We start from the raw sequence: 56,198 nt of genomic DNA on the forward strand, positions 1-56,198 counted from the left end.
GCTGACCGTGCCGGAGTGCTATTGCGCATGGCCGACCGCATGGAACAGAATCTGGGCCTCCTGGCCGCAGCGGAAACCATCGACAATGGCAAGCCCATCCGTGAAACCCTGAACGCCGATATCCCCCTGGCCATCGACCACCTGCGCTATTTTGCCGGCTGCATCCGTGCCCAGGAAGGCGGGATCTCCGAGATCGACAAGAACACGGTGGCCTATCACTTCCATGAGCCCATGGGCGTAGTGGGACAGATCATCCCCTGGAACTTCCCACTGCTGATGGCCGCCTGGAAACTTGGGCCCGCCCTGGCTGCCGGCAACTGCGTGGTGCTCAAGCCAGCCGAGCAAACCCCGGCATCGATCCTGGTATTGATGGAGCTGGTGGGCGATCTGCTGCCCCCGGGCGTACTCAATATCGTCAACGGCTTTGGCAAGGAAGCCGGGCAGGCGCTGGCAACCAGCAAACGCATCAACAAAATTGCCTTTACAGGCTCTACCCCCACGGGCCAACACATCCTGCACGCAGCGGCCGACAACCTGATCCCCAGCACAGTAGAGTTGGGTGGCAAGAGCCCTAACATTTTCTTTGCCAGCGTCATGGATCAGGACGACGCATTTTTTGACAAGACACTGGAAGGTTTCAGTATGTTTGCCCTGAACCAGGGCGAGATCTGCACCTGCCCCTCACGCATTCTGGTGCAGGAATCCATTTACGAACGCTTTATCGAACGGGCAGTCAAGCGAGTGGAAGCCATGAAGACCGGTCACCCGCTGGAAGCATCCACCATGCTGGGCGCCCAGGTGTCTCAGGCACAAATGAACAAGATCCTGGGCTATATCGATATCGGACGCGATGAAGGCGCGCAATGCCTGACAGGCGGCAGCCGCAACGTACCAGGTGCCGGTCTCGACGAGGGCTTTTACGTCAAGCCCACCCTGCTCTTTGGCAACAACAGCATGCGGATCTTTCAAGAGGAGATCTTTGGCCCCGTCGCGTCGGTGACAACCTTCAAGGAAGAGGACGAAGCCATCGCGATCGCCAATGATACTTACTACGGCCTGGGGGCGGGTGTCTGGTCGCGCGATGGCTCGCAGGCCTATCGGGTAGGCCGTGAAGTACAGGCCGGACGTGTCTGGACGAACTGCTACAACCTCTACCCCGCCCACGCGGCCTTCGGGGGCTACAAGCAATCCGGCATTGGGCGCGAAACCCACAAAATGGCGCTGGGCGCCTACCAGCAAACCAAATGCCTGCTGGTAAGTTACAACCCAAATGCACTGGGCTTCTTCTGACACCAACGCAGCATCGGGCCAGCTCAGGATCGGGCCCTGACACGCAAGAAGAACAAGGGCTTACAGAAAAAACCTGCAAGCCCTTGTTGCCGCGGGCGGGTGCAGCATCACGCAAACTCACCACCCAAAGCCCCTTTGGCAGCGATCAAGGCGGTAATAAAAGCAGCAGCAGCTGGCGACGGCGCCTTTCTTTTGGCGGTAATCAAACCCAGCTGACGATTGAGATGGGTGCTGGCCACGGGCCGATGTTCAAGGTCGGCACAGGGCGCTGCCGACACTGTGGAGACCGGCAAGATCGCCACTCCCAGGCCTGCCCGAACCATCCCGATAGCGGTTGAAAGATACGCCACTTCACAGACAACCTCGACATCCAAACCGGCGACTTCCAATGCGCGATGCAGCACTTCGCGAACACTGGTGCCTTGACCGGTAAGCACATGAGGATAACCAGCAAGTTTTCCCAGCGTTGGTCGCCGGCTGGCTTCCAGAGGATGTCCAGCCGGAAAAAACACATGCATCTGATCTTCAAGCAAAGCCTGAAACTGCAAGGCACGGTCGCGACTCACCCATGGGCCCAGGCCCAGATCGGCTTCTTCGTCCCGCACTAAAGCCTGAAGCCGGGTGGCAGGGACATCGGCAATACGAATTTCGATACCGGGATGCTGTGCATGAAACGTTCGGATCAAACCCGGCAACCAAGCCGCCGCAATTGAGGGCAATGCGGCAATCGTCAGCCGGCCGCGCTGCAGCCCGGCCAGATCGTGTGCCTGCTCGACCGCGCCCTGGAACTCATCCAGAATTCTTTGCAAAGGCGCAATCATATTGCGACCGGCCGGAGTCAAGGTAACGCGACGGCGGTCCCGGTCGAAGAGCCTGACACCCAGCTCTTCTTCGAGCTGCCGGATCTGCACAGTGAGCGCCGGCTGCGACACATGCAGCACGGTTGCCGCCTGCGTGAAGCTGCCCGACTGTGCCGCCTGCAAAAACGCACGAATGTGCCGGAATCCTTGTTTCATTTGATTTTCAAATCACTGAGATACAGAAATTTCAATTCTATTATTAAACAACCCGACCTAAGATGAATCTTCATGCCGCCAAGAATCTATAACAGGCATTGCAGGAGACAACCTTGTATCTGATCGGAAGTGGCGCTGGTTTTTCCGGCGATCGAACCGATGCCGCCCAGGCTGTGGTGGCATCCATCATTGCGTCAGGTCATCCGGGCGCCGTGATCTTTGAAACGCTCGGCGAGCGCACGCTGGCACTGGGGCAAGTGGCCAAGCGCAGCAATAAAGACAAAGGCTACGAGCCTTTACTGGCAGACATCGTCACGCCCATTTTGGCAGATTGCTTGCGTGCGGGCATAGCCATCATCGGCAACTTTGGCGCGGCCAACCCGCAGGCGGCGGCGCGCCTGATCCAGCAGATCGCTCGGGCTCAAGGATTCACGGACACCAAGATCGCCGTGATCACGGGCGACGACCTCCTCGACGGGCTCGATCTCACAGGCCTGGAAATCTGGGAGGGCGACACTGCGCTGCGCAGTGACACCGGGCAGATCGTCTCTGCCAATGTTTACATTGGCGCCCGCTCGATTGCCGATGCCCTGCGCGCCGGCGCCCAGATTGTGGTGGCCGGGCGGGTCGCCGATCCAGCCCTGGTGGTGGGCCCGGCCATGGCTCACTACGGGTGGGCTTGGGATGATTGGGATCGCCTGGCCCAGGCCACGCTGGCCGGCCACCTGCTGGAATGCGGGGCACAAGTAACCGGCGGCTACTTTGCAGACCCCGGTTACAAGGATGTACCCTCCCCGGCCACCATTGGCTACCCCATTGCGGAAATCCAGGCCGATGCCTCGTTTGTCATCACGAAGGCGGGAAATACCGGCGGGCTGGTCGACCTGCGCACCGTCAAAGAACAGATTCTCTACGAGATCCACGATCCTGCCGCCTACCTGACTCCTGATGTTGTACTGGACATCACAGACGTCACCCTCCAGCCAACCAGCCCCAACAGGGTGGCCGTTCGCGGTGCACACGGCCGGCCTCGTCCGGACACCCTGAAAATGACTGTCGGCTTCACAGGCGACTGGCTGGGCGAAGGAGAAATCTCATATGCGGGCCCCAACGCGATGGCCCGGGCCCGGCTTGCCGCCGAGATCCTTGAAGCACGCCTGCACAACAAGGGCCTGGATGTGCGCCGGCGTTTTGACCTGATTGGTGCGGTCAGCGTGTTTGACAGCGAAAACGGGGCCCTCAGGCAGCAGGCATGTCCGCCGTTTTCAGAAGACATCCGAATGCGGCTTGCGGTCAGTGCGGATACAAAGCACGCGGTTGAGCAGGCACTGCAAGAGGTATCAGCCCTCTATTGCACCGGCCCGGCAGGCGGCGGCGGCATCCGCACACGAACCCAGAACCGGATCCGCACGGTGTCCTACCTGGTACCGCGCACCAAAGTACACACCAGCCATTATTTTTTGGCGGAGGCCTGAGAGATGCCTAAAACCTTGACGCCATTACACCAGCTTGCCCATGCCCGCGCGGGTGACAAAGGCAATCGTCTGAACATCAGCCTGATTGCCTACAGCCCCGAGATCTGGCCAACGCTGGTAGAGGAAGTCACAGACACTTGCGTGGCCCAGCTGTTTGCAACACGTGGCGTCACGCGCGTGCAACGCTTTCTGCTGCCAAACCTGCACGCCATGAACTTCGTGCTGGACGATGTCCTGGAGGGTGGCGTCAATGGCAGCCTCAACCTCGACACCCATGGCAAGACGCTTTCATTCTGTTTGCTAAGCCACCAGATCTTTGTGCCTGAACACATTCGGGGGGTGCCAGAACCCCGCTGAACCCGCATTGTTCTGGCTGTTGGATCCGCCATTCTTCACTGCCATTGTGGCTACATAATCACAGGAGACACGTCATGAAAGAAACCCACTCTACCCGCCGCCGCACCCTATTAAAAACTGGTGCCGCAGCTGTTTCACTGGGTATGTTCCCTCTGGTCGCAAGTGCCCAGAAAAAGCGGCTGCTGATCGGCACCACTTCATCGTCATCCAGCCAATACGGCTACTTCGTCGCAGTTTCACAGCTGCTCAACCAGAAAGTCCCCACCCTCGATACTTCGGTAACCGAAACCGGTGCCACGATGGACAACCTGCGCCGCATGGCACGCAATCAGGTGGATTTCGGTCTGGTAACCACCAACGTCATGTATAACGCCAACGCAGGTACCGGTGCCTTCGAGGGCAAGCCCCAAGCCGCACGCCTGCTCTGGATCTACTCGATTGCACCGCAAAACGTGGTGGTGCGTAAAGATGCCGGCGTCGAAAACCTCCAGGGCCTGAACGGAAAAAAATTCAATACAGGCTTGAAGGGTTCGGCAACAGAAAAAACAGCAGATTCCGTACTGGCTTTGCTGGATGTCAAACCGGAGGTAGTGCGCGGATCCACCGGCGAGATCGTGGATGCGGTCAAGGACAATCGCGTCATCGGCTACGTGAAATCGGGCGCCGGCCTGAAGCTGGATGCCTCTTCACAAGAAATCGCTGCCTTCACACCCATCAATGTGCTTAGCCTGTCTTCGGCCGAACGCGACAAAATCGCCCAGGCGATGCCCGAGCTGTCTTTGGTTGACGTACCCGCCGACGAAGCATCGGGTGTGGGTGCCTACACCACCTGGGGCTTTGGCCTGGGTGTTGCGGCAGCTGCCAGCATGAACGAAGAGACGGCCTACAAGATTGTCAAGGCAATCTGCGAGGATAAAACCAAGCAGGCCGCCGCCCTGGCCGACGTGGCAGGCGCAGACATCGCAGCAATGACGCTTAAATATGCATCTTCGCCCCTGCACCCGGGTGCGGTTCGTTACTTCAAAGAACTCGGGCTCGACGTGCCCGCCAAACTGATCGGTTAATCGGGCGTTTCATCCGCCAGGAGAGCAAGCCAATGGATACTCTGCGCACCCGAAGTGCCTCGCTGCTAACGTTAGCACTCAGCCTTTTTGTCTTGTGGACAGCAGCATTCGGAGCGCAGAGCTCTCTGGTACAACGCTCGCTTTTTTTGGCGCTTGTCATCCTGGTCGCCCTGCTGAAATTTCCCTTGTTCAAGGATTCCCGGTTGCGCCCGCTAGGTATGCTGATTGATACCGTGCTGGGCATTGCAGCCGCCGGCAGCTGCCTGTGGGTGACGGTCAATGCAGACCGCATCATGAACAGCCTGCCAACCGCAGGCCCGCTCGAAATTGCGCTAACCGCTGTGCTTGTCATCACAGTGCTGGATCTCTCCCGCCGGGCCATCGGCCTGATCTTCCCGACAATCGTACTGATTGGCCTGGCGTACGCCGCCTTCGGGCAATATATTCCGGGATCTCTGGGCCACCGGGGGTTTGATATCTACTTCATGACAGAAGTCCTGCTCCTGGGCGATATCGGTATCTGGGGAACCCTCCTGGGAGTCGCATCCACCATCATCGCCGTGTTTGTGCTGTTTGGCGCATTTCTGTTGCACTCCGGGGGCGGCGCCGCCTTTATGGATATGGCAGTGCGTGTCAGCGGCCGCTCGGTGGGCGGCGCCGCCAAAATTGCCACGGTGGCTTCGGGCCTCTTTGGTATGGTCAGTGGCAGTGCTGTGGGTAACGTAGCCACCACGGGCGCCTTCACAATCCCATTGATGAAACGCCTGGGCTACCCGGCAGCATTGGCAGGTGCCGTCGAGGCCGTCGCCTCAACCGGCGGGCAACTGGCACCGCCGATCATGGGCGCGGCCGCCTTCATCATGGCCGAAATCATCGGCAGCAACTACCTCACCATCGCAGCAGCAGCCGTACTGCCTGCTTTCCTTTTTTACTTTGGTGTTTTTGCCACCGTCCACATCACGGCACAACAAGAACACTTGGGCCACGTGCCCGAAGACCAGATCCCGCGATGGTCAGCCATCCTCACCATCGACCGCCTGGCCCCCATCGTGCTCTCGCTGGGTGGGCTCACCCTAGGCATTTTGCGCGGAAATTCCCTGCCAACCGCAGCGTTTTACGGCATTATCGGGGCGATTGTCGGGATGCTGGTGTCCGGGCTCGCCGTGCAGATACGCGGCGGTAAAAAAGCCAGTCGCGATACGCCTGCAGCTTCGCCCCTGGCCAAAGCCATGATCACACAAATCCGCGCAGCCCTGGATGAAGGTGCCACCGGCCTGATTATCGTGGGGATCTTGCTGGCGGGCGCACAAATTCTGGTCGCCATGATCAATATGACCGGCGTGGGGGTCACTCTCTCGTCCATGATCGTGGGCGATGGCAGCGCATCCCTGCTTTGGATCAGCCTGATTGTGGCCATTGTGTGCATGATCCTGGGGATGGGAATCCCCACGACTGCCGCCTACGTGCTGGTGGCGGCCACACTGGCGCCCGCCCTGATGGAGGCGGGTGTCTCCGCGATCACCGCACACATGTTTGTCTTTTACTACGCCACCTTGTCGGTGATCACGCCACCCGTGTGCGTAGGGGTATTTGTGGCAGCAGGCCTGGCCGGCGAAAAATGGGGTCTGGTTGCAAAACGTGCCGTCATGCTGGGCGCCGTCACCTATGTCATTCCGTTTCTGTTTTTGCTGTACCCCAGCATGCTGACTCCAGGCCTTGAAACCGGCTATTTCGAAGCAGCACTGAGCGGTATGGTGTTTGTGGCAGCCTTTGCCTACCTGTTCGGAGGCGCCCGCGTAACCCCGTGGCGTGCAGTGGATACCCTGTGCTGGCTAAGCGTTGCCATCCTGGCCACCATACCCACCTGGGTAGGGCTGGTGGCAGCCACGGCCGGCCTAGCCATCCTGATTCGCTTGCGGCGAGCGCCACCTCAAGCAATGGTGACGGCCGAGGCTACGTAAGTTGGCACTAACGGGTGGCGCAGGTCAGGCCGCCATCCACCACCATCTGTGTGCCGGTGATGTAGCGGCTTTGATCAGAAGCCAGAAACAGCACTGCCCAGGCCACATCCCAGGCATCACCCATGCGCCCCATGGGTACCTGCTGCTCGCGGGTTTTGATAAAGCCCTCGTAGTCTCCGCCAGCGTATTTATCCGCCAGACGGGAGACCAGGGGCGTATGCATCAGGCCAGGTACAACACAATTGACACGCACGTTTTCGCGGGCATGAATGACGGCCGTGGTAGCACTCATTTGCATCAGTGCGGCCTTGGCAGCCGCATAGCCCACCTGAGGCTTGCCAATGTAGCGCAACCCGGCCACCGAAGACACATTTACAATCGATCCCCCACCTTGCGCCGCCATCAGGGGGATCACTTTTTTCATGCTGAGAAACGCAGCATTCAGATTAACCTGCAGCTGCCCGGCCCAGACCTCCTCGGACAGCGTCACGGGATCACCGGGTTCAGAGCGCCCGACATTATTGATCAGCACATCGATACGCCCCCAGCGAGTCAGGCATGCCTGCACCATGGCGTCCACGTCCTCGGACGAGGTAGCATCCCGACATTCAACATAGGCAACGCCACCCCGCGATTCAATTTCACGCTGAGTCTCGCGCGCCGCCTCCAGATGGAGGTCGACACCAAACACCTTGGCACCACGCTGTGCACAAAGCACAGCTGTGGCTTTGCCATTACCCCACCCATCGCCGATAGAGCCACAGCCTGTCAAGAGCACCACCTTGCCCACCAGGCTAAAGGGATTTTGTTCGAGGGAAATATCGTTCATGATGATCCATATAAATGAGTCAGCGCAGCTGCGTGTCACAGCCTATTGTAGGCATTGCCGACCAGGTTTGCGGCCACAGGTATTCACCTGCAGTCCTCGCTTTCACTTTTAAGTTTCAGTTAAACAAGCTTTGCATGACAGGCCTAATCATCAACAAACAGTTGATTAGAATGGTACGCAGCAGGCTGCTGAAACGGTGGCAGCCATGCATATAAAATCGGCCGAAACATCCGGCTCCTCCGGAACCTTTCGGTCCATACGAGGAGACATACAGATGAAGAAACCCATCCGTACCTTTGCCGGTCTCACCCTGGCCCTGGCGGCTGTCGGATTCTCCGCCCCCAGTCAGGCCGAATTTCCTGACAAACCCCTAACCTATATCATGGCCTTCAACCCGGGTGGCGAGTCCGACATCACCGCCCGTATCCAAGAGCAACCCCTAGAGAAAGTACTCGGCCAAGACGTCAACATTGTCTACAAAATTGGGGGCGGCGGCTCGGTGGGCTGGTCCGAGCTTATCCACTCAAAACCCGACGGCTACACCTTTGCCGGGCATAATCTGCCCCATATCGTGCTGCAACCCCTGGAGCGCGGCGATGCCGGCTTCAAGACGCTTGATCTAAAAAGCATCTACTTCTTTGAAAGCACCCCCGACCTTCTGGTGGTGCGCCAGGACAGCCCCTTTAAAACCCTGCAGGACCTTATCGATTACGCCAAGAAAAACCCACCCGGCGTAGTGACTGTGGGGGGCAGCGGTTCATCCAGCGCTAACGACCTAGGCACCGCCATGCTGAACAAGGCGGCCGGCATCAAACTCACCTACATTCCCTTCAGTGGCAGCGGCGCCGCCGTCCCGGCCCTGCTGGGCGGTCACGTCACAGCCCTGATGACATACTCCACCATGGGCGTGCAGTACAAGGACAAGTTCCGTCCGCTGGCGATTGCCTCCGAAGAGCGCATGGAGGTTCTGGGTGATGTCCCCACGTTCAAAGAGCTGGGCTTCGATGTGGTTGAGGGCGCCTATCGCGGTGTTGCCGCGCCTCCGGGCACCCCGGACGACCGCGTCAAAGTGCTGGCCGATGCTTTCGAAAAGGTTATGAAAGACCCTGAAGTCAAACAAAAGATGGATGAAAACGGCTTCAAGATCGAGTACATGGGCCCCGAGGCATCACTCGAACTCGTGAAGAAAAAAATGGTTGAGTACAAGGCACTGATGAAGGAGCTCGGCCGTCTCAAGTAGGCTTGGCAATCAACAAAACATCCATATTCCCGCCACTTTCACGCACAGGTGATCCATGACTGAAGCCATCTGGCTAGGCCTCATCCATCTTTTAACCTTCGACAACCTGGCGCTGATTGTGGCGGGTACCGTGGCCGGTATGGTCATCGGCGCCCTGCCTGGTCTCACTGCCACCATGGCCGTGGCCTTGCTGGTGCCCTTTACCTTCAACATGGATCCCATCGGGGGCCTGGTTTTATTGGGCTCCATCTACATGGGAGCTATTTATGGCGGCTGTTTCAGCGCTATCCTGATCAACACCCCGGGCACGCCCAGCTCGATCGGCACCACATTTGATGGCTACCCCATGGCCCGGCAGGGCCGCGGCGAAGAAGCCGTGATCGGCGCCACCGTGGGCTCGGCCATTGGTGGTGTATTTGGGGTTATCTGCCTGATTTTTTTGAGCCCGTTGTTGGCAGATATTGCCCTGCGCTTTGGCCCGGCAGAGTATTTCTGGGTAGGGGTGTTTGGCATCACCATCATTTCAAGCCTGTCCTCAGGTGCGTTTTTAAAAGGCATGACAGGTGCCGCATTTGGTGTTCTGATCTCCACCATCGGCATCGCGCCAGTGGGTGGCGATGTACGCTTTACGTTTGGTTCGCCCGCCATGCAGGCAGGGGTGGATCTGATCGTGATTCTGATCGGGCTGTTTTGTATCCCCGAGCTCCTCAATCTGGTTTTTCATTCTTCGAGTGGTAAAAACAGTATCGATTATCGGCGTGCCAAAGGGGTACTGGGCACAACTGTCCGGCGTGTTTTTGGCATGCCAGGCAATTTGCTGCGGTCTTCCATCATCGGCACGGTCGTAGGCATTTTGCCGGGTGCGGGTGGCAGTATCGCCAATCTGGTGTCCTACAACGAAGCCAAGCGGGCTTCCAAAACACCCGAAGAATTTGGTACCGGCAAGCTTGAGGGGGTGGTGGCCACCGAAACCGCCAACAACGCCGTGGTGGGCGGCGGCCTAATCCCCCTGCTGACGCTCGGTATCCCGGGAGCCCCGCCAGACGCCATTATTTATGGCGCCCTGATGATGCAGGGCCTACGCCCGGGGCCGCAGCTTTTCTCAGAGCACGCAGACATCACCTACACGTTTATGCTGGGTGTGGGGCTGTCGGCATTGGTGATGGTGCCCGTGGGCCTGTACGGCGGCAGGTTGCTGGCTCGGTTTGTATCGCGCCTGCCGGTGCGTTATCTGGTGCCTGGCATCGCTATCCTGACCATCGTGGGTTCTTATGCGATCCGCAATAATTTTCTGGATGTCATCCTGATGCTGGGCTTCGGTGTTGCGGGGTACGTCCTGCGCTACTTTGGTTTCAATGCGGCACCCATCGTGCTGGGGCTGATTCTGGGCCCGATTATGGAAACCGGGTTGGTTCAGGCCAATCTGATGGGTGCCAGCTACGAACACTCCTGGTATGCACTCTTTGTGAATCCGCTGTCCTGGATCCTCATCGCTCTGTCAGTGTTTTCCTTCTTGTGGCCGTATTTTGGCCCCCTGTGGACACGGCTGCGCCGGCCCAACACCCGACCTTCTCTCTAAAGAGGCATAACCATGAGCCCACTGCTTCGCGACCGCCTGGGGTCACTGCTGATGCTTGCCTTTGTGGCAACGCTATGGGTGCAGCGTGACTACACCAGCCCCTTTGGCGGCATGTTTCCTGACACCATGATGGCCTTCATGGTCTTCTTCATTGTGCTTACCTTGATCCTGTCGTTTACACCCTGGTCGGCCATGCCCAAAGACCAAACCGAAGCCTCCGAAGACGATGCCCCCACGTCATCAGGCCTGCAACAGGTATTGGTAGTGATTGTCCTGCTTGCACTCTGGACAAGCTTGTACCGTTCTGTGGGCTTTGCGCTTACTGGCACCCTGGGCTTTGGCGCCATCGCCTGGTACCTGGGCGATCGCCACGCGGGTGCACGGGGTATCGTAAGGGCTTTGGGTCTGGGGGCTGTGGTCAGTTTCGTCGTATATATGGTGTTCGACTACTTTCTGCTGGTGCCCCTGCCACCTGGGTTCTTGTTCGGATAATTCCACTGGATCCCTGATCTGATGGCCCTCCGCACCACCGATGTTCGGGAGCATCGCAGCCGGCCTGAGGCTGGGCAGCCTCACTGGCACTGCTGGGCTAAACTGCATTGCATTTCATGGAGACACGAATGAAACCCTTACGTATCGCCGTCATCCCAGGCGACGGCATCGGCCGCGAAGTGATGCCCGAGGCACTGCGCGCGCTCGAAGCACTTTCAAGCAAACATGGTCTGAACCTGCAATTTCAGCACTTCGACTGGGCATGCGCACAATACTGGCAGGCTCACGGCACCATGATGCCCGAAGACTGGTTTGAACAAACCCGCCACTTTGACGCCATTCTTTTTGGCGCTGTGGGCTGGCCGGACACCGTACCGGATCACGTGTCGCTGTGGGGCTCACTGCTCAAGTTCCGCCGGGGTTTCGATCAATACATCAATTTGCGTCCCGTGCGCTTGATGCCCGGCGTACCCTCTCCTCTGGCCGGCCGCGCACCTGGCGACATCGACTTCATGGTGGTGCGTGAAAACACCGAGGGCGAGTACACCAATCTTGGCGGCCGGATCTACCAGGGCACAGAGCGCGAAATCGTCATTCAAGAATCCGTGTTTTCACGCCACGGAATCGACCGCGTACTTCAGTTTGCCTTCGAACTCGCAAAAAGGCGCCCACGCCATCACGTCAGCTCGGCCACCAAATCCAATGGCATCGCCATCAGCATGCCTTACTGGGATGAGCGCCTGGCCGCCATGGGGGCCAAGTATCCGGACATCACCTGGGATAAACACCACATCGACATTTTGTGCGCCCGGTTTGTATTGCAGCCCGATCGCTTTGACGTGGTGGTGGCTTCCAATCTGTTTGGCGACATTTTGTCTGATCTCGGGCCCGCCTGCACTGGCACGATTGGCATTGCCCCGTCGGCAAACCTTAATCCAGAGCGTACCTACCCCTCGCTGTTCGAACCCGTCCATGGCTCTGCGCCGGACATCTACGGAAAAAATATTGCCAACCCGGTGGGCATGATCTGGTCGGCGGCGATGATGCTGGAGTTTTTTGGCGAACAGACGCCCGCGTGTCTGGAGGCTGCGCACTCACTGATGACAGCCATCGAGCATGTCCTGGAAAGCGGCCCACGCACGCCCGATCTGGGCGGATCTGCCAGCACCACACAGGTTGGCCAGGCAATTGCAGCGCACATCAGCTCTGCCAAGCCCTGACACATCTCTGCAGATAGATCAGGATACGCGCACCCCGTGCACCTTGCTTAACGCAGCCGCCAGATAATCCACAAAGACACGCACCCGCGTGGAAAACTGGTGGCGCTGCGCATAAACAGCGTAGATATCTGCGTCGGGTGTGGCGTAATCCGGCAGCACCACACGCAAGCGCCCATCTTGCAGATACTCCCGGATGTCCCATTCTGCCCGCATCAGAATCCCGTGATGATCCAGCGCCCACTTGACGGCAATCTCCCCGTCATTGGTCGCCAGGGATCCATGGATACGAATCGTCTCGGCCTTGCCGGCCACGGCACGCCGGTTGCTTAACCGCCAGACACCATAAGCCTCATCCCCCTGCCGGATACCAATACAACAATGTCTGGCGAGGTCGCGGGGTGTCTCCGGCACACCATGACGGGCCAGATAGGCCGGTGTGGCGCACAGCAGCCGACGATTGGGTGCCAGCCATTTGGCCACCACCCGGCCATCAGGGGGTTCACCAAACCGGACGCAAACATCGTAAGCATCCTCGGTTAAGAGCGGCGGAGACACTGATAGCTGCAGCTGGACAGATACCTCAGGATAGGCGGTGATAAAGGACGAGATCACTGGCGCCACGTGGCTACGCCCAAAACCAAGCGTTGCATTGACCCGCAACAGACCAGTGGGCCGTTGCTGGGCACCACCCAGCAAGTTGCTTAATGCGTCCACCTCCTCAAGGATCCGGCGGGCATGTTGCAGATACACCTCACCTTCGGGCGTCAGCAACATGCGGCGGGTGGTTCGGGTAACCAATGGCACCCCTGCACGGCGTTCCATCTGCGCCAAGCGCTTGCTGACAGCGGCAGGCGTCAACCCAAGCTCTCGCGCAGCTGCACTGAGACTGCCTGCACTGGCCAACGCAGAGAAAAAACCAAAATCCGCTGCCTGAACAATTTCACTCATGATCTCACCTATGAATCATAGTTAAGCATGCTATGTAGGAAACCATGATTTATCAACCCATGGTTGGGCAAAAATAGGGACTTTGATATTCAGGAAAGCACCATGAGAAGTTACCGCATCGCAACCATCCCAGGTGATGGAATCGGCAAAGAAGTCATCCCCGCAGGCCGTCAGCTGCTACAGGTGTTGGCCGGCGTAGACGGACAGTTCTCCGTTGAGTTCACGGATTTTGACTGGGGCGCAGACTACTATCGGGCTCATGGCGTGATGATGCCCGACAATGGTCTGGAAGCCCTGCGGGATAAGGACGCTATTTTGTTTGGCTCTGCCGGAGACCCCCACATTCCCGACCACATCACCCTCTGGGGTCTCAGGCTAAAAATCTGCCAGGGGCTGGATCAATACGCCAATGTGCGCCCTACACGGATACTCCCGGGCATCGATGCACCCCTGAAACGCTGCACGCCCAAGGATCTGGATTGGGTGATCGTGCGCGAAAACTCAGAGGGCGAATACTCGGGCGTCGGTGGCAGGGTTCATCAGGGGCACGCACTGGAAACCGCCACCGATCTGTCCATCCTCACACGTACGGGTGTCGAACGCATCATGCGCTTTGCATTTCGCCTGGCGCAATCACGGCCACGCCGCCTCCTCACGGTGATCAGCAAAAGCAACGCACAGCGCCACGCCATGGTGATGTGGGATGAGATCGCCCACCAGATCGCGCAGGAATTTCCGGATGTTACCTGGGACAAAGAGTTGGTCGACGCCGCCACCGCGCGCATGGTCAACCGCCCTGCCTCGTTGGACACCATTGTTGCCACAAACCTTCACGCGGATATCCTCAGCGATCTGGCCGCCGCACTGGCCGGCAGCCTGGGCATCGCACCCACTGGCAACATCGACCCCGAGCGCCGCTACCCCTCGATGTTCGAGCCGATTCACGGCTCAGCCTTTGACATCATGGGTAAAGGCCTGGCCAACCCTATCGGTACATTCTGGTCTGTGGTGATGCTGCTGGAACACCTGGGTGAGCACCAGGCTGCGGCAAAAACCATGCAGGCCATCGAAACCGTCACGGCCAACCCTGCACTGCACACTCAGGATCTTGGCGGGCACGCCACCACCCGGGAAGTGACAGAAGCCATCTGTCTGCTGGTATCGGCGCCTGTTACTCAAGGTTGACAGTTCAGCAGATAGCACGGCTTGTACAAACCTTTTAAGCCAGGTTTTATGTGTTTTATGCAACATTGCAGGCCCGCGGATGTAATAACTTTATATAGCGATTGGCGCTTTTGTATTTTTACGACACAATGGACACATTGTTATACAAAATCAGGCTGTTTTCCGTCATTCGCAACTAAAGGGGCTCTCCCATGCGTGCATTTAAAATCGCCACCCGGCTCGCGTTGGGTTTTAGTCTCGTTCTTTTGCTGTTACTGATTATCGCGGCTGTCAGCATCTGGCGCATGCAGGGCAGCAGCAGCCAAATGCGCAGCATCATCGAGTCTGGTCTAAGCACCGAACGCTACATAGCCGAGTGGGAAAAAAACACGGCAATGAACGCCTTGCGTACCACCACAGTGGCACAAATCACTAACGCCACACTGGCTGACAGCATTAAAAAAGACATGAAGGCCACCAGCGCGAAAATCACCGTGCTGCAAAAGCAGGTTGAGGCCAACATCAACGACCCCGAAGCACGCAAGCTGTTTGGTGTTGTCCAGGCAAAGCGCTCCGAATACATTACCGCACGCACTGCCGCCATCAAAAACCAGGAATCCGGCAATGAAGCGGCTGCACGACAGTTTTACGATCATGATCTTGCCAATTACCTGAGCGTCTACGTGGGCAGCGTCAGCAATTTGTTGACATACCAACGACAACTGATCGACCGCCACGCCCAGGAGTTGGATCGCAGCAACCAGCTGGGCATGGCCCTGGCTGCCGGTATTACTTTGTTGGCTTTGGTACTGGGGCTATTGTTTGCATGGCGAGTCACCCGATCCATCACAGGCCCCCTGCGCTCTATCGTATTACTGGCACAATCCGTGGCCAACCGGGATCTCAGCCAGCAAATCCAGCCCCGGGGAAAAGACGAAATCACCGCGCTCGAACACGCCTTGCAGCAAATGTCTCAAGGGCTGCACAGCACAGTCAGCGAGCTGCGCACCGGCGCCATGTCTATTGCTACGGCAGCCGCACAAATTTCCAGCGGCAATCTGGATCTGTCGTCCCGCACTGAAGAACAGGCCAGCTCTCTCACAGAAACGGCATCCACCATGGAGGAAATCACCGCCACGGTACGTCAAAATGCAGACAATGCCCAACAGGCCAACAGCCTGGCCACTTCGGCCACACAGACAGCCACCCACGGGGGGACGCTTGTCACAGAGCTTGTGTCCACCATGGGCAAAATCAATGCGCAATCTCAGCAAATTGTGGACATCATTGGCGTTATTGATTCCATCGCCTTCCAAACCAACATCCTGGCGCTGAATGCAGCGGTCGAAGCTGCACGCGCCGGAGAACAGGGGCGTGGTTTTGCCGTAGTGGCATCCGAAGTTCGCGCACTGGCACAGCGTTCTGCCGGTGCAGCCCGTGAAATCAAGTCTCTCATCGATACCTCGGTCGCTGCCATCACCACGGGCAATCAGCAAGCCAGCAACGCCGGGGCCTCCATGCAGGACATCGTCAATGCCATTCATCGCGTCACCGACATCATGAACGAAATCAGTTCGGCCAATCGTGAACAAACTCATGGCATCGAAGAAATCAATACGGCCATCACGCAAATGGACGATGTCACTCGCCAAAATGCCAGCCTGGTAGAGCAATCTGCGGCCGCTGCAACCAGCCTGCAAGGGCAGGCCGATACCCTGGCCAATCTGGTGGCCACCTTCAGGCTGTCCGCAAACACTGAGCCTCGCCCACCCCGACCAAACGTGGCACTTTTAACCCAGTCCTGAACACACCAGCCCTGTCGGCCCTCCAATAGTGCGGGGGCCAGGCAGCAATACCCATGCGCCTGACGGAGATGGGCTGCCATGGCAAAGCGCCATAATCTAGCCTCTCGCTTAAGCAGATCCTTCAACATGAAAGCAATTGTGCGGTGGGCAACACGCGGGATACCGAGCTGGTTGTGCTTGGTCGTTCTTGGTTTGGGCTGCCCGGCATGGGCCACAACACCAGGCACTTCGCTGCCCGCCCACCAGTCCCACATCACCGCACTTCTTCAGCCGGCCTCATCCAGGCCTATAGCCTGTATGCACGGCAAGGTCCTCAGCGTCGTGGCCCATCCAGACGATGACCTGCTTTTCATGAACCCGGATCAAAGCGATGCCATCCGGCGCAGGCAGTGTGTGATGGTTTTGTATCTGACAGCGGGCGACCGGGGCGCAGGCCTACCCTATTTGCAAGCCCGCGAGCGGGGCCTGATGGCTGCCTATGCGGCAATGGCCCGAGTAGCCAACCATTGGCAGACAGACGGCTGGCTGGTGGGAGGGCACACGGTGGTTCGCCACACCTTGAAGGCCGCCCCCCGGGTGCAGCTGATCATGTTGCGTATTCCCGACCCCTGGCTGGGGCATGGTTGGGGCAGCCTGACGCCACTTAGCCAACTGGAGTCTGTGGCACATACAGACGTTCTCACCTATGCCCCGTATCCGACGCACTTTGATCGCAACAGCTTGATTCAGTGGTTATCGGCCGTTATCCAGGCCATACAACCCAATGACATCCGCCTGATGGACGGCTCGATCACGATCCCCTATACCCAGCTGTGCTGGCGCTGCCGCGGACACGATCACCCCGATCACATTGCCAGTGCACGTCTGGTACAGGCGGCAATACAAGCCACGCCGGGCCCTTATCGGTCACAGCGCTACCTGGGCTATCCCAGCCAGGAACGCCCGGACAATTTAAGCGCCAGTCAAAAGGCCCTTAAAACCGCTATTTTCTTGCGTTATATGGCGAACGACCCACGCTATTGCGCCCGCCAATCGAAATGTTCGCGCCCACGCGGCCCCGAGGCTGCATGGGTGTGGAGACAATATCGACTGGATGATGATGCGGCTGGCCCCATGCCCAAACCGCTGCCGGCAAACCCTCAGACGTCTTTGTCGGCGTCGTCTAAATCACCCAACTGAATACGCTTGAGTACAGCCTGATCTGCGCGGGTGAGTTCCCCGCGTTGCTGTGCTGCCTGCAGCAAATCCGGACGGCACCTGGCAGTCAGTGTCAGCGAAGCCTGACGCCGCCAGGCGGCAATATGTGCATGATGGCCAGACAACAAGACTTCGGGCGTTTCGATCCCACGCCAGCGCTCAGGCCGAGTGTAATGGGGGCTGTCCAGCAGGCCGCTAAGCGCCGGATTAAAGGAATCCTGCTCGGCTGATGCAGCATCGTGCAGTACACCAGGCAGCAGACGCACAATGCTGTCAATCAGTACCATGGCACCCAGTTCACCGCCCGAGAGCACAAAATCACCCAGAGAAATTTCCTGGTCGATATACGTATCAATAAAGCGCTGATCAACGCCTTCGTAGCGGCCGCAAACAAAAATCGCACCGGCACTGGCTGCCATCTGAGAAGCCAAACCTTGCCGGTGCACCTGACCAACCGGAGACAACAGTACCACTGGTGCCAAAGCACCAATATCGGCCTCTGCCTGCTGGCGAGCTGCCCGGACGGCGTCAATGGCCAGTGCCAGAGGCTCGGCCATCATCACCATGCCCGGGCCACCGCCAAACGGACGGTCATCCACAGTCCGGTGGACGTCTTGCGTGAAATCGCGGGGGTTCCAGGTGTGTAACGACCATTGCCCGCGCTGATGAGCGCGGCCACTGACACCGTACTGGCACACAGCTGCAAACATATCTGGAAACAGCGTAATGATGTCAAAGCGCATAACGGCCTGGCGCCTTAAAAATCAAGCGGCCAATTGCTGATCAGCTTGCGGTTGGGGAGATCGACCTGCTGAACATGCGCTGCCACAAAAGGAACCAGCACATGGCGCAAGCGGCCACGGGCATCGTGCGCCGGCTGAAAATCTCCGGCATCATCATAAGCACCACACGCCACTTGCAGCACAGCGTGAGCCGAGTTATCGAAGATTTGGTCGACCTGTCCCATCAGGACAGACTCTCCCGAATCAGACTGCGCGTAAAAGTCGCAGCCGATAAGGTCGATCCAGTAGTATTCGTCTGCCTGGGCATCTGGAAACGCCGCACGCGGCACCCAAACAGTGTATCCGCGTAATTGTTCGGCAGCGGTACGGTTGGCCAGGCCAAGCAGCTGTACCACGCAGTGGCCGCCCTGCTGCCGAAACGTCTGTACCTGCCATTGGGCAGGACGCGAAAAGGCACCAGACTCGAGTGGCGAGTTTGGTGCCTTTAACCACCAGACCGGTGCATTTTGCAATGCCTGAGCCTGTGGTGAGTGGGGCTGGATATTAAGCCAGCCCCGGATGCCGTGTGCCGAAGCCACCCGGCCAACCTCGATGAGGTCCTGGGGGATGGCTGCATCAGAAAAGGATTCTGGCATGTCGGCCGAATCAAGCGGCCGTGGCCACCTTGGCGGAGTATTCCTTGACCAGGCGATCAACTGTACCCGACAGCTGGGCACCGTTGGACACCCAATGCTGGATGCGATCCAGGGAGATGCGCAGCTTTTCCTGGCCTTCATTGGCGACGGGGTTGTAAAAACCCACGCGCTCGATGAAACGGCCATCGCGGCGATTGCGCGAATCGGCAGCAACGACATTGTAGAAGGGACGCTTCTTCGAGCCGCCGCGGGCCAGACGAATCACAACCATTGATAATCCTTTGATAAACCGGTGTAAAACACAAAATTTTAGCACTATGACACTGAGTATCGCAATGAGTCTTTGCGTTCAGGCCCATAGCGGACGATGAAAAACAACAGGCGATGCCTGCAAACCATTAACGCCGCTGCACGTAGTGCAGCATCACGGTGCCTTCCTGAGCAACCTGAGCCAGCAGTGGGTTGCCTGTTTGCTGGCAAAACGCCTGAAAATCCCGGACTGCATGAGGGTCAGTGGTAAGCACTGCCAACACTTGCCCGCTGGATAAATGAGCCAGCGCCTTCTTGGTGCGCAGAATAGGCAAGGGACAATTGAGCCCCTTGGCATCCACCTGCTGATCAGGCACCGGCAAAGACGTATCAGACATTACGCGACCTGCAAACGGGAAACCAGCCACGTTGCCACGCCGGCGACCGCAGCATCCAGTGCGGGCACATCCGTACCCCCACCCATAGCCATATCAGGCCGCCCGCCACCTTTGCCACCTACCTGCTGGGCAACTGCACCCACCAGATCGCCTGCCTTGACACGCGAAGTGAGCTCGGGGCTGACGCCCGCCACCAGGCTGATTTTGTCGTCAGTGACTGCCGCGAGCAAAATCACGGCATTGGAAAGCCGGGACTTGAGCTGATCGACCATACCGCGCAAGGCCTTGGGATCCACACCATTGAGACGGGTAGCCAGCAATTTGACCCCGGCAACGTCTACCGCCTGGCCAGCCAGATCGGCGCCCGCTGCAGACGCCAGCTTATCCTGAAGGCGCTCGAGCTCGTGCTCGAGGTGACGGGATTGCTGCTGCAAGGCCTGGATACGCTCAGGCACCGCGCTTGTTTGAGTTTTAAGCAGATTGGCTGCGTGGCTAAGCACATCCTGTGTGTCTTGCACCCAGAGCAGCGCATTGCGGCCGGTAATGGCCTCGACCCGGCGAATCCCCGCCGCTACCCCGCTTTCAGAGGTGATCTTGAACAAGCCAATATCACCAGTGCGTGAAACATGCGTACCCCCACAAAGCTCACGAGAGAACCCAATATCCAGGACACGAACGACGTCACCGTATTTTTCGCCAAACAGCGCCATGGCCCCGGCAGCGACGGCTTCGTCGTAGCCCAACAAACGTGTTTGTACTGCTTGATTGGCCAGAACCTGCGTATTGACGATGGCTTCTACCTGGGCGATCTCTTCGGTGCTCAGTGGCGCATCGTGGGCAAAGTCGAAACGGGTTTTGTCTGGATCCACCAAAGAGCCCCGCTGCTGAACGTGCTCGCCCAGCACCTGGCGCAAGGCTTTGTGCATCAAGTGTGTGGCGGAGTGGTTGCGCATGGTGTCGGCACGGCGCTGGCCGTCCACCTGTGTTTGCACGATATCCCCCACAGACAGTGTCCCTTCGAGGACGGTGCCATGGTGGCCAAACACGGTACTTTGAATCTTTTGTGTATCTGCAACCTGAAAGCGGGCAGCTGCATTGTGCATGACACCGGTGTCACCCACTTGTCCACCCGACTCGGCATAAAACGGTGTGGCATCCAGCACCACAACGGCATCCTGCCCCTGGGCAATCGAATCGACTGAGGTACCGTCAACATATAAACCCGTGATGGTGGCCTGGCCTTCGAGATGTTCGTAGCCATCAAAGCGGGTATCCACGCCATCGTAGCTGAGATCGGCCACAGCCTTGAACTTGCCAGCGGCACGAGCCTGCTCGCGCTGATGTGCCATGGCGGTTTCAAAGCCGTCAAGATCCACCTGAATCTTGCGCTCGCGGCAAATATCGGCGGTGAGATCCACCGGGAAACCATAGGTGTCATACAGGGTGAACAGCGTTTGGCCATCCAGTGCCTTTCCCGAGGGCAGGGCCGACAGCGCAGACTCGAGAATCCGCATGCCGTTCTCGAGGGTTTCGCCAAAGCGTTCTTCTTCCTGGCGCAGCACTTGCTCGACGCGTGCCTGCTGGGCGGAGAGCTCTGGATAAGCAGCGCCCATTTGCTCGACAAGGTCGGCCACCAGCCGATGGAAGAACACCTTTTTTTGCCCCAGCTTGTGGCCATGACGCAAAGCACGACGGATGATGCGGCGCAGCACGTAGCCCCGCCCCTCGTTGCCCGGAATCACACCATCCACCACCAAAAAGCTGCAGGCGCGGATGTGATCGGCAATCACCTTGAGCGAATTGTCGGCAAGATCGCTGGTGCCGGTTTCACGGGCGGCTGCGCGAATCAGGTGCTGAAACAAATCGATGTCGTAGTTGGAATGCACATGCTGCAGCACGGCTGCAATGCGCTCGAGCCCCATACCGGTATCTACACAGGGCTTGGGTAGCGGGTGCATGGTGCCCTGGGCGTCACGCTCGAACTGCATGAACACGAGGTTCCAGATTTCGATGTAGCGATCACCGTCTTCTTCGGGAGAGCCCGGAGGGCCACCCCAGATATCGTCACCATGGTCGTAAAAGATCTCGGAGCACGGCCCGCAGGGGCCGGTATCGGCCATCTGCCAGAAATTATCCGAGGCATAGCGCGCGCCTTTGTTGTCGCCGATGCGAATAATGCGCTCGGGAGGGACGCCCACCTGCTGGGCCCAGATATCGTAGGCTTCGTCATCTTCGTGGTAGACAGTGACCCAAAGTTTTTCTTTGGGCAAACCGTAGACGTCGGTGAGCAGCGACCAGGCATACTGAATCGCATCCTGCTTGAAATAATCGCCGAAGCTGAAATTGCCCAACATCTCGAAAAAAGTATGGTGCCGGGCGGTATACCCGACATTTTCGAGGTCGTTGTGCTTGCCACCCGCCCGAACGCAGCGTTGGGCAGTGGTTGCACGATGGTAGGGCCGGCTGTCTTTACCGGTAAAGACGTCCTTGAACTGCACCATACCTGCATTAGTAAACAGCAAGGTGGGGTCGTTGGCCGGCACCAGGGGCGAGGACGGTACGACCTGATGCCCCTTGGATTCAAAAAAGGACAGGAACTTCTGACGGATTTCGGAGGTTTTCATTCGTTAGGCCGCAAGGGGAAACTAGCCGGCCATTATAGAATGGCTTTCCGGGAACCGCTGCAGCAATGCTTACGCGTAGCTGTGTTCTTCCATCGCCTCGATCGCAGGATAGAACTCACGATTCTCGCGCACCATCCGCGTGTGGATGTTTTTAAGAACAATATTGGCCTCGGCCCTGAACTCTTCAGGCTTTTTACTCAGCAAGGTGGCATTGCTCCAACGACGCGCAAAATTGATGAATGCATTGGCAATGCCCGGCATATCATTTTGATAGGCACGGCTCATATTGGCCATGGCGGCGTCGCCACTGCGCTCCAAGGACGGATACAAGATACGATCTTCGATCGCCAGGTGCTGCGTGATCACCTGTGACAGCGCCTTGAGCTCGTGCGCAATATCCACTGCGTACTCAACCACCCCCTGATGTGACAGCTTGCGCAATACAGCAATACCACTGAGGATTTCGACGTGATGGCTTTTGAAACGATCGATATTCATGGAAGAACTTCCTTCTGGACGACTAGGGATGACTCTGAGTGTGACTGCTTATTTCATAAGATATATTTTATATAAATCTTTTGCAGTGCACAAGATGGTCAGCGGCAGAATTCAGATCTGGCATTGTCTTTAGTGGCCAGGCACAGTTTTAAAGCAGATTTTCGAGGTCATCTCCGCCAGGTTCGGGATCCCAGGAATGGCTGGACAACCAGGCACGAATCCGTGCAACCGCCTGCGAACGCAACTGTGAGACTCGCCCCTCGGTAACCTGGAGCACTGCCGCAATCTCTTTTTGATTGAGATCTTGTTCAAATTGCAGCGACAACAGCAATTGCTCGCGCTCCGGCAGATTTTCGATGGCCGACACCAGGGCACCGCGCAGGCCCTCACGCACCAGCCAATGAAGCGGATTAGCATCTGGTGCACCCTGCCCGGCCGTATTGATCGCAGCATCGGCATCTGCGCCCTCACGGTGTTGGATGAGATCTTCGATCATCAACACCTGCATGCCCCGGGCGTCTTCCAGCAGAGCCTGGTAGGCAGCCAAGGTAATGCCCATATGCTCAGCGATTTCAGCTTCGGTGGGCGCGCGCAGCAATTGGTGATGCAATGCATGGATGGCTTCTTCGATGGCTCTGGCCTTGGTGCGCACACTGCGAGGCAGCCAGTCCTGGCTGCGCAATTCGTCCAGCATAGCCCCCCGGATGCGGGTGATCGCATAGGTTTCGAACTGGGCATCCGCCTGTTGCTGGTAACGACGCACAGCATCCAGCAGCCCCATCATGCCGGCTTGCATCAGATCATCGAGCTCTACGTTGGCAGGCAAACGCCCGACAAGCGACAAGGCCTGCCGGCGCACAAGCGGTGCATATTGGGCGATCAGCTGATCCTCAGAGACAGACATCGCGCGTGTAAGGGGCCGTACTCATAATTAATGTAAGTATGCACCAAGTTGGCGCCCTAAACTTTTTGGCCATCCTGCCGTTATGCCCTTTGAGAAAGCCTATTCGACAAACCCCGGGGCCACATAGGGGTATTTGCCTGAGTCAAGCAGATATCTTCCGCAAAGGAACACAAATGATCAATTCCATCGGCAGTCAGTTAACCCCCGCCAGCCTGGGCTTGGCACCTATGGCCCCCAACCAGATCGCCGGCAAACCAGCGGTATCCCCCTCTGCCGCCTCCGACAATACCCAATCGTCATCCGGCCACGCCAACCAGCAGAATGCCGCGCTAGAAGGCAATCCGCCCCCGCCGCTCTCTTCACTCGAAAAAGCGCTGGAAGCCGTAAACAGCAACCTCACGGCATGGTCTACGGGCATGCGTTTCGACATGGACAAAGACACCCAGCAGCTAGTGATCTCCATCATTGACAGCGCCAGCGGCGACGTCATCAAAAAAATCCCTTCCGAAGCCATGCTGCGCATTGCAAAAATGATTGTGCAACTGCAGGGCTCCGGGGTAGACACCAAAGCCTGAACAAAAACTGAATCTCGCCCTTGTCGCTGGTTTTGCCCAGGGCCGAACCAGCGCATAATGGATAAAACGGAGTACTTACCATGGCAACTGTTTCCTCTCTCGGCTTGTCCGGGCTGCCACTCACCGACCTGCTCAACAACCTGCAAAAAAACGAAAACCAGGTGCTGGCGGTTATCAGCGACCGCAAGGCCGTTGCGCAGGCCAGGCTCACAGCCTATGGCAAGCTTAAAGATGCCATCGCGTCGTTTCAAAAATCGGCCGAAACCGTTGGCAAAACTGATACGTTTGGTGCAATCGCTGCCAAATCCAGTTCTGAAGCCATCTCAGTCAGCAGCACCAACAAGGCCATTGCAGGGCAGTACGCCATTCAGGTGTCCCAGCTGGCCACCTCCCAAACACTGGTCTTTGCAGGCCAAGCCGATCGCACCAGCGCCATTGGTACGGACGGCACCTTGTCGATCACTCTGCAAGACGGCACCACCAAGTCACTGGATCTCACCGGCCAAGATACTTCACTCAACGGCCTGGCAAATGCCATCAACAACGATAAAGACATCGGCGTCAACGCCACCGTCATCAACGACGGCAGCGGCACCCCTTATCGCCTGTTACTGACCAGTCGCGAAACCGGTGCGCAAAACGCGGTCAGCAACATCTCGGTTGCCAACAACGCCACCCTCGATAGCTTCCTGCAGTACGCCGGTACCGATGCAGCCAATGTCACCCAGGGCCAGGCGGCCCAGGATGCCTTGCTGAACATCAACGGCGTAGACATCACCAGTGCCACCAACACCATCGATAACGTCATCGACGGCGTCACCCTGACACTCAATCAAACCACCACCGCCGCGGCCACGGTCTCACTGTCAAAAGATGATTCCGTTGCCAAAAATGCCATCCAGGACTTCGTCAAGTCGTATAACAGCCTGCTAGGTACGCTCAAGTCGCTCACGTCTTATAACGTTGATAGCCAGACTTCCTCGGCACTCACCGGCGACTCCGTCGCGCGTTCGGTACAAACCCGTATGCGCGACGCTATTTTGGGCGGTTTCGACGCCTCCCAGGGTACCAACCTGGCTCAAATCGGCATCACCACCGATCCCAAAACCGGTGAACTCCAGATCGACGACACAAAGCTCAGTGCCGCCCTGGCCGACAACACTTCAGGCGTCACCTCTTTGTTTACCAGCGGTACCGGTATTGGCAAGCGGGTCAGCGACACCGCCGATGCCTTTATCAAAACCGATGGCATGCTGAGTGGCGCCCAGGATGGTCTCACCAAAACCGTTGCCGACATCCAGAAGCAATACGAGGCCACCGCCGATCGTATCAACCAACGGATGGACACCTATCGCGCGCAATTTACCCAGCTCGATGCGATGGTGTCGCAAATGAACTCCCTCAGCAGCTACTTGTCGCAACAGCTCAGTGCGCTTAGCGCCACCAAGAAATAAAGCACCATGATGACCTACGCCCCACGATCCCGATCAGCACGCGCCACCGGGTCTTACGCCACCATCGGACTCGAAACCGAGGTACTCAGTGCCTCACCTGAGAGACTGATTTCGCTGTTGTTCCGGGGGGCGCTCACCTCCTTGACGCAGGCTCGCCATTATTTTCAGGCCGGCAACATCGCGGCCCGGGGCAAGGCCATCTCCAAGGCAATTGATATTGTTGACTCGGGCCTGAAGGCAGGAGTGGATACCGAGCGTGGTGGTGAGGTTGCCAAATTACTGATTGCCTCGTACGAAATCATTGTGCGAGACCTGATGCTGGCCAACCTGCACAGCGACACCGAAAAACTTGCATCTGCTGAAAAGCAACTTGGCGATCTGGCCCAGGCCTGGTACACGGCGGTCGACCCTCAATTTCAGCCCTCATCCACTCGCGATTCCCAGTAGGCACCCCGATTGACCGCAAGCAAGGATACTTTGCTGGAGCACTATCAAGCCATCGCCGACATCTCGGCGCGGATGCGTGCGCTTGCACAATCCAAGCAATGGGATGACCTCCTCACTTTGGGCCAGCAGTACCACGCGGCAGTCGACAAGCTCCGGCTTTTAGGGCCCCTGGACACCGAAGACCGCGCGGCACGCCGGGATCTTCTGGTGCGCATTCTCGACGACGACGCACAGATCCGCAAACTGGTTGCCCCCGAGCTCGATCGCCTGGGGCACCTGCTGGGCACCATCAAACGCCAACGGACCGTATTGCAAACTTATTACAGTACTGTCCGTCCTCAATAAGCCATGAGCATCGGGGCCCCCTCCAATCTTGGCACCCTGCTTATCCAGCGCCTGGATGCAGCACTGGGCACTACGCTTGGCCAACAAGCCAATGTGGTATCCGGGGCCGGGCCCCAGGCGGTTCCTCAGCCTGGCAGCCCCGAGAACCCCAACGCATTACGCAACACTGTCCAGCGTGACCCTCAACAATCAGTTGACCAGGCCAACGCAGAAGGGCAACGACGCGCCGCCGTGGGCAAGGCCACGCGCGAGATGCAACTGGACAACCTGCTGGGGCGCGCAACGACATTTCACGGCACCACACAATCGGCGCCCACCACCCTGGGCCACGCGGCCCGCATCATCCTCGCACTTTTAAACCAGTTTCCCGAAGGCCAGGCAGCCATCCAGGGCAAAGCACCTCTACTGCTGCCCTCGGCCGGCCGGCCGGCCGAGGGCGCACCAAGCGCGCCAGCCAATCAAAACCAGGGGGCGCAGGCAGCAGCCAACACGTCAGCAAATGCTGCCTCCGCCACTACCCGGCCAGCGGTCAGCGCCAATCAGGTGTGGGCACAACTGGCCACAGCACTGGATCAACCCGGTGCCTTGTCTGCACGGCTGTCTCAGGCATTATCCCAGTCTGTCCAAAACAGTGGCCTGTTTTACGAATCTCATCTGACACAAGTAGCTGCAGGAAAACTGCCCGCACAACTGCTGCGGCAAGAACCACAAGGGCAAATCCCGCCGCAGGCCCAGCGCAGTTTGCCCCAAGGCCAGACAGCTTCTGGGCCAGCTTCTGCGGCACCCACATCGCTCAGCACCCTGGTACAGCAAGCCCAAACATCTGGGCCTTCATCCCAACAGCCCAATCTGCCTGGCACCCCTATTCCTGCAGCACCACCGGCAGCGCCCACGCTGCCAAGCCTGGCTACCGCATCCGCCCATGCGTTATTGGCCGCCAGCATCGACCCTCAAGTCCAGCATATGGTGCGCCAACAACTGGATGTCCTGGCCCAGCAAGCTTTTGCCTGGCAGGGAGAAGCCTGGCCTGGTGCAGACATGCACTGGAAAATCGCCCGTCGCCAGCCAGGCGATGGCCAACAGCCTGGCACGGATACCGAGTTCTGGTCTACCGGGATCACAATACGCCTGCCTGTGCTGGGCGAAGTCAAGGCGCGGATCAATCTTTCAGGGGATCAGTTGCTGATGCGGTTGACAGCACCGGATTCTGCGCCACGCCTCAGCGAGGCTTTAGAGCCGCTAAGATCCCGGCTATTGGCACACGGCCTACAAGCCAGTCAACTGTCTGTTCACAGTCGGGATCCTGTCCCGGATGATTTGCCGCCAGATCCCGTTTTGGATGATGAACCCGATGAAACCCCGGCAATCTGACCTCTCCCAACGGCCCAGCGCTGTTGCTGTGGCCTATAGCCCCAAGGACAATGCCCCACGGGTGGTTGCCAAGGGCTACGGCAATCTGGCAGAAACCATCATCCGCACCGCACGCGAGCACGGCCTGTACGTGCACGAGTCTCCCGAGCTTGTGGGGCTTTTGATGCAGGTGGATTTGGACGCGCATATCCCGCCCCAGCTTTATGTGGCCATCGCCGAACTCCTGGCATGGCTGTATGCGCTGGATAACGGAGAAGACGGGGTGATCAAAAAAGCCGAGGCGGACGTTGCCCACCTCGGCCCGGCAGCGACATCAGCGCCTTAAATCGCCATATTGGCGATTTCTTTATAGGCTTCTACTAGGCGATTGCGTACCTGCACGCTGGCCTGGAAGGACAAACCGGCCTTTTGCAGGTCGATCATGACATTGCTCAGTGACACGCTTGGGTCTCCAAGCTCGAAGGCGCGTGCCTGGGCGTTTGCCGCATTTTGTGCGTGTGACACCCGATCAAGGGATCGGGCAAGCTCAGTGGCAAAACCACCCGATGCCTGGGCAGGACCAGACTGAGGCTGAACGGTAAGCCCCTGAGATGCACGGGCAACCGAGCGCATCTGGGACAAGAGGTTTTCGACGCTAGCCAAAGCTTGGGAATTGATCATGGAAACCAAACCAACAAGGAGCCCACACAAGGCAGGCTGTTCAGAGAATGTGTCAGCGTTGTAATATACGCGATTAAAAGCTACGGATTGCCGTCAATAGTGGCCTGTTGTCGGGGTAGTTTGCGCAATTCAGCGTATCAGGCTAACTAAGCCCCAAAAGCCACGCTTTTCAGGGCTTGCCCAAAAGACAATTAACGCCATAATGGCGGCGATCCCTTCGATACACTGCCGCATCAGCATGCACATCATCCAGACACATTTCTCCTGGCCCGGGCATTGCCTGATGGCACTCACCGTTACTGTTTTCCGATGAATCCCATTGCCGACTGGACAAGCAAAAGCCCCGTGTTTGCACGGGTGGCAGCATTGCCGCGCCCGGTGCTGCTGGGTTTGGGCGCTGCACTACTGGCCCTGGTCGTCGTGGCATCCATGTGGATGCGCGAGGCAGACTACAAAACACTGTTTTCCAACGTCGAATCGCGAGACGGTGGCGCCATTGTTTCCGTCCTGACCCAACGCAACATCCCCTACAAGTTTGCAGACAACGGCGCCACCATTCTGGTGCCGGCTGATCAGGTCTATACGCTGCGTCTGCAACTGGCCGAGCAAGGCCTGCCGCGCGGCGGTAGTGTGGGGTTCGAATTGCTGGACAAACCTCAGTTTGGGGCCAGCCAATTTACAGAACAAATCACCTATCAGCGGGCCCTCGAAGGAGAACTCGCCCGTTCGGTCGAAGCGCTGCAAAGTGTTAAATCCGCCCGCGTACACTTGGCTATCCCCCGTCAGTCGCTCTTTGTCCGCGACCGTGAGGCACCCACTGCTTCAGTGCTGGTTACCCTATTCCCTTCGCGCAGCCTCAGCGAGGCACAAGTCTCGGCCATCACCTGGCTGGTGTCCTCCAGCGTCCCCAAGCTCAACGCTGAAAACGTCTCAATCGTCGATCAAAACGGTCACCTGCTGTCCAATCCGGGCAACGAGGCGGGCAACGACAGCACGCGCCGCAATTTTGTCGCCGACGTCGAGCAACGCACAACCCAGCGAATCCTGACCCTGCTCAATCCGATTGTGGGCCCGGGCAATGTGCGTGCTCAAGTCAGCGCCTCAGTAGATTTCTCCCAACGCGAACAAACCTCCGAGGTCTATCGACCCAACGAAACCCCGGGCACCGCAGCCATTCGCAGCAAGCAAACCAGCGACTCCGCCCAAAACGACGGACGCTCGCCAGAAGGTGTACCAGGGGCGCTCAGCAATCAGGCGCCTGCCAATGCCACTGCCCCCATCCAGACACCAGCAGCACCTGTTACCCCGGGCAATGCGGCAAACCCAGCTGCACAAACCCCCGGCCAGGCGATCGTCAATGGCACACCAGTCGCAACCACCAACCGGGGATCCGTGCGCAACGATGCCACGGTCAACTACGAGGTGGATCGCACGATCAGCCACGTCAAGCACGAACTCGGCACCCTCGAGCGCCTGTCTGTGGCAGTGGTTGTCAACTATCGCGACAAGGATGGCGAGCCCGCACCACTGGACGCCTCCGAGATGGACAATATCAACGCTTTGGTCAGACAGGCGATGGGTTACTCGGCAGACCGTGGCGACACACTGAGCGTGGTCAACAGCGAATTCACCGATCAAGAGCCCACCGTGAAGGTCTGGGAGAACCCAACCTATCAGGCGCTGGCACTGCAGATCGGCAAGATCCTGCTGATCCTGGCGGTACTGTTCTTCCTGTGGCGCTCGGTGATTCGGCCGATCGTGCAGGGCTACGCCAACGCCCAGGTTGAGCGCGTGAAAAGCGAAGCTCACTTGGAAACCATGCGCGAGCAGCGGCGACAAGAAGAGCTACGCGAATCCGAGCTGAACCGCTACGAAGAAAACCTCGAAACCGCACGCGGGCTTGCCCAACGTGACCCGCGCGCTGTTGCCATGGTGATGAGATCCTGGATGAATCCGAAAAATGCCAAATCCTGACGCTGATCTTGACCGTTGCGCAATCCTTATGATGTCTCTGGGTGAGGATGCCGCAGCCGAAGTCTTTAAATACTTGTCCTCGCGCGAAGTGCAGCAGGTTGGTTCGGCCATGGCCAATCTCAAGCAGGTTACCCGTGCAGATGTCGACAATGTCCTCGAAGATTTCCGTCGCGAGGCCGACCAATTTATGGCCGTCACCCTGGGGTCGGATGATTACATCCGCTCGGTACTCACCAAGGCCCTTGGCACTGATCGCGCTGCGGGCCTGATCGAAGACATCCTCGAAGCGGGCGAAGGGACAGGCTCGGGTATTGACGCCCTGAACTGGCTGGAGCCTGCCAACGTGGCAGAGCTCATCGCCGACGAACACCCGCAGATCATCGCAACCATCCTGGTACACCTCGAGCGCGATCGCTCATCGGCCATCCTGGCACTGCTCAACGAGCGTTTGCGCAACGATGTGATGATGCGGATCGCAACGTTCGGCGGCGTCCAGCCAGCTGCCTTGCACGAGCTCACCGAAGTGCTCAACCAGGTGCTCTCCGGCCAGGGTGCCAAGCGCTCGAAGATGGGTGGTGTGCGCACTGCCGCCGAGATCCTGAACTTCATGAACACCACCGAGGAAGAAGCCGTCGTCAGCAGCCTGCGCGAAGTCGATGCCGACCTCGCCCAGCGCATCGTCGACGAAATGTTCGTGTTCGACAACCTGGCCGATGTTGAAGACGCGGCCATCCAGCTGATCCTCAAAGAAATCGACACCGCCTCGCTGACTATCGCTCTTAAGGGTGCGGGCGAAGAACTCAGCGCCAAATTCTTCAAGAATATGTCCAACCGGGCTGCTGAAATCCTGCGCGACGATCTCGAGGCACAAGGCCCCGTACGGATGTCGCGCGTGGAAGCCGAGCAAAAAGCCATCCTTATGGTGGCGCGCAAACTGGCCGATGCCGGCCAGATCAATCTGAGCATGGGCAACGACCAATATGTCTGACAAGCCCTCTTCCGATCTCCAGGCGCGTGCCCGCTGGCAGCGCTGGGAGATGGATTCCCTGGAGGCCTTGCGCACGCAGCAGAAACGACGCGCCAGCGACACGCCGCCCGCACAGGCCGAAGCACTGAAAAGGCGTGCACAGGCCTTGGCCCAGGCGCGCAAAGAGGGCCTGGAAAAAGGATACCAGGAAGGCTTCGAAAAAGGCCTGGCAGACGGCCACGCACAAGGGCTTGCCACCGGGCACACCGAAGGCCACGCTGCCGGGCTGGCCGCTGGCCGCGTCGAAGGGCAGGCGCAGGGCTATGAGTCCGGGCGCACCGAAGGCAGCGCCGTGCTGCAAGAAAACGCCGCGCGGCTGGATGCATTGGCACAAACCTGTGCCAATGCCCTGAATCAGCTCGAAGAAGAAGTCGGCCAGTCCTTGATCCAATTGGCTACGCGGATCGCCGAGCAGGTGCTGCAGGATCAGCTGCGCGAGCATCCCGATCACATCCTTGCTGTCGTACAAGAGGTTTTGCAGGCGCGGCCCGAACCCAGCGCCCCCCTCAATTTGCGTCTACACCCGGACGACCTTGCCCTGGTCAGCCCCTTTTTGCAGCAAAACCCCGAAATCAGTCACTATCGGCTGATTGCCGACGAACACCTGACGCGAGGCGGCTGCGTCGCCGAGACCGCCTTGGGTTCGGTGGATGCCACCCTTGAGACGCGCTGGCAACGCATCATCGCATCACTGGGACAGGCCGCCCCTGCCCTGCCCGCTGGCCATGGTAGCCGCTGACACCCCCCTGGATACCCCGGGTGCCCGCTGGCGCGCCCAGCTTGGCGTATGCCTGGACCGCATCGAAGCACGGCAGGCCACCAGGCGCCAAGGCCGTGTGACACGAGCCACAGGCCTGGTGCTCGAAGCCACCGGTTTGCAACTCCCCGTAGGGGCTGCCTGTCAGGTGCAGGTATCCCCAGGCCGAAACCTCTGGGCAGACGCCGAGGTTGTTGGCTTCCACTCGGACACCCTGTACCTGATGCCCCAGGGAGACATCACTGGCCTGCGGCCTGGCGCCAGGGTAGTACCAGCCGAAACCCTGCTACTCGACCCCGTCCGCCTGCCCACAACCTATCAAGAAGCCCCCTATGCGCCTGGCGCAGACCAGGCAAGACACCTGCCCGTGGGACTGGCATTGCTGGGCCGGGTACTCGACGGCGCCGGCCAGCCACTGGATGGCAAGCCTCTGCCAACCGATCTCGACATGGCGCCCCTGAACGCCATCCAGATCAACCCATTGACGCGGGCCCCGGTGGATACTGTGCTGGATGTGGGCGTGCGGGCCATCAACGGCCTGCTGACGATCGGCCGCGGGCAGCGCATGGGCCTGTTCGCAGGCTCTGGCGTGGGCAAGAGCGTGCTCCTGGGCATGATGGCCCGTTACACCCAGGCAGACGTGATCGTGGTGGGGCTCATCGGCGAGCGTGGCCGCGAAGTAAAGGAATTTATCGAACTCAATCTGGGGGCAGAAGGCCTGGCCCGATCTGTGGTGGTGGCAGCGCCCGCCGATGTCTCGCCACTATTGCGGCTACAAGGTGCGGTGTACGCCACCCGATTGGCCGAGTTTTTCCGCGACCGCGGCAAGCATGTTTTGCTGATCATGGACTCTCTGACGCGCTACGCCATGGCTCAGCGCGAGATTGCCCTGGCCATCGGAGAGCCACCTGCCACCAAAGGCTACCCGCCTTCGGTGTTCGCAAAACTGCCTGCCCTGGTAGAAAGAGCGGGCAATGGTGCACCGCAAGACGGCTATGAGGCGGGGTCGATCACAGCTTTTTACACGGTGCTTACCGAAGGCGATGACCAGCAGGACCCCATTGCAGACTCTGCCCGGGCGATTCTGGACGGGCATATTGTGCTGTCGCGTACACTGGCAGAATCCGGACACTACCCTGCCATCGACATTGAAGCATCCATCTCTCGCGTGATGTCGGGAATTGTGCCCGCCAGCCAGTTTCGCTGCGTTCATCAGTTCAAGCGGATGGTGTCACGTTACCAGCGCAACCGCGACCTCATCGCAGTAGGTGCCTACACTGCGGGCAACGATCCCGAAATCGACCAAGCTATCGAACGCTATCCTTGGCTGGAGGGTTACCTGCAACAAGGTATCGATACACAGATCGATTACCCCACCGCCGTGGCTGCGCTGGGCGGCGTATTGGGTCAGGAGATTTCGCATGAATCATGAGACTCCGCTGGATGTGCTGATCAACCTCGCACAAGAGAAGCTGGACGACGCCGGGCGCGCACTGGCCGATCTCGGTACACAACGCCGTGAGGCACAAAACCAGCTAAATACGCTGGATCACTATCGCTCTGATTACACCCAGCGCCTGCAGGACACCACCGAGGGCGGTGTAACTGCCTCGAATTACCACAACTTTAGGCACTTTATCGCCACATTGGATGAGGCCATTTCGCAGCAAAATAGGATCATCGCCCAGATCGACTCGCGAATCGATACCGGGCGTCAGCAGTGGCACCACGAAAAACGCCAATTAAATTCCTACGAAACACTAAAAGCCCGCCAGACCCGGCAACTGCAAATCCGCGAGCAGCGCCGTGACCAGCGGGCCAGCGACGAAGCCGCAGCCAGTCTTTACCGACGGCTACGCCAGACCCACTGAATCCGTCATTGCCATGAACATGCCTGTGCTTCCTGCCATCTCCGCCAGTCCGGCTCCCGCCGACACCGCAGCACGTCCGGCCGACACCGCCACAAGCAACGCGCCTGCGTTCTCCAATGTGCTGTCTGGCCAGCAGCAACAGCACAGCACCAGCACCAAAGAGCAATCCAAGACCACAGAACCGCACCAGCCGGGCACTCGCGAAGCTGCCACTGAGACACCAGCCAAGCAACAAGATAGCCTGGGCCCTGACGAGACCCTGGCCCTGATTCTCGACAGCACGGGATTGCCTATGATGCAGCTGCCGGTACAGCCTTCCGCGCTGGCGCGATTCAGTATCCAGCGCCACGGAAGCAGCATGGGTACTGCTGATACCCCCGCCACGCGCGCCGTCAGCCTGATCACCCCTGCAGGCCAGGCACTGCCTGACGATGCAAGCGACACCCTCGCGGTTCGTCCCACAAACACCGGGCCGGAAACCGCACATGCGGCTTTGCAAGACCTCAATTTCATAAAAGATAAACCGCTGACGGCTCCCAACACGGATCCCCGGCACGCCTCTTCTGGCAAACACAGCGTGGTGGCCGGCCTGGTTGCGCCAGCACAGGCCACCAATGCTGCCAATATTCGAGCTGCTTCAGCCGACGACACCCTTACCGGTCAATCAGCCAGTCGCGCCAGCACCAACACGCTGCTTCGGCACGGATCAGAGCTTCCGGCAATATCTGCTGACGCCCACACCTTGGGCGCCGCAAATGTCCTGGCAGCCGCACAGCCTCCCCTGATGCCGGCCGCCTCTGGTTTACCTCAGCAAATTACTGTGGCCACTCCTTTTAACAGCCCGCAATGGCCACAAGACGTGGGCCGGCAGCTGTTCAATCTGGTTCAATCGGGCGTCACGGGCTCGGGCCATACGGTGCAGATGCAGCTCAATCCCCCGGAGCTCGGGCCCGTACGCATCACCCTGCACCTCGGAGATAGCGGTACTCAGGCATCGTTTATCTCGCCCCATGCCAACGTCCGCCAAGCCCTCGAAAATGCCTTGCCCCAACTTGCACAACAGATGGCGCAAGCCGGCGTGTCTCTGGGCCAAACCAGTGTCAGCGACCAACCCGGACAGCAGTATGCCGAATCTTCTGACAGCAATAAACCCAAGGACGGCGCCGTGTTCAGCCTGGATGGCAGCAGCGACAACAGTGCGATTGCCCCCACCAGCCCCATACCGCGCGCCGTGAACCGTCCCAACGCGATCGTCGATACTTTCGCCTGACCGCGTACCCAATACTCACGCATTACAATGCAGCTCCCCACCTCCGCGACCCCATAACCCGGAATCATGCTCAGGCTACTTAAATTTCTCCTCCTGCTCATTATTATCATTGGCGCCTCTGTGGGCGGCACCATGCTGTTCATGAACAGAAACAGCCCGAGCACTCCAGCGACAACTGCCAACCCGGCCGTAACCGTTGTGCCTGCACCCGCAGCGCCTGTGGTGGTCGCACCGATCTTTGCAGAGCTCGAACCATTCACTGTCACGCTCTATGGCGAGATGCGAAACCGCATCCTGTACACCGCGATCACCTTGCGACTGGCCGACGAAGCCTCCCGCAAGCAGATCGAGGATTACATGCCCGAGGTACGTGACAGAATCCTGAAGGTCTTGTCTTCACAACCGCTGGCCCAGGTGCAAACCCCCGAGGGCAGGCAGGCGCTTAGCAACGCCCTGAAAGCCGAGCTCTCCAACACCTTTGCGCCTCAACTGCCAGCGCCACAAATTTCCGACGTGCTTTTCACAGCGTTCGTGGTGCAGTAATGCCTTACCAAAGCATGCTCTCACAGGATGAAGTCGATGCCCTGCTGGCTGGGGTCACCGGCGAAGAGTCCTCCTCCCCGCAGGCGACAGCCGAGCCAAAGGACGGTGTCCGTCCCTACGACCTCAGCTCTCCCGACCGCGTGGTGCGCCACCGCATGCAAACCCTCGAGCTCATCAACGAGCGATTTGCGCGTCAACTGAGATCCATGTTTTTCGGCTTCATGCGACGCAACGCCGACATCACCGTCAATGCAATCAAGATCCTGAAATATTCAGACTTCGAACGCAATCTGCCGGTTCCCAGCAACCTCAATATGGTGGGGCTCAAGCCACTGCGTGGTGTGGGGCTGTTTACGTTTGATCCTAATCTAGTGTTTCTGGTCATCGACAGCCTGTTTGGTGGTCATGGCCGCTACAACACCCGCATCGAAGGCCGTGATTTCACCAACACCGAGCAGCGGATCATCCGGCGATTGCTTAATCTCACCCTCGACTGCTATGGCGAGGCCTGGGAAAACGTCTACCCCATCCAGTCCGAATATATCCGCTCGGAGATGCACACCAAGTTTGCCAATATCGGCTCAGGCAACGACGTGGTAGTACTCTCGACATTCAACATCGAGCTCGGATCAACAGGCGGCAAGCTGAATATTTGCCTGCCCTATTCCATGCTCGAACCCATCCGCGACATCCTGACGCGCCCCTTGCAGCAATCGGCCACTGACGCCATCGACCAACGCTGGACACAGCAGCTGTCGCGCGAAGTCCGCAGCGCAGAGGTCGAACTCAGCGTCGAGTTTGCCCGTATCGAAACCTCCATAGCCAAGCTCCTGCACCTGTCGGTGGGTGATGTCCTGCCCGTCGAAGTCCAACCCAATGTCACGGCCCGTGTCGGTGGCGTTCCGGTGCTCGACTGCACATATGGCACCTTCAACAGCCGTTATGCCCTTCGTGTACGCAAGATCCTTGCGGCACCGGGGGATTCCGAAAAACTGCTAGCCCGCACCCAGAAATGAGCGATATCAAAGACGACGACACCCAGGAGCCCCAACAGCCGGACTCCCCCGCCTCTCCCAACCTAGAGGATGATTGGGCCGCTGCCTTGGCTGAACAACAACAGACAGCACACGACCAACCTACCCAGGCCGCAGGGCTGGGTGCAGAAGACGATTGGGCCGCCGCACTGGCCGAACAATCGTCCGCCAGTGCGCCCAGCGACACCAGTGCAGCGGCTCAACCCGCAACTGCCCAAGTGTTTCAGCCATTGGTGGGCCAAGCGGCCGACGGTGATAGCGATATCGACATGATCATGGACATCCCTGTCCAGCTGTCTGTCGAACTCGGCCGCACGCGGCTTACTATCAAAAATATCCTCCAACTGGGACAGGGCTCGGTGGTCGAACTCGACGGTCTGGCCGGTGAGCCCATGGATATCTACGTCAATGGCTACCTTATTGCACAGGGCGAAGTCGTCGTGGTCGACGAAAAATACGGTATCCGGGTAACCGATATCATCACGCCCTCAGACCGGATTGCGCGTCTGAACAACCGGCGTTAAACCGGATGAGCCAAGGACAGATCCTGCAGGTTTTGGGGGCATTGCTGTTTGTCCTGGCTTTGCTGCTGGCCTTTGCCTGGTTTGCCCGCCGCGGCGGCTGGATCCGCAACGCATCCAAAGCCACCAATCTGCGCGTATTGGGCAGCCAAAGCCTTGGATCCCGGTGTGCCATCACCGTCGTACAGATCGACAACACCCGCCTAGTGCTAGGAGTCACGCCGCAACACATCAGCGTACTGCACACCCTGTCCGGTCAAAGCGATCCACAGCCTGGCTCAAATGATTTCAGCCAGATGCTGGACAAAACCATCGCTAGGTCCTGATGCTTGGCCGCTCTTTCCTTTCTCCGGTTTACCGGCAGACCGCAGCCCGCATGTGGCGGCTGTTGCCGCTTGGCCTGCTGCTATGGCTGCTGTGGCCGGGTAGCGCCCTGGCCCAGGCAACCCTGCCGGCGTTAACCACCACGCCAGGCCCCAATGGCTCCGAGACATGGTCGCTAAGTGTGCAGACGCTGGTGCTGCTGACCATGCTGTCATTTTTACCGGCAGCGTTGCTGATGATGACCAGCTTCACCCGCATCATCATCGTGCTGGGCCTGCTGCGTAATGCCTTGGGCACGGGGGTATCGCCACCCAACACCATTCTGGTGGGGCTGGCTCTGTTTCTGACCCTATTTACGATGTCGCCGGTTTTCGACGAGATCTATACACAGGCCTACCAGCCACTGACACAAGACCAGATCTCTTTTCAGGAGGCTCTCGATCGCGGCGCGGCTCCTCTGAAAACCTTCATGCTGCATCAAACCCGTGAAGCCGACCTCACCATGTTTGCAGAAATGGCCAAGGTGGGCCCACTGGAGACACCCGAAGCCACGCCGCTACGGGTGCTTGTGCCCGCCTACGTCACGAGCGAACTCAAAACCGCATTTCAGATCGGCTTTACCATCTTCATTCCGTTTCTGATTATCGATCTGGTTGTCGCCAGCCTGTTGATGGCCCTTGGGATGATGATGGTTCCGCCGGTATCCATCTCGCTGCCATTCAAGCTGATGCTGTTTGTGCTGGCTGACGGCTGGCATTTGCTGCTGGGCTCGCTGGCCCGCAGCTTTTATCAATAAGGGGCACCGATGACACCCGAATCCGTCATGTCCATGACTTACCAGGCCTTGCGGGTTGCGCTGATGATCGCCGGCCCGCTGTTGCTGGTAACTCTGGCGGTGGGCCTGCTGATCAGCATTTTTCAGGCCGCCACTCAAATCAACGAGATGACCCTGTCGTTTATCCCAAAGCTGCTGGCTGTGGGCGCCACCCTGGTGTTGCTGGGCCCGTGGCTGCTGAACACGATGGTGGATTACATACGCTCACTGCTGAGCGCCATCCCGGGCCTGGCCAGCTGACGGCTCCATGATCGATTTCACGCTCGATCAACTGTACGGCTGGATCAATAACTTCCTGTGGCCACTGTTTCGCATCGGCGGGCTGGTGGCCATGGCCCCTATTTTCGGAGAGGCCACCGTACCGGTGCGCATCAAGGTGGGGCTGGCCGTAGTGCTTACCCTGGTCGTCGCACCCCTGATCGGCCCGATGCCGGCAGTGGTGCCCTCCTCTTATGCAGGCTTGCTCATCGCATTGCAGCAGGTACTGATCGGTATGGCATTGGGCTTTTGCATGCGCCTGATTTTTACCGCGGCCATGATGGCGGGTGAATTTGTCGGTCTGCCAATGGGTCTTGCCTTTGCTTCGTTTTTTGACCCTGCAACCGGTGCCAATACCGCAGTGCTGTCGCGCCTGATCAATCTGGTGGCCCTGCTGATGTTTTTGGCTGTCAACGGCCATTTGCTGATGCTCGATGGCCTGGTGAGAACCTTTGATCTGCTGCCCGTTGGAGCGTCCCTGAACGCCAATGGCTGGGGCGCACTGATGGAATGGAGCGGCCAACTGTGGATTTCAGGGATTTTACTGGCCTTGCCCGTCCTGATCGTGCTACTGGCGATTAATTTGTCGCTGGGGATCCTTAATCGAACCGCCCAGCAGCTATCGATCTTTGCAGTTGGTTTTCCGATTACGCTGACCACCGGCTTGGTGATGCTGGCGATCGTATTACCGCAAAGCAAAGAGTTTCTGACCCAGCTGTTTGAATCCGGCTACCAGACCATGGCGCAGATCGCGCGAGGCCTGGCGGGCCTTTAGCACTTTTAGTGCTGCCCAGATAAAGGGTAGGTTGCCACAGGGGTGATGTGTGAGCCGGCCGGCAACAACGGCTGCATGGTCGAAGCTTCTGTCGTAGCCAAGGTGTGCGCAGGTGCAAGGCCCAACGAAGCTCCCTTTGCAGAGGGCGCCACAGGGGCAACCGGCACAATCTTGGCAGGCGGCACCACAGGCACGGGGCCCGTGACAGGTTCGCCATTGCCCGGAATGAAAATCATGTCTTCCGCAGGCCGTGCCTGGCCCTCCGTGACCAAGGCCTGGTGGATGGCAGGCTTTTTCTGTGCAGCTTCCTGATCCGCCTGTGCAGCCGTCTTAGGGTGACGCAAGACGGGCACATTGATGCTTTTTTCCATCCGCTCAAACGTGCCATCCGAACCAAAGCGCAGCCAGACCTCCTGACGCGCATAAAAGGCGTCTGTGGCCACTGTCACTTTGTTTGCCCAGCGCACAAGGGTGGAGTTTCCCTGTTGCCACACATCGGTGGGCTGCGCACCCAGGCTCTCGGATGCCTGGGCCAAGGTGGTGCGCCCCACCACAATATGATCCAGACCTGCCGTATGCAGACCATTGCCAGTAAAACTGCACCCTGCCAACACAACAGCAGCCGAAAGGGCTGCGAGACGGCCAGACGTGCCACCAAACAGCCGATGCCAGAAAGGCACCAGCACCGGTTTTTCGGGGTTGGGTGCAACAGCCAAAAAGTGGGCCGCCGCAGGGTCTGGATAAATCATGATGGGAATTCCTTTCAGTTGGCCGGCAAAGCAAGCGCAGACTGCTTGAGCTGAAACACGGATAGTGAGCCACCGACTTCGATCGCCAGGGACTCCAGCGACCCAGCGGCTGCCGCAGCCTGCTGAACCAGCTGGGCGTTTTGCTGTGTCACCGAATCCATCTGCGTAATCGCCAGGTTGATCTGATCGATTCCTGAAGATTGTTCTACAGTAGCTGCAGTGATTTCTGCCATGATGTCTGACACCCGGTTGACGGCCTGCACGATCTCCAGCATGGTCTCGCCTGCCCGGTTGACCTGATCAGAACCCGCCTGCACACGATCGACAGAATCCGCGATCAAGGTCTTGATCTCTTTGGCTGCACCGGCACTACGCTGGGCCAAGGCCCGGACCTCTGCCGCCACGACCGCAAAACCACGGCCCTGCTCGCCGGCGCGAGCTGCCTCGACGGCCGCGTTAAGGGCCAGAATATTGGTCTGGAAGGCAATGGAATCAATGACGCCAACAATATCCGCGATTTTCTGCGAACTGCCAGAGATGCCCTGCATGGTGAGCACCACCTCATCCACCACGTGGCCACCCCGAGACGCCACTTGTGCTGCACTGGCAGCCAGCTCGTTGGCCTGCTGTGCGTGATCGGCATTTTGCTTGACGGTACTGGCAAGCTCTTCCATGCTGGCAGCCGTTTGTTGCAAGGCAGCCGCCTGCTGATCCGTACGGCTGCTGAGATCCTGGTTACCCGCTGCGATGCGCTGCGTGCCGGAAGTCATTTGGCCGACATGGGTTCGGACACCCAGAATCAATGTTTCCAGGCCGTCACGCATGTCTTTCAGGCCATGCAGCAGCAGCCCGATTTCATCCCGGCCACGCGGCACAATATCCACATCCAAATGGCCACTGGCCATCATTTGCAGATGCCGTCCTATCGCTTGTAACGGCCGCAAGACCGTACGCATGAGCAACCGATAGGCGATCAAGGCCAGCAACACCGCCACCACAACCAGGCCCAGGAACCCGTAGTTGGCCCAGCTGAATTGCTGAGCAAGATCCTGACGCATCTGGGTGCTGCTGTTCTGCACGTATTGATCAAACTGTCCAAACGCGCGATCCATCCCCCGGGCGGCCCCACGCAGTCTGCCACGTTTAAGGGCTTCAAATGCCCGGGCATCCTGCTGTGCTGCCAGGCCACGCAATTGTTCGACCTGTGCCCAGTAATCCTTGAAACTGCGATCCAAAACATGTTGCAGAGATTGACCTTGAGCACCTATCAGGGCATTGGCTTGCTGAAATGACTGCATATGCTCTTTGGAGCGCAGCAGTAGCTTATCTGCCTGACCAAGCTCCCAGAGCCGCTGCTTTTCGTTGACAATGCCCAGAGCCCCATCAACCTGCGTGGCAGCCTGCTGAGCGTAAATAAGGGCATTTTTAACGTCTGAATTGGCCTGTACCCCCACGGCCGACAATTGCGAAAGTGCCTGGCGGCTTTGCTGTTGCACAAACCAGGCACTGCCCACCGCCAAAACAGTAAGCAAGGACAGCAGACCCACGACCAGCGTGAGGCGAGTGCGCAAAGACACGCTGAACGAACGCCTCTTGAAAATGCGGAGCTTCATGTCACCTCTCTGAACCTGTTATCAGCATGCCATGGCACGCGACTTTTGTTTTCATGAAAATAGGGCCTTGTAGGCCCTATTTACCCGAATATGCCCTGCTCGCGAATAGCGAACCGGACAAAGCCTTGTGATTATTTGCTACCCAGATTAAACAGGCTGAGGCCCTGGATGGTTTGGAAGGCCAGGCCGGCACCTTCAAGTGCCATCTTGCGCAAACTAAGTTGCGTGGTGGCTTCGTAGTAATCGAGATCTTCGATGCCCGACAAGGCCTTGGCAAAACCCAGATTACGCTGGCTACCGCTGCCATCAAGTGCCTGAAGTTCGTTCATGCGGGCACCGATCGAGGCGCGTACTGTCAGCACATTATCGTAATTGCTGGCCAGCTGCTGCATGCCGGTATTAAGCACATTGCGCAGGGACGCCGTGGCTTCTGCATCGCCTTGGGACGGCACATTCAGTGCAGCGACCAGATTATCCAGCGTTGCGAAGATATTTGGGTTTTGTGTCTTGAGGGGATCGACGGTAACCGTATCGCCCACCGCAGGCGTACCCGATATTTGGACACGTGTGCCATGGCCAAGATCCATTTCGGTAGCGTCAGCTGCCAGCGGATAGCTGACAGTGGCTTCTACAGTAGGGGGCACGGTTGAATGATCAGTGGGCGTGACATCGTAGCCCGCGGCCGTAAACTCTACGGCAAACGAATATCGGGCATCCGGATTGCCGGTAGTTGCATCGCGATCGGCAATAAACGGCCCACCAAACACCGCCGTACCCGCATTGGTGTTTGGCACAGCAGAGGTGTAGGCCAGGGTGCCCGGCTGCGCGCGGGCAAAGATGTCAGAGCCGATATCGCTGCCTGCAACCTGGCGGGTGGCGTCGGCCTGGATATTGCGCTGCAAGGCATCGCCCTGATATGCACCCGCTGCATCAAACGCCGGTTGCCCACCCTTTGAGCCAGAGAACAGATACTGACCATTGCCATCCGTGGTGTTTGCAATACCCAGGGCCGTATCACGGGCATTTTGCAGCACATTGGCCAAGGTCAGCCTGTCGGCATCTGACAAAGTGCCATTACCTACCTGCACCAACCGGGTACGGACATCAACCAGCAGACTGGTGAGACTGTTCAGCGCGTCTTCTTCGGTGCCAAGGTTTTGATTGGCCACAGCACGATTGGCGGCATAGCGGGCGTTTTGCGCCTGCGACTGCGAGAGGTTGATGGCCTGCGAGGCGCCAAGGGGATCGTCTGCGGGTGTGACCATTTTTTGGCCCGTACCGATCTGCTGATACAGATGCATCAGATCGGATTGCTGGGCATTGATGGTGTTCAAGCCTGTCTGGAACACGAGGCTGGAGCTGATACGCATAATGGTTTCCTGGTACGAATCGCGCTAATCAGTTGCGCAGGCTGAGCAGAGTATCAAACAGAGTGGACGCCGTGTCGATCAGTCGCGCCGCAGCGCGGTATTGTTCCTGATACTGCTGCAGATTGATGTATTCCTCGTCCATATTGACGCCAGACACCGCCTGCTGCGCGGCAAAGTTTTGCTGAATCAAAGACTCTTGTGCTTTTTGCGCTGTGGCATTGGATTGCGTCTTGACCGCCACGGTATTGACCAGCTGGGAATAGGCCTCGTTCAGGCCCATGGTGCCCTGGCCCGCCGGCCCACCTGCCAGCCCGCCCAAAATCTTTTTGCTGCGCAACTGCGCCAGCAGCAGGGCGTTGTCTCCGTTGGCAGAGCCGGCAGGCCCACCAAGACCTCCGTTGGCATCTGGATCCTCACCTGCCGCTGCGATCTTGGCTGGATCGGTAATGGCGACATTCATGCCCGCCGCAGCCTCACGGGTGGGCTGGATCAGCCAAGAATCACCGGCGGCCGCACCCGCGGCCGTGGTGGTATCGAATTCGACCCCATCGAAGGTGGCTGTGGCATTGGGCGCAATGGAGCCCATCACCGTGCCGTCTGGTACGCGGGTTACCGAATAATTGGTGCCGTCAAACTCCATCCGGTAATCTTTATTGGTGAGCTTGCTGAAATCGGTGATGGTGGCACCGGGATTGGCGCCTGTCGCATTGGTTTCGTTTCCAATGACCTTGGGCGTGGACACTGTGAAAAAATCCAGCCCCGCTGCACCGGAGGGATCGTAGCCCTGCACATGCTGCTGGTTGATGGATATGGAAATGCCCAAGGCCAAACGGCCAAGATCATTTTGGGTGCTATCCAGCACATCCGAACGGAAGGTGAGCAAGCCGCCCAGCTTGCCGCCGGTGATCTGGTCATCCGACATTTCAATCGGCTTGAGTGCACCGCTGGCATCCAGCACGGTGTAAGACACCGCCAACCGGCCCGGATCGGCTGCCGAGGGCAGCGCCTGCAGATGGTAGACACTGTCGCCACCCAGCACGGTCTGGCCGTTGCCCACCGTGATACTGATGCGGTCGTCTTGCTCGTAGGTTTGGATGTCGATGATTTGCCCAAGTTCGCTGGTGAGCTGATCACGCTGGTCGAACAAATCGTTGGGCGGTTGCCCCGGATTGCTTGCTTTGGCGACGGCAATCTGGCGATTCATGTCCTGGATGCGATCGAGATAGCTGTTGACCTGGGTAACCGTGGTATCGATTTGGGTATTGACGTTTTGCCGCTGGGCATCCAGAAACGCATTGGCGTCACGAATTTGCGAGGCCAGGCTGTTGGCCCGGCCCAGAAGCTCTTGGCGGCCGGCAACATCGGCTGGAGCCGAGGCTACGGCATCAAGGCCGTCGAAGAATTTTTGGATATTGGGCGAGATCCCGACCGTACGGTCGGCCACCAGATTGTTGATCTGGCTGATCTGGTCGCCATAGGTTTTCAAGGCAGCGCCGCGCGTGATCGAGCCGGTGAGCTGGTGATACAGAAAGTTGTCGTAAGAGCGCTGGACGCTGACGGCCTGAACACCGCGGCCGATCCAGCCTGCTGACGTGGGTGTGGCACCTGCGGTTTGGGCCAGCACGGTTTGCCGGCTATAGCCTGCGGTGGCGGCGTTATTGATATTGTGGCCAGCCGTTTGCAAGCGGTTTTGTGCTACCAGCAGCCCTGCCTTACCGAGATTTGCCAGATTCATATGCTGCAATCCTGTCGATTGAGCAGACACCCCAAAGGCGCCTGCAGAGATTCTTCTATATAGATAACGGCCGCAAACGCCAAAAATTTAATCGCGATCAGGAGGCGTTGAAATACCCCATGATACTGATCAGCTTATCGGCGTAGGAGGGATCGGTGGCATAACCGGCCGCCTGCACCTCGCGTGCGGCTGCTTCGGCGCTGGGGGCTGCCATGACATCCCGATAACGGCCACTGGAACTGATCAGCCGGGCATAATCAGTGAATGAGTCCGCGTAAGATGCGTAGGCCCGAAACGGTTGCAACATCTTGCGCGGGCTGCCATCGACGTATTCGGTGGTCATCACCTGCACCACGTCGCCGCGCCAGCCACTACCCGCCTTGATACCAAACAGGTTGTGGCTGCTGCTGCCATCCGGACGCAGGATTTCGCGCTGCCCCCACCCAGATTCCAGTGCCGCCTGACTGAGTATCAGTTTGGCAGGCACACCGCTACGTTGTGCGGCCACGCCTGCTGCGGCAGCCATCTGGTTCACAAAGCTTTGAATATGCTCTGGTGCCCCACGTATGGCACTGCGCACGGTTTGACCCAGATTCTTGCGGCCCAGCACATCCAGCAAAGACGTGATGGAATCGGCCACCTGCCGCTGGCCCTCGCCAATCCGCGATTGCAAGCCAGGCAGGCGCGAACGCGCTGCCTCGGGCACACCGGTTACCGCTGCCGTATTTTGTGTCAGCACCCCGCCACGCATCTGCGCCATCAGGGCGTCTGCCAGACCAATGCCCGGATTGGCCATCGCCAGGGCAGCCTGCTCGTCACCCAGGCTTTGCGCCATCCGCGTTGCCTGGGAGTCGAACAGGGAGGGCATCTGCTGCGAGGTCTGCCGTGCTTTTTTAAGCAGCAACTGGATAAACATGGCCTCGAACTGACGGGCCACTTCGCGCTGCTGGTCTTTGGATTGCGGATCAGTTTGTACGCCGCGCTTCAGGCTGTTCAGGCTGTTGAAATCAAGCACAGAAGCGTTGTCAGAAAAACCCGGCATCGGCGTATGCGAGACAAATCCCATGTCCTGGCCTCAGATCACCTCAAGGTCGGCGCGCAAGGCACCAGCACTCTTGAGATTTTGCAAAATAGACAGAAGATCCTGGGGAGTTGCCCCCAGGGCATTCAGTGCCCGAACCACATCGGCCAGATTGGCACTGGTATTGACGCGCTTGAGCGAGCCATTCTCGGATCGCATTTCGATCTGCGTGTTGTTTGTCACCACGGTTTGCCCACCCCCAAACGGTGTGTTTGGCTGGCTGACCTGCTGTTGCGGACTGATGGTGACAGACAGATTGCCAAAGGCAATGGCGGCTTCATTGATCTCAACAGTTCGGTTCATCACAACAGAACCCGTGCGCGCATTGATGACCACACGCGCCCTGGCCGGTGGCAGATTAACCTGTAGGTTCTCGACCTGAGACAAAAATGCCAGCTGCCGCTTGGGATCCATGGGCGCTTGCAACTCGATGGTGCGGCCATTCAGCGCGGTGGCTGTTTGCCCACCAAAACGCCTATTGAGTGCGGACACCACATTTTGTGCCACGGCAAAATCGCTGGTGTTGAGCTCCAGCCGCACCGTGCCGTTTTGCACGTAGGTGGTGGGCACACCGCGCTCGACAATCGCACCATCCGGAATAATGCCGCCATTGAGTTGATTGACTTGCACGCTGGCGCCGCCCTGAGAGGCCCCCGCCCCGCCTACCAGCAGATTGCCCTGCGCCAGTGCATACACCTGGCCGTTGGCACCCTTTAAGGGCGTCATCAACAATGTGCCGCCACGCAGGCTTTTGGCGTTACCCATCGAGGACACCACTACATCCAGGCTTTGGCCCGGCTGCGCAAACGCCGGCAGGCGCGTGGTGACCATCACGGCCGCCACATTTTTAACCTGCATATTGGTGCCCTGCGGCACCGTGACACCCAGCTGCGACAGCATATTGGTGAGGCTTTGCTGGGTAAACGGCGTCTGACGGACTTGATCGCCGCTACCGTCCAGGCCAACCACCAGGCCATACCCGATCAGCGGGTTTTCGCGCACCCCGGTAAAGCTTGCAAGATCCTTGATGCGGTCGGCCTGTGCCGCGATTGGCATCAGGCCTGAAACTGCCAGCAACAGCACAAGGCCAAACTTTAGAAAGCTGACCATCGGATGGTTGAGTGCGACAAGTTTTTGGATCATGGCATCAGAACGGTGCGACATTCAGGAAGAAGCGCTGCAGCCAACCCATGGTCTGCACTTCATCCATCACGCCTTTGCTGCGATATTCGATACGGGCGTCCGCCACTTGAGTGGACGCAACGGTGTTGCTGCCGGTAATGGAGCGCGGGTCAACCACGCCTGAAAACCGCACGTACTCGCTGCCACGGTTAATGGCGATCTGTTTCTCGCCGGCAATTTGCAAATTGCCGTTGGGCAACACACCTATCACGGTGGTGGTGAGCGTGCCGCTAAACAGATTGGTGGCGCTGCTGGACCCCTTGCCCTGCGATTTATTACCGCTGCCGGTTTCAAAATTTTGCTTGGGGCCAAGGTCGGTGGGCAGAATGGCCGGCGTAATGCCGATGTTCATGCTGGCGCTGCCGTTGCGGTCTGTGCTGGTATCCACGCTTTTGGCTGCGTTGGTTTTTTCCTGGATCACCACCGTGACGATATCCCCGACATTTCGGGGCCGGCGATCCTCGAAGAGCGGATAGTTGCCATATGCAGTGGGCTGATAGATAGAGCCATTGGCAACCGCAGTGGGCGGCAAGGGCACCGGCGGCGGTGCCGTCAACGGACCCGTGACAACGGGCTCGGGAGGCACCAGGGCGCAACCCGATACCAGCAGGGTTGCGACCACCCCGATACCTGCTGCAAAACGACGCAAACCCTTCATGAAAATCCTGCTTAGAGCTGTGTCAGACGGGCCAGCATCTGGTCGGACGTTTGCACCGCCTTGCTGTTCATCTCGAAGGCACGCTGCGTGGTGATCATATTGACAAGCTCTTCAGCCACATTGACGTTGCTGGTTTCAACGTAGTTTTGCAGCATGACGCCGGCACCGTCCAGCCCCGGTTGCAGCAGATTGGCCGGCCCGGAGGCATCGGTTTCTGCGTACAGGTTTTCGCCCATGCTCTGCAAGCCCGTGGGATTGATGAACGTGGCCAATTGCAACTGGCCAACTTCGACGTTGGTGCCCGTGGCGCCCGGCTGTGTCACAGACACCGTGCCATCGCGCCCGATGGAGATGGAGATCGCGTTATCAGGGATGTTGATGCCCGGCTGGATGGGATAGCCCCCTGCCGTAACCAACATGCCGTTTTGGTCGCGCTGAATGCTGCCGTCGCGTGTATAGGCAAACGAGCCATCAGGCATCTCTACCTGCATGAAGCCTTTGCCCTGGATGGCCACATCCAGCGTGTTGCCTGTTTGTTTGAGATCACCCTGAGTATGGATGCGCTCGGTGGCCACCGTGCGTGCACCGGTACCCAGCTGCAAACCGGAGGGCAGCTGATTGGCGGCCCCAACCGCGGCGCCCGGCTGGCGCATGGTCTGGTACATGAGGTCTTCGAAGACGGCGCGGCTGCGCTTGAAACCCGTTGTGTTGACGTTGGCCAGGTTGTTGGAAATCACATCCATGGCGGTTTGCTGGGTTTCCAGACCCGTCTTGGCGATCCACAGTGAACGTATCATGATGAGGTGTCCTGGTTAGGCGGTGGCTGGCGCTTAGCCTGCTGCCGAAAGAATTGAGTTGGCGCGTTCTTCGTTGGTGCTGGCGTTTTTGATCACCTGCATCTGCAACTCAAACTGGCGCGAATTGGAGATCATGGCCACCATCGCCGCCGCTGGGTTGACGTTGCTTTTTTCGATGAAGCCCGGCGCAATCCGGACGGTGTCATCGGCCTGCGCCGCTTGCCCACCAGCCACACGGAACAGGCCGTCATCACCACGCACTAATTGATCGCGGGCCGGATTGACCAGTTTCAGTTGGGCCAGCAACTGGATATCCCGCGGATTATCTCCTGCCCCCAGCGCGCTGATCTGGCCATCCGTGGCAAAGGTGATGCTGCCACGCTCAGGAACCTCGATAGGCCCACCATCGTTGGACAAAACCGGCAAACCGGTTTGCGTAACCAGCTGATTGTTTTGATTGACCGCAAACTCGCCGGCCCGGGTATAGGCTTCGCCATCCGGCGTTTGTACCGCAAACCAGCCATCTCCCGCGATGGCTGCATCCAGGGCATGACCGGTTTCCACCATGGCACCCTGACCAAACTGGCTGCCCGGTGTAGACGCCACCGTGCTGACCCGGGTGGGGAGCTCGCCCGCATGCGGCACCACCGGCACAGAGCGGTAAATCGCCAATTGCTCGCGAAACCCGGTGGTGGACACATTGGCCATGTTATTGGCAATGGCCGACTGCTGCTCGAGGATGCGGGCAGCACCGTTGGAAGCGGTATAGAGGATGCGATCCATGCCTGCTTAGCCCGTTTAACGCATGGTGATCAGAGTTTGCAAAATCTGATCCTGCGTCTTGATGGTTTGTGCATTGGCCTGGTAGGTGCGCTGGGCGATGATCATATTGACCAGCTCTTGAGACATATCCACGTTGGATTCTTCCACCGCCTGGCCCTTGATGGTGGCCAGGCCGTTGCTGCCCGGCGTGCCCACAATAGGTTGGCCGGAATTGGCGGTTTCTGCCCAGGCGTTGCCGCCCACGGGCTGCAGCCCTTGCAGGTTTGCAAAATCGGCCAAGGCCAGCGTACCCATGGTCTGTTTGGCACCGTTGGTGTAGTTGGCGATCAGCTCACCACTGCTACCGATGGACATGCTGGCGTATTCGCCAGTGGCGAAGCCGTTTTGCACGAAGTCCTGGGAATAGCTGCCACCAAACTGAGTGGAGCCCCCGTAGCTGACGTTGATAACCAGCGGTTCCGCCGCCACCCCTCCCGTCACCGGCACGGTGTAGTTCAGCGTGTAGGTGGCCGTGGCCGGATTCAAGCGGCCTTCCTTATCGAATTCCAGTTGATTGGCAGGCGGGTAGAAATTCGCCGTCACCACGGCGGGCGGCACAGGCGGAGGCACAATCGCACCTGTACCCGCATTCACGATATTGCCATCCACCTTAACGTAGACATCCCAATTATTGACCTCGTTAGGCGCAACCCCCGAGACGGCCCGCTTGACGTAGTACTGTTCAACCGTATGCTCGTTGCCCAGGGTGTCATAAACCGTCAGGGGCGTCATCTTGGAGAAGGACTGACCATCATTCGGATCAAACGGACGCGTCCCCTCAACGATTACGGGGGCATTGGAATCCACATTGACCTTGTTGGTCAGTGTGCTGGTTGCCTGTGGCGCGATGTTTCCCACGGGGACGGTCATGCCGATCAGGTTGGTGCCGCCGGGCGCGTAGCCCATCAGCTGCTGGCCCTGGGCGTTGACGATCTTGTGATCTTTATCAGCCAAAAACTGGCCGTTACGCGTGTACAGCGTGGCGCCGTTGGGCTGGGTGACCACAAACAGGCCCTTGGCCCCGTCGATGGCCATGTCGAACTGATTGCCCGAGGTGGACACAATGCCGGTGGTAAAGCGCTGGTTGATCGACGCCACCTGCACACCCAAGCCCACGCGGGAGCTGGCATAGACGTCGGCAAATGTCGCGCTGCCTGATTTAAACCCCACAGTACCCGAGTTGGCAATGTTGTTGCCAATGACATCCAGGTTTTGCGAGCTGGCGTTCAAGCCGCTGAGACCCTGACCGAAACCCATGATTGACCTCTTTTAGTGCGTATAACGTTGTTGCGTTGATTTGGATACTGCCTGTGGCCCCAAAACAAGGCCGCAAACAGGTTTGTTACATAACTTGCCGAACATCCAGCAAGGAAATTTTTCCGCCTGCCAGCAAATTAAGCTTCAGGCCTTCGGTGGTATAGGCCACGCTATTGATGCTTCCGGCTGTCAGGGCCTCGGCAGACACCGGCTGGCCTTCTGCATCCGAAGCCTCGACACCCACGGTGTAGGCGCCTTCAGGCACCGTCAGCCCCGCCGTATCCTTACCGTCCCACTGCAGGGGATACACCCCCGCCGGCTGGGCGCCAAGCTCTTTGGTGTACACCGCCTTGCCGGCGGCATCGCGCACGGTGACCGTTACTTTGGCTGCCTCCGACATGAGATCGATACCAAAAGGCGTAGAGGCGCCATCGGCGCCTACCTTGACGGTTTCTCCGGGATACAGCACGTTTTTGCCAATCAGGCCGGCAGCCTGCAACGATTGAGACATATCCATCTGGCCCGACAGCGCCAGCAAGGTGCCATTCAGCTGCTGAATCCCGTTGACCATCGACAGCTGCGCAATTTGCGAAGTCACTTGCGCGTTGTCCATGGGGTTAAGAGGATCTTGATTTTGCAACTGAGTGACCAGCAGCGTCAGGAAGCGGTCTTGGGTATCTCCCATGAGCGACTTGCTTTGGGCGCCGGCCAGCGCACTGGCAGCGCCCGAACCGTAGATTTCGTTAACTGAAGCCATGACTGGAATCCTTACTGACCGATCATCAGGGTTTTGGCCATCAGTGACTTGGCCGTGTTGATGACTTCGACGTTGGCCTGATAAGACCGCGACGCAGAGATCATGTTGACAGTCTCGGCGACCACATCGACATTGGGCATCGTGACGTAGCCGCGGGCATCCGCCAGCGGATTGCCCGGATCGTACTGGATGCGGGCCGGCGCATTGCTTTCGACAACACCGGCCACACGCACCCCGCCGACGGCATCCGACTGTGCCGTGGGTGTCATCTGAAACACCACCTGACGGGCACGATACGGCTGGCCGTCCGGGCCCACCGCACTATCGGCGTTGGCAATGTTGCTGGCCGAGACGTTCATGCGTTGGGATTGTGCCTCCAGGGCAGAACCGGCAATCTGGAAAATACTGAGCGTCGACATAAGCAATGAATCCTGAAATTACTGCTGCATGGCGGTGAGCAATGACTTGATGCGGGCATTGAGCACCTGCAGATCTGTCTGATATTTGGCCGTATTCTCGGCAAACTCCGTGCGCTCGACGTTCATGTCGACGGTATTGCCGTCGAGACTGGGCTGCAGAGGCACACGATAGAGCTCCTGGGCAGGCCCAGTTGTATGCGCGCGGGCAGGGATATGTCGGCTGGCGGTGAGCGTCAGGCTGGTATCAGGCAATCGGGGCACACTGGAACCACCGCCGATTGCTTCGCGAAGCGTGGCGGAAAAATCGATATCGCGCGCCTTGTAATTTGGCGTGTCTGCGTTGGCGATGTTGGTCGCGAGGACTTCCTGGCGCTGCTGGCGCAAGGCCAGTGCCTTTTGATAGAACTCGAGGTCTTTGCCGATACGATCGATCATGGCGTGCATTGCTTTTTGGGTGAACGGAGCACGCATCCACCGGGCACCGGATGATCCTTGACCATTCGCGGCTTTTGCGCACATTGGCATAGTAAGGCGGCAAAGCAGCCGACAAAGGGGTAAATAAAGAGGGGAATCTCAGGCTATTCAGCCAATGTATGCTGTTTGCCTGGTTGATACGCGAACCGGCGGCTGCTTCTTTTACAATAGACTCATGAACCCCGCGTCCATACTTTCCGCGCCTCCCCCCCAACGGCGCCACAGCGCCCAGCCAGTACACGCGCTGCGTACCCTGCGCGCAAAGGGCTGGCAAATACTGCTTGTACTGTGCGCCGCATGTACTGGGCTGTACAACACGGCTGCCTGGGCAGCGGCCCCGCAACCCACCCGCTTGCAAGATCCCGCGGCCCTGGCCAGCCAAGTGGATACGTTCTTGCAAGACCAGGCAGCCAGCTACCCCGGCACACCCAGCATCCAGGTGGATCCACCCCGCATCAGCAACCAGGCGGCATGCGATCAGATCGATCTTTCTCTATCGGGCTCGGGCAACCTGCAGTCACGCACCTCGGTAAGGGCACGCTGCCTGGCGCCACAGTCCTGGACAATCTATGTACAGGCCAGCGTACAGATCATGGGCCACTATTTTGTTGCCAGCCACACCATCAACCGGGGTGCGGTACTGGGTGACGATGACCTCACCACACGTGAGGGCGACCTCCTGCGACTGCGGCGCACCATCAGCGACGCCTCCCAGATAAAGGGCTGGATCGCCACGCGGCGCATCCGCGCGGGCGGGCCGATCGAATACAGCGCCTTGCGGGATCCCAACTCGATCGCACGTGGCCAGCAGGTGCGCACAATTGCGCGTGGCAAGGGTTTTGTGGCCTCAGGAGAAGGTGAAGCACTCGAATCCGGTGGCCCCGGCGCCCGCATACAAGTACGGACACCCGGCGGCCAGATCATCACAGGAACCGTACTGGACGCTCATACGGTTCAGGTTATGATGTGACCCTAAAGAATCGCTGTGTACGACCGTTACTAGGGATGCACCTGATGATTCTTGCCCTTTAACCCGGAGACGAGCCTTGAAAGTCAATTCCACATCGTCCAACCCCTTGCTTAACGGGGTCGCCGGGAACACACGCACTGACAGCAGTCATTCTGCTGCGCCCGCCCCCGCCGGCGGTAGCCGTTCCGATGTCGACCTCAGCCCTGCCGCACGCCAACTGGCTGCGCTAAACAGCAGCGAAGGCGACATCCAGACAGCACGCGTACAACAAATCCGTGATGCCCTGGCCTCCGGCGAGCTAAAAATTGATGCCGGCCGAATTGCAGACGGTTTGCTGGCCAGCGTGCGCGATCTTCTCAAATAACAATCCGCTACACTGACAGCTTAACGTTTTCAGGTTGTCTGCCATGAGCCACATCGACGCGCTGCTGAACTGCGTGGACGAACAATCCCGCTTGTTAAATGAGTTTATCCAGACACTCGAGGCCGAGGGTGCACAGCTGCTTGAAAGCCCGTCCAACGAGGCTCTGGGAGCCCTGACGGCCCGTAAGAATGACTATGCCAAACGCCTGGCCGAACTCGACCAAAGCAGGGCCGAGGCCCTGGCGGGGCTGGGCCAGCCCGATACCCAGGCCGGTATCCAGGCGGCATGCGCGGACCACCCCGAACTACTGGCTGCGTTTGACTCTCTATTCGAGAAAACCGAACATGCCAGCCAGGTGAACCAAACCAACGGGCAGATTCTGGAAACCTTTATGGCCCACAATCAGCAGGCGCTGGATACCCTGCGCAGCCTGATGGGACAAGACCTCTACGATGCCCGCGGGCGCTTGTCAAAATCCAGAAAATAAATCAGGCAGACAAGAGCTCTTTAAGCGTAAACAGCTTAAGCAAGCCTGCGGGGGCCTGCCGGGCAGAGAGCTGTTCGGCACCCAGCATACGCGCAGCGGCATGTGCCGCTGAAACCAGGTAAGGGCTTTGCGTGAGGCTCCAGGCGGCCAGGCCCAGCTGGGCCGCCAACACGGCCCGATCCAGCAGAGGCTCGGTTTCTTTTTCAGACCCATCAGCCAGCAGCGGCACGGCCAACCGCCAGGCTGCATGCGCCTCCTGGCGTACAAGCAGGGCCAGCGCAAGCTCTGACAACGGTGGTGTTACCAGCCCAGCGGGCAGCAATGCATGCCACACCTTGATGACATGGCCATCACGCACATCCAGCGCCCGAAGACACAATAGCTGTACGGGCAGTGGTGCCTGGCCACGTGACTGTAACTGAACCCGGGTGAGGCCTGCCCACCAGGCGATCTGTGCCGTATCCCGGCCGGACACCTGGCGCAGACTGGTGAACAGATGATTGGGCAAGGGTTGCAAGGCTGCTTGTGACGCGGCAGCGGATACGACACAGGCCTCGTCGTTTTGGTAAACCCGCGTGCGCGCACCGCAAAGAGAGAGCCAAGCGTGTCCCTGCGCGGTGAGCTGGCGCAGCAAGGCCTGGCTGCCGCCCTCAAGCACATGCCAGCGGGCCAAATGAGAATCGGGGTCGGATTCAAGATAGATTTGATCCAGCAGGGCATCGGCGGCCGGTGGCGCCTTGAGCTGCGCCTGCTGCGGCGAGTACCAGCCATCCGCCAGCCCGATCTGCTGATTGGCGACAGCCAGCGGCTGACCCTTGGAACCAAACCAGGCTGCAATTGCCCAATGTCCCTTGCTCCCCTGCCAGGACAGCGCCTGACGATCGTGCACCACCCACACTCTTTCGCTGTCTCCCAAGTTGGCCAGCGCAACCCGATGAAGATGGTCGATGACATCGATGGAAGCAGGAAGATCTTGTGCCGTACGGCTGCGCCAGAGATGATAGGCTTCGGACAGCACGATATCTTCGTCCAGCCTGGCAACTGCCTGCTGCAGCACATCCAGGCCCAGAGCCTGGGTACCTGCCGTTTGAGTGAGCAGCTGCGGCAACAGTACTTGCTGACGACGGCGTTGCTCCAGAGCCTCGGCGGTTTCTTCTGGCTGGGTAATCGCCATCAAGGCAGCAAGATCTGCCTCGGTGGGTGAAAACTGTGGCCGGGCCGACTGCACAGGCGCCAATGCGTGATCCAGCAGTTCGGGTGCTGTCAGAAACAGCAGGTTTTCGGGTACTTTTTGGCCATTGGATACATAATGAACCGGCAAACGAAACCGGATGGCTGTATCCAGCGCCGCCCCCAGGCTTGCTGCTTCGTCGATCTTGGTGATGACGCAGCCACGCAGCGGAGTACCCCCATCGCGCGCATACGAGCGTGCCACTTCGTCCAGGGTATCGCCGTGGCTGGAAGCATTGAGCGCCAACAGGCGTTCTACCTGACGCCCTGCTCCTGCCAGCAAGGCAGCCTGATCGGCAACATAGCGATCTCGCTGGCTGATACCCACATTGTCGATCAATACAGTTTGATCTGGCCGAACCGTTTCCAGGATCCGCCGCAGCGCATAGACGTCTTGCACCACATGCACCGGCACGCGCATCATCTGGCCATAAATCTTGAGTTGTTCGTGCGCACCAATCCGGTAGGTATCCGTGGTCAGGAGCACCAGGCTTTCGGGCCCGT

59 protein-coding genes (2 of these 59 only partly in view) are annotated in these 56,198 nt (G+C 58.6%); 34 read left to right on the plus strand and 25 right to left on the minus strand.

The annotated features are described in order from the left end of the window. Positions 1-1,290, plus strand: the 3' portion of a protein-coding gene (locus WA928_RS05250; RefSeq protein WP_424300481.1) for an aldehyde dehydrogenase family protein. Its footprint begins 237 nt before the window's first position; 1,290 of the gene's 1,527 nt are visible here — the last part of the coding sequence; the start codon falls outside the window, past its left edge; the stop codon is at positions 1,288-1,290. A 107-nt stretch (positions 1,291-1,397) separates the two neighbouring features. Here WA928_RS05250 and WA928_RS05255 read toward each other — a convergent pair whose 3' ends face one another. Beyond that, positions 1,398-2,306, minus strand: coding sequence for a LysR family transcriptional regulator (locus WA928_RS05255; RefSeq protein WP_417276946.1), 909 nt, complete (start codon positions 2,304-2,306; stop codon positions 1,398-1,400). A gap of 113 nt (positions 2,307-2,419) precedes the next feature. On the opposite strand from WA928_RS05255, the gene WA928_RS05260 reads away from it, so the two are divergent. From WA928_RS05260 to WA928_RS05275, 4 genes are all read left to right on the plus strand, one after another. Further along, positions 2,420-3,781 carry an acyclic terpene utilization AtuA family protein gene (locus WA928_RS05260; RefSeq protein WP_424300484.1) on the plus strand — a complete coding sequence of 454 codons (1,362 nt, stop codon included), beginning with the start codon at positions 2,420-2,422 and terminating at the stop codon, positions 3,779-3,781. A 3-nt stretch (positions 3,782-3,784) separates the two neighbouring features. Further along, on the plus strand, positions 3,785-4,138 hold the full coding sequence (locus tag WA928_RS05265; RefSeq protein ID WP_417276948.1) for an AtuA-related protein: 354 nt from the start codon (positions 3,785-3,787) through the stop codon (positions 4,136-4,138). 74 nt (positions 4,139-4,212) lie between these two features. Next, positions 4,213-5,202 (plus strand): TAXI family TRAP transporter solute-binding subunit, encoded by a 990-nt coding sequence (locus WA928_RS05270; RefSeq protein ID WP_424300488.1) that lies wholly within the window; start codon positions 4,213-4,215, stop codon positions 5,200-5,202. A 32-nt stretch (positions 5,203-5,234) separates the two neighbouring features. Beyond that, on the plus strand, positions 5,235-7,163 hold the full coding sequence (locus WA928_RS05275) for a TRAP transporter permease (RefSeq protein WP_424300491.1): 1,929 nt from the start codon (positions 5,235-5,237) through the stop codon (positions 7,161-7,163). 7 nt (positions 7,164-7,170) lie between these two features. Here WA928_RS05275 and WA928_RS05280 read toward each other — a convergent pair whose 3' ends face one another. Further along, positions 7,171-7,992, minus strand: coding sequence for an SDR family NAD(P)-dependent oxidoreductase (locus WA928_RS05280; protein WP_417276951.1), 822 nt, complete (start codon positions 7,990-7,992; stop codon positions 7,171-7,173). A 274-nt stretch (positions 7,993-8,266) separates the two neighbouring features. Here WA928_RS05280 and WA928_RS05285 point away from each other — a divergent pair, with 274 nt between their 5' ends. From WA928_RS05285 to WA928_RS05300, 4 genes are all read left to right on the plus strand, one after another. Further along, positions 8,267-9,232, plus strand: a complete 966-nt coding sequence (locus tag WA928_RS05285) for a Bug family tripartite tricarboxylate transporter substrate binding protein (RefSeq protein WP_424300495.1) — start codon at positions 8,267-8,269, stop codon at positions 9,230-9,232. Positions 9,233-9,287: 55 nt separating this feature from the next. Next, the gene (locus WA928_RS05290) at positions 9,288-10,811 is read left to right on the plus strand and encodes a tripartite tricarboxylate transporter permease (protein ID WP_424300498.1); all 1,524 of its coding nucleotides are present in this window, start codon (positions 9,288-9,290) and stop codon (positions 10,809-10,811) included. A 12-nt stretch (positions 10,812-10,823) separates the two neighbouring features. Next, the gene (locus WA928_RS05295; protein WP_417276954.1) at positions 10,824-11,303 is read left to right on the plus strand and encodes a tripartite tricarboxylate transporter TctB family protein; all 480 of its coding nucleotides are present in this window, start codon (positions 10,824-10,826) and stop codon (positions 11,301-11,303) included. A gap of 128 nt (positions 11,304-11,431) precedes the next feature. Further along, positions 11,432-12,523 (plus strand): tartrate dehydrogenase, encoded by a 1,092-nt coding sequence (locus tag WA928_RS05300; protein WP_417276955.1) that lies wholly within the window; start codon positions 11,432-11,434, stop codon positions 12,521-12,523. 18 nt (positions 12,524-12,541) lie between these two features. Here the strand turns inward: WA928_RS05300 and WA928_RS05305 are convergent, their stop codons facing one another. Continuing rightward, positions 12,542-13,471: a LysR family transcriptional regulator gene (locus tag WA928_RS05305; RefSeq protein WP_424300502.1), complete on the minus strand. Its 930-nt coding sequence runs from the start codon at positions 13,469-13,471 to the stop codon at positions 12,542-12,544. Between the two features lie 102 nt (positions 13,472-13,573). Between WA928_RS05305 and WA928_RS05310 the strand changes: the two genes are divergently transcribed. From WA928_RS05310 to WA928_RS05320, 3 genes are all read left to right on the plus strand, one after another. Beyond that, a complete protein-coding gene (locus WA928_RS05310; protein ID WP_417276957.1) occupies positions 13,574-14,656 on the plus strand; it encodes a tartrate dehydrogenase in 1,083 nt (360 codons plus the stop codon). Between the two features lie 191 nt (positions 14,657-14,847). Continuing rightward, the gene (locus WA928_RS05315; RefSeq protein ID WP_417276958.1) at positions 14,848-16,440 is read left to right on the plus strand and encodes a methyl-accepting chemotaxis protein; all 1,593 of its coding nucleotides are present in this window, start codon (positions 14,848-14,850) and stop codon (positions 16,438-16,440) included. 297 nt (positions 16,441-16,737) lie between these two features. After that, entirely contained in the window at positions 16,738-17,619 is an 882-nt protein-coding gene (locus WA928_RS05320) for a PIG-L family deacetylase (RefSeq protein ID WP_424300506.1), read from the plus strand. On the opposite strand, the gene trmD is transcribed toward WA928_RS05320, so the two are convergent. The 7 genes from trmD to WA928_RS05355 form a co-directional block, all read right to left on the minus strand. Then, positions 17,580-18,380 (minus strand): tRNA (guanosine(37)-N1)-methyltransferase TrmD, encoded by an 801-nt coding sequence (trmD, locus tag WA928_RS05325; protein ID WP_417276960.1) that lies wholly within the window; start codon positions 18,378-18,380, stop codon positions 17,580-17,582. The two genes, WA928_RS05320 and trmD, sit on opposite strands and share 40 nt — an antisense overlap. Positions 18,381-18,394: 14 nt before the next feature. Beyond that, positions 18,395-19,015, minus strand: a complete 621-nt coding sequence (gene rimM, locus WA928_RS05330; protein WP_424300509.1) for a ribosome maturation factor RimM — start codon at positions 19,013-19,015, stop codon at positions 18,395-18,397. 10 nt (positions 19,016-19,025) lie between these two features. Further along, positions 19,026-19,286: a 30S ribosomal protein S16 gene (rpsP, locus tag WA928_RS05335; RefSeq protein WP_350383452.1), complete on the minus strand. Its 261-nt coding sequence runs from the start codon at positions 19,284-19,286 to the stop codon at positions 19,026-19,028. A gap of 127 nt (positions 19,287-19,413) precedes the next feature. Then, a complete protein-coding gene (locus tag WA928_RS05340; protein ID WP_417276962.1) occupies positions 19,414-19,662 on the minus strand; it encodes a sulfurtransferase TusA family protein in 249 nt (82 codons plus the stop codon). After that, complete coding sequence (alaS, locus tag WA928_RS05345; RefSeq protein WP_424300513.1) at positions 19,662-22,286, minus strand: alanine--tRNA ligase; 2,625 nt, start codon at positions 22,284-22,286, stop codon at positions 19,662-19,664. Before alaS ends, WA928_RS05340 begins: the two co-directional genes overlap by 1 nt. A gap of 69 nt (positions 22,287-22,355) precedes the next feature. Then, a complete protein-coding gene (locus WA928_RS05350; protein ID WP_424300516.1) occupies positions 22,356-22,784 on the minus strand; it encodes a hemerythrin domain-containing protein in 429 nt (142 codons plus the stop codon). Between the two features lie 148 nt (positions 22,785-22,932). Then, positions 22,933-23,688 (minus strand): RNA polymerase sigma factor FliA, encoded by a 756-nt coding sequence (locus tag WA928_RS05355; RefSeq protein WP_424300518.1) that lies wholly within the window; start codon positions 23,686-23,688, stop codon positions 22,933-22,935. A 173-nt stretch (positions 23,689-23,861) separates the two neighbouring features. Between WA928_RS05355 and WA928_RS05360 the strand changes: the two genes are divergently transcribed. The 6 genes from WA928_RS05360 (at position 23,862) to WA928_RS05385 (ending at position 28,205) form a co-directional block, all read left to right on the plus strand. Continuing rightward, positions 23,862-24,263: a flagellar protein FlaG gene (locus tag WA928_RS05360; RefSeq protein ID WP_424300521.1), complete on the plus strand. Its 402-nt coding sequence runs from the start codon at positions 23,862-23,864 to the stop codon at positions 24,261-24,263. An 80-nt stretch (positions 24,264-24,343) separates the two neighbouring features. Continuing rightward, entirely contained in the window at positions 24,344-25,717 is a 1,374-nt protein-coding gene (fliD, locus tag WA928_RS05365; RefSeq protein WP_424300524.1) for a flagellar filament capping protein FliD, read from the plus strand. Between the two features lie 9 nt (positions 25,718-25,726). Next, positions 25,727-26,164 (plus strand): flagellar export chaperone FliS, encoded by a 438-nt coding sequence (gene fliS, locus WA928_RS05370; protein WP_424301151.1) that lies wholly within the window; start codon positions 25,727-25,729, stop codon positions 26,162-26,164. 9 nt (positions 26,165-26,173) lie between these two features. Continuing rightward, a complete protein-coding gene (locus tag WA928_RS05375) occupies positions 26,174-26,509 on the plus strand; it encodes a flagellar protein FliT (RefSeq protein ID WP_417276966.1) in 336 nt (111 codons plus the stop codon). Between the two features lie 3 nt (positions 26,510-26,512). Next, a complete protein-coding gene (locus tag WA928_RS05380; RefSeq protein ID WP_424300527.1) occupies positions 26,513-27,880 on the plus strand; it encodes a flagellar hook-length control protein FliK in 1,368 nt (455 codons plus the stop codon). Further along, positions 27,852-28,205: an EscU/YscU/HrcU family type III secretion system export apparatus switch protein gene (locus tag WA928_RS05385; protein ID WP_424301154.1), complete on the plus strand. Its 354-nt coding sequence runs from the start codon at positions 27,852-27,854 to the stop codon at positions 28,203-28,205. Before WA928_RS05380 ends, WA928_RS05385 begins: the two co-directional genes overlap by 29 nt. Here WA928_RS05385 and fliE read toward each other — a convergent pair. Next, positions 28,202-28,537, minus strand: coding sequence for a flagellar hook-basal body complex protein FliE (gene fliE, locus WA928_RS05390; RefSeq protein WP_424301157.1), 336 nt, complete (start codon positions 28,535-28,537; stop codon positions 28,202-28,204). The genes WA928_RS05385 and fliE overlap by 4 nt on opposite strands. Positions 28,538-28,849: 312 nt before the next feature. Between fliE and fliF the strand changes: the two genes are divergently transcribed. The 13 genes from fliF to fliR all read left to right on the plus strand — a co-directional run bounded on the left by fliF (position 28,850) and on the right by fliR (position 39,729). Beyond that, complete coding sequence (fliF, locus tag WA928_RS05395) at positions 28,850-30,514, plus strand: flagellar basal-body MS-ring/collar protein FliF (RefSeq protein WP_424300530.1); 1,665 nt, start codon at positions 28,850-28,852, stop codon at positions 30,512-30,514. After that, positions 30,501-31,502, plus strand: coding sequence for a flagellar motor switch protein FliG (fliG, locus tag WA928_RS05400; RefSeq protein ID WP_417276969.1), 1,002 nt, complete (start codon positions 30,501-30,503; stop codon positions 31,500-31,502). Before fliF ends, fliG begins: the two co-directional genes overlap by 14 nt. Further along, complete coding sequence (locus WA928_RS05405) at positions 31,495-32,280, plus strand: flagellar assembly protein FliH (RefSeq protein ID WP_424300533.1); 786 nt, start codon at positions 31,495-31,497, stop codon at positions 32,278-32,280. The genes fliG and WA928_RS05405 overlap by 8 nt, the downstream gene beginning before the upstream one ends. After that, positions 32,192-33,730 carry a flagellar protein export ATPase FliI gene (gene fliI, locus WA928_RS05410; RefSeq protein WP_424300536.1) on the plus strand — a complete coding sequence of 513 codons (1,539 nt, stop codon included), beginning with the start codon at positions 32,192-32,194 and terminating at the stop codon, positions 33,728-33,730. Before WA928_RS05405 ends, fliI begins: the two co-directional genes overlap by 89 nt. After that, positions 33,720-34,169, plus strand: a complete 450-nt coding sequence (gene fliJ, locus WA928_RS05415) for a flagellar export protein FliJ (protein ID WP_424300539.1) — start codon at positions 33,720-33,722, stop codon at positions 34,167-34,169. Before fliI ends, fliJ begins: the two co-directional genes overlap by 11 nt. A gap of 19 nt (positions 34,170-34,188) precedes the next feature. After that, positions 34,189-35,439, plus strand: a complete 1,251-nt coding sequence (locus tag WA928_RS05420) for a flagellar hook-length control protein FliK (RefSeq protein ID WP_424300542.1) — start codon at positions 34,189-34,191, stop codon at positions 35,437-35,439. Between the two features lie 66 nt (positions 35,440-35,505). Further along, positions 35,506-35,982, plus strand: a complete 477-nt coding sequence (locus WA928_RS05425) for a flagellar basal body-associated FliL family protein (protein ID WP_424300545.1) — start codon at positions 35,506-35,508, stop codon at positions 35,980-35,982. After that, a complete protein-coding gene (gene fliM / locus WA928_RS05430) occupies positions 35,982-36,998 on the plus strand; it encodes a flagellar motor switch protein FliM (protein WP_424300548.1) in 1,017 nt (338 codons plus the stop codon). The genes WA928_RS05425 and fliM overlap by 1 nt, the downstream gene beginning before the upstream one ends. Then, positions 36,995-37,540, plus strand: coding sequence for a flagellar motor switch protein FliN (gene fliN, locus WA928_RS05435; protein WP_417276973.1), 546 nt, complete (start codon positions 36,995-36,997; stop codon positions 37,538-37,540). The genes fliM and fliN overlap by 4 nt, the downstream gene beginning before the upstream one ends. Before the next feature lie 5 nt (positions 37,541-37,545). Beyond that, positions 37,546-37,863 (plus strand): flagellar biosynthetic protein FliO, encoded by a 318-nt coding sequence (gene fliO, locus WA928_RS05440; protein WP_424300551.1) that lies wholly within the window; start codon positions 37,546-37,548, stop codon positions 37,861-37,863. A gap of 50 nt (positions 37,864-37,913) precedes the next feature. Beyond that, entirely contained in the window at positions 37,914-38,657 is a 744-nt protein-coding gene (gene fliP / locus WA928_RS05445; protein WP_424300554.1) for a flagellar type III secretion system pore protein FliP, read from the plus strand. 9 nt (positions 38,658-38,666) lie between these two features. After that, on the plus strand, positions 38,667-38,936 hold the full coding sequence (gene fliQ / locus WA928_RS05450; protein WP_424300557.1) for a flagellar biosynthesis protein FliQ: 270 nt from the start codon (positions 38,667-38,669) through the stop codon (positions 38,934-38,936). Between the two features lie 7 nt (positions 38,937-38,943). After that, positions 38,944-39,729 (plus strand): flagellar biosynthetic protein FliR, encoded by a 786-nt coding sequence (gene fliR, locus WA928_RS05455; protein WP_424300560.1) that lies wholly within the window; start codon positions 38,944-38,946, stop codon positions 39,727-39,729. Between the two features lie 5 nt (positions 39,730-39,734). Here the strand turns inward: fliR and WA928_RS05460 are convergent, their stop codons facing one another. The 13 genes from WA928_RS05460 to flgB form a co-directional block, all read right to left on the minus strand. Continuing rightward, a complete protein-coding gene (locus WA928_RS05460) occupies positions 39,735-40,478 on the minus strand; it encodes a hypothetical protein (RefSeq protein WP_424300563.1) in 744 nt (247 codons plus the stop codon). 14 nt (positions 40,479-40,492) lie between these two features. Next, entirely contained in the window at positions 40,493-42,091 is a 1,599-nt protein-coding gene (locus tag WA928_RS05465) for a methyl-accepting chemotaxis protein (RefSeq protein ID WP_424300566.1), read from the minus strand. 131 nt (positions 42,092-42,222) lie between these two features. After that, positions 42,223-43,461 carry a flagellar hook-associated protein FlgL gene (flgL, locus tag WA928_RS05470; protein WP_424300569.1) on the minus strand — a complete coding sequence of 413 codons (1,239 nt, stop codon included), beginning with the start codon at positions 43,459-43,461 and terminating at the stop codon, positions 42,223-42,225. A 28-nt stretch (positions 43,462-43,489) separates the two neighbouring features. Continuing rightward, complete coding sequence (gene flgK, locus WA928_RS05475) at positions 43,490-45,196, minus strand: flagellar hook-associated protein FlgK (RefSeq protein WP_424300572.1); 1,707 nt, start codon at positions 45,194-45,196, stop codon at positions 43,490-43,492. Positions 45,197-45,293: 97 nt separating this feature from the next. Then, positions 45,294-46,262, minus strand: a complete 969-nt coding sequence (gene flgJ / locus WA928_RS05480; RefSeq protein ID WP_424300575.1) for a flagellar assembly peptidoglycan hydrolase FlgJ — start codon at positions 46,260-46,262, stop codon at positions 45,294-45,296. A 9-nt stretch (positions 46,263-46,271) separates the two neighbouring features. Continuing rightward, positions 46,272-47,333 (minus strand): flagellar basal body P-ring protein FlgI, encoded by a 1,062-nt coding sequence (locus WA928_RS05485; protein ID WP_424301160.1) that lies wholly within the window; start codon positions 47,331-47,333, stop codon positions 46,272-46,274. A 91-nt stretch (positions 47,334-47,424) separates the two neighbouring features. Next, entirely contained in the window at positions 47,425-48,117 is a 693-nt protein-coding gene (locus tag WA928_RS05490; protein ID WP_417251127.1) for a flagellar basal body L-ring protein FlgH, read from the minus strand. A gap of 11 nt (positions 48,118-48,128) precedes the next feature. After that, positions 48,129-48,914: a flagellar basal-body rod protein FlgG gene (gene flgG / locus WA928_RS05495; protein ID WP_350383395.1), complete on the minus strand. Its 786-nt coding sequence runs from the start codon at positions 48,912-48,914 to the stop codon at positions 48,129-48,131. A gap of 33 nt (positions 48,915-48,947) precedes the next feature. Continuing rightward, positions 48,948-49,697, minus strand: coding sequence for a flagellar basal-body rod protein FlgF (flgF, locus tag WA928_RS05500; RefSeq protein WP_350383392.1), 750 nt, complete (start codon positions 49,695-49,697; stop codon positions 48,948-48,950). Positions 49,698-49,712: 15 nt separating this feature from the next. Then, positions 49,713-50,993, minus strand: coding sequence for a flagellar hook protein FlgE (flgE, locus tag WA928_RS05505; RefSeq protein ID WP_424300580.1), 1,281 nt, complete (start codon positions 50,991-50,993; stop codon positions 49,713-49,715). Positions 50,994-51,078: 85 nt separating this feature from the next. Continuing rightward, complete coding sequence (locus WA928_RS05510; RefSeq protein WP_424300583.1) at positions 51,079-51,750, minus strand: flagellar hook capping FlgD N-terminal domain-containing protein; 672 nt, start codon at positions 51,748-51,750, stop codon at positions 51,079-51,081. 11 nt (positions 51,751-51,761) lie between these two features. Beyond that, positions 51,762-52,169 carry a flagellar basal body rod protein FlgC gene (gene flgC, locus WA928_RS05515; RefSeq protein WP_350383386.1) on the minus strand — a complete coding sequence of 136 codons (408 nt, stop codon included), beginning with the start codon at positions 52,167-52,169 and terminating at the stop codon, positions 51,762-51,764. Between the two features lie 18 nt (positions 52,170-52,187). Then, the gene (gene flgB, locus WA928_RS05520; protein WP_424300586.1) at positions 52,188-52,604 is read right to left on the minus strand and encodes a flagellar basal body rod protein FlgB; all 417 of its coding nucleotides are present in this window, start codon (positions 52,602-52,604) and stop codon (positions 52,188-52,190) included. A 214-nt stretch (positions 52,605-52,818) separates the two neighbouring features. On the opposite strand from flgB, the gene flgA reads away from it, so the two are divergent. The 3 genes from flgA (at position 52,819) to WA928_RS05535 (ending at position 54,464) form a co-directional block, all read left to right on the plus strand. Continuing rightward, positions 52,819-53,613, plus strand: coding sequence for a flagellar basal body P-ring formation chaperone FlgA (gene flgA / locus WA928_RS05525; RefSeq protein WP_424300589.1), 795 nt, complete (start codon positions 52,819-52,821; stop codon positions 53,611-53,613). 76 nt (positions 53,614-53,689) lie between these two features. Beyond that, a complete protein-coding gene (gene flgM / locus WA928_RS05530) occupies positions 53,690-53,977 on the plus strand; it encodes a flagellar biosynthesis anti-sigma factor FlgM (protein ID WP_417251132.1) in 288 nt (95 codons plus the stop codon). 43 nt (positions 53,978-54,020) lie between these two features. Next, positions 54,021-54,464, plus strand: a complete 444-nt coding sequence (locus WA928_RS05535) for a flagella synthesis protein FlgN (RefSeq protein ID WP_424300592.1) — start codon at positions 54,021-54,023, stop codon at positions 54,462-54,464. A gap of 1 nt (position 54,465) precedes the next feature. Here the strand turns inward: WA928_RS05535 and flhF are convergent, their stop codons facing one another. After that, positions 54,466-56,198, minus strand: the 3' portion of a protein-coding gene (flhF, locus tag WA928_RS05540; protein ID WP_424300595.1) for a flagellar biosynthesis protein FlhF. Its footprint extends 601 nt past the window's final position; 1,733 of the gene's 2,334 nt are visible here — the last part of the coding sequence; its start codon lies beyond the right edge, outside the window; its stop codon occupies positions 54,466-54,468.

The sequence above is a fragment of the Castellaniella sp. genome, assembly GCF_049651205.1.
Taxonomy (GTDB): Bacteria; Pseudomonadota; Gammaproteobacteria; order Burkholderiales; family Burkholderiaceae_B; genus Castellaniella.

What these genes read in the sequence shown, in the direction of transcription:
- WA928_RS05285 (WP_424300495.1), top strand. Translation starts at nt 8,267, where the DNA reads ATGAAGAAACCCATCCGTACCTTTGCCGGTCTCACCCTGGCCCTGGCG.
- WA928_RS05280 (WP_417276951.1), bottom strand. Translation starts at nt 7,992, where the DNA reads ATGAACGATATTTCCCTCGAACAAAATCCCTTTAGCCTGGTGGGCAAG.
- flgJ (WP_424300575.1), bottom strand. Translation starts at nt 46,262, where the DNA reads ATGGGATTTGTCTCGCATACGCCGATGCCGGGTTTTTCTGACAACGCT.
- flgB (WP_424300586.1), bottom strand. Translation starts at nt 52,604, where the DNA reads ATGATCGATCGTATCGGCAAAGACCTCGAGTTCTATCAAAAGGCACTG.
- fliJ (WP_424300539.1), top strand. Translation starts at nt 33,720, where the DNA reads ATGAATCATGAGACTCCGCTGGATGTGCTGATCAACCTCGCACAAGAG.
- fliI (WP_424300536.1), top strand. Translation starts at nt 32,192, where the DNA reads ATGCCACCCTTGAGACGCGCTGGCAACGCATCATCGCATCACTGGGAC.
- WA928_RS05385 (WP_424301154.1), top strand. Translation starts at nt 27,852, where the DNA reads ATGAACCCGATGAAACCCCGGCAATCTGACCTCTCCCAACGGCCCAGC.
- WA928_RS05405 (WP_424300533.1), top strand. Translation starts at nt 31,495, where the DNA reads ATGTCTGACAAGCCCTCTTCCGATCTCCAGGCGCGTGCCCGCTGGCAG.
- fliF (WP_424300530.1), top strand. Translation starts at nt 28,850, where the DNA reads ATGAATCCCATTGCCGACTGGACAAGCAAAAGCCCCGTGTTTGCACGG.
- WA928_RS05255 (WP_417276946.1), bottom strand. Translation starts at nt 2,306, where the DNA reads ATGAAACAAGGATTCCGGCACATTCGTGCGTTTTTGCAGGCGGCACAG.
- fliO (WP_424300551.1), top strand. Translation starts at nt 37,546, where the DNA reads ATGAGCCAAGGACAGATCCTGCAGGTTTTGGGGGCATTGCTGTTTGTC.
- WA928_RS05300 (WP_417276955.1), top strand. Translation starts at nt 11,432, where the DNA reads ATGAAACCCTTACGTATCGCCGTCATCCCAGGCGACGGCATCGGCCGC.
- fliN (WP_417276973.1), top strand. Translation starts at nt 36,995, where the DNA reads ATGAGCGATATCAAAGACGACGACACCCAGGAGCCCCAACAGCCGGAC.
- WA928_RS05310 (WP_417276957.1), top strand. Translation starts at nt 13,574, where the DNA reads ATGAGAAGTTACCGCATCGCAACCATCCCAGGTGATGGAATCGGCAAA.
- trmD (WP_417276960.1), bottom strand. Translation starts at nt 18,380, where the DNA reads ATGCGCTTTGACATCATTACGCTGTTTCCAGATATGTTTGCAGCTGTG.
- flgA (WP_424300589.1), top strand. Translation starts at nt 52,819, where the DNA reads ATGAACCCCGCGTCCATACTTTCCGCGCCTCCCCCCCAACGGCGCCAC.
- rimM (WP_424300509.1), bottom strand. Translation starts at nt 19,015, where the DNA reads ATGCCAGAATCCTTTTCTGATGCAGCCATCCCCCAGGACCTCATCGAG.
- WA928_RS05320 (WP_424300506.1), top strand. Translation starts at nt 16,738, where the DNA reads ATGCACGGCAAGGTCCTCAGCGTCGTGGCCCATCCAGACGATGACCTG.
- flgG (WP_350383395.1), bottom strand. Translation starts at nt 48,914, where the DNA reads ATGATACGTTCACTGTGGATCGCCAAGACGGGTCTGGAAACCCAGCAA.
- alaS (WP_424300513.1), bottom strand. Translation starts at nt 22,286, where the DNA reads ATGAAAACCTCCGAAATCCGTCAGAAGTTCCTGTCCTTTTTTGAATCC.
- WA928_RS05340 (WP_417276962.1), bottom strand. Translation starts at nt 19,662, where the DNA reads ATGTCTGATACGTCTTTGCCGGTGCCTGATCAGCAGGTGGATGCCAAG.
- fliP (WP_424300554.1), top strand. Translation starts at nt 37,914, where the DNA reads ATGTGGCGGCTGTTGCCGCTTGGCCTGCTGCTATGGCTGCTGTGGCCG.
- WA928_RS05510 (WP_424300583.1), bottom strand. Translation starts at nt 51,750, where the DNA reads ATGGCTTCAGTTAACGAAATCTACGGTTCGGGCGCTGCCAGTGCGCTG.
- WA928_RS05460 (WP_424300563.1), bottom strand. Translation starts at nt 40,478, where the DNA reads ATGATTTATCCAGACCCTGCGGCGGCCCACTTTTTGGCTGTTGCACCC.
- WA928_RS05275 (WP_424300491.1), top strand. Translation starts at nt 5,235, where the DNA reads ATGGATACTCTGCGCACCCGAAGTGCCTCGCTGCTAACGTTAGCACTC.
- WA928_RS05425 (WP_424300545.1), top strand. Translation starts at nt 35,506, where the DNA reads ATGCTCAGGCTACTTAAATTTCTCCTCCTGCTCATTATTATCATTGGC.
- WA928_RS05270 (WP_424300488.1), top strand. Translation starts at nt 4,213, where the DNA reads ATGAAAGAAACCCACTCTACCCGCCGCCGCACCCTATTAAAAACTGGT.
- fliM (WP_424300548.1), top strand. Translation starts at nt 35,982, where the DNA reads ATGCCTTACCAAAGCATGCTCTCACAGGATGAAGTCGATGCCCTGCTG.
- flgF (WP_350383392.1), bottom strand. Translation starts at nt 49,697, where the DNA reads ATGGATCGCATCCTCTATACCGCTTCCAACGGTGCTGCCCGCATCCTC.
- WA928_RS05535 (WP_424300592.1), top strand. Translation starts at nt 54,021, where the DNA reads ATGAGCCACATCGACGCGCTGCTGAACTGCGTGGACGAACAATCCCGC.
- fliS (WP_424301151.1), top strand. Translation starts at nt 25,727, where the DNA reads ATGACCTACGCCCCACGATCCCGATCAGCACGCGCCACCGGGTCTTAC.
- WA928_RS05350 (WP_424300516.1), bottom strand. Translation starts at nt 22,784, where the DNA reads ATGAATATCGATCGTTTCAAAAGCCATCACGTCGAAATCCTCAGTGGT.
- WA928_RS05360 (WP_424300521.1), top strand. Translation starts at nt 23,862, where the DNA reads ATGATCAATTCCATCGGCAGTCAGTTAACCCCCGCCAGCCTGGGCTTG.
- WA928_RS05490 (WP_417251127.1), bottom strand. Translation starts at nt 48,117, where the DNA reads ATGAAGGGTTTGCGTCGTTTTGCAGCAGGTATCGGGGTGGTCGCAACC.
- WA928_RS05265 (WP_417276948.1), top strand. Translation starts at nt 3,785, where the DNA reads ATGCCTAAAACCTTGACGCCATTACACCAGCTTGCCCATGCCCGCGCG.
- flgE (WP_424300580.1), bottom strand. Translation starts at nt 50,993, where the DNA reads ATGGGTTTCGGTCAGGGTCTCAGCGGCTTGAACGCCAGCTCGCAAAAC.
- WA928_RS05290 (WP_424300498.1), top strand. Translation starts at nt 9,288, where the DNA reads ATGACTGAAGCCATCTGGCTAGGCCTCATCCATCTTTTAACCTTCGAC.
- WA928_RS05420 (WP_424300542.1), top strand. Translation starts at nt 34,189, where the DNA reads ATGCCTGTGCTTCCTGCCATCTCCGCCAGTCCGGCTCCCGCCGACACC.
- WA928_RS05485 (WP_424301160.1), bottom strand. Translation starts at nt 47,333, where the DNA reads ATGCCAATCGCGGCACAGGCCGACCGCATCAAGGATCTTGCAAGCTTT.
- WA928_RS05380 (WP_424300527.1), top strand. Translation starts at nt 26,513, where the DNA reads ATGAGCATCGGGGCCCCCTCCAATCTTGGCACCCTGCTTATCCAGCGC.
- WA928_RS05465 (WP_424300566.1), bottom strand. Translation starts at nt 42,091, where the DNA reads ATGAAGCTCCGCATTTTCAAGAGGCGTTCGTTCAGCGTGTCTTTGCGC.
- fliQ (WP_424300557.1), top strand. Translation starts at nt 38,667, where the DNA reads ATGACACCCGAATCCGTCATGTCCATGACTTACCAGGCCTTGCGGGTT.
- WA928_RS05295 (WP_417276954.1), top strand. Translation starts at nt 10,824, where the DNA reads ATGAGCCCACTGCTTCGCGACCGCCTGGGGTCACTGCTGATGCTTGCC.
- WA928_RS05305 (WP_424300502.1), bottom strand. Translation starts at nt 13,471, where the DNA reads ATGAGTGAAATTGTTCAGGCAGCGGATTTTGGTTTTTTCTCTGCGTTG.
- fliR (WP_424300560.1), top strand. Translation starts at nt 38,944, where the DNA reads ATGATCGATTTCACGCTCGATCAACTGTACGGCTGGATCAATAACTTC.
- WA928_RS05355 (WP_424300518.1), bottom strand. Translation starts at nt 23,688, where the DNA reads ATGTCTGTCTCTGAGGATCAGCTGATCGCCCAATATGCACCGCTTGTG.
- WA928_RS05315 (WP_417276958.1), top strand. Translation starts at nt 14,848, where the DNA reads ATGCGTGCATTTAAAATCGCCACCCGGCTCGCGTTGGGTTTTAGTCTC.
- fliD (WP_424300524.1), top strand. Translation starts at nt 24,344, where the DNA reads ATGGCAACTGTTTCCTCTCTCGGCTTGTCCGGGCTGCCACTCACCGAC.
- flgC (WP_350383386.1), bottom strand. Translation starts at nt 52,169, where the DNA reads ATGTCGACGCTCAGTATTTTCCAGATTGCCGGTTCTGCCCTGGAGGCA.
- flgK (WP_424300572.1), bottom strand. Translation starts at nt 45,196, where the DNA reads ATGAATCTGGCAAATCTCGGTAAGGCAGGGCTGCTGGTAGCACAAAAC.
- fliG (WP_417276969.1), top strand. Translation starts at nt 30,501, where the DNA reads ATGCCAAATCCTGACGCTGATCTTGACCGTTGCGCAATCCTTATGATG.
- flgL (WP_424300569.1), bottom strand. Translation starts at nt 43,461, where the DNA reads ATGCGTATCAGCTCCAGCCTCGTGTTCCAGACAGGCTTGAACACCATC.
- rpsP (WP_350383452.1), bottom strand. Translation starts at nt 19,286, where the DNA reads ATGGTTGTGATTCGTCTGGCCCGCGGCGGCTCGAAGAAGCGTCCCTTC.